Origin of the sequence: Tepidibacillus infernus, from assembly GCF_048898065.1 — a bacterium.
Taxonomy (GTDB): Bacteria; Bacillota; Bacilli; order Tepidibacillales; family Tepidibacillaceae; genus Tepidibacillus_B; species Tepidibacillus_B infernus.
The window spans coordinates 1,961,942-2,017,608 of the sequence record NZ_JBLWFI010000001.1; the positions used below are offsets into that span (position 1 = coordinate 1,961,942).

The following is a 55,667-nucleotide window of genomic DNA, read 5'->3' on the forward strand; positions in this document are numbered from 1 at the left end:
TTATATCATAGCAAAAAAAGACAACTTTAGGCTACGACTAACCGAAATTCATCTCCCACTTTCACTGGTGCTGGCACACCTTCACGTTTAGAAGTGGGAGACTTCTTTCGGAGGGAAGTTAAAAAATGATTCGATAGTATATGTATATTCCTACACCAAACATTTTATATTAAATTCTCTAAAAATAATAGATTTTTTTGAATTCGCTTTCAATTTTTTCAATTAATCTTTATAATAATTTAAAATGATATATTTCTTCACTATACGAAATGAGGGATTTAAGTGGAAGTGGGCTTTTTAGAAGTGTTAATGATCGGATTTGTCCTTGGAATGAAACACGCCATTGAGCCTGACCATATCATCGCTGTCTCAACGATTGCCAGTCAAAGTAAAAGTCTTTGGCGATCTTCATTAGCAGGCGTTTTCTGGGGAATTGGCCATACGGCAACGATTTTCATTGTTGGCATCTCTTTTATTTGGATAAAAGGGGAAATCCCTGTAACATGGGCCATGTCCTTAGAATTTTTAGTTGGGATTATGCTTGTCGTTCTTGGAGTCTCAACGATTCTTACCTTCAAGAAAAATAAGATTCATGTTCATCATCATGAACATAATGGGATCGCTCATATACATTTTCATGATCGTCACGATTCTCATGTCCATCCAAAAGACGAAAAGAAGCTTTCCTATTTAAAATCTTTAATGATTGGTTTTATTCATGGACTAGCAGGCAGTGCAGCTATGATTATTTTGACAATGTCTACCGTACATAATCCCATAGAAGGAGCCATTTATATTCTCGTTTTTGGGGTGGGAACAACGATTAGTATGTTATCCTTTACTACCCTAATCGGTATTCCTTTTGTTTTAAGCGCAAAACATATTCAGATGAATCAATCCTTAACGATTTTTGCCGGGGCATTAAGTATGATATTTGGATTCTATTATATGTACAATTTGGGGATTACTGAGGGTTTGTTTAGCATGTGGGTGCAATAAAGAAAGTAAGACTGCTTACTCATTTTGGAGGTAAGCAGTCTTTTGCAATTTCTATACAGTCCTATTGATTCACGATTTCTTTTGCTTTTTTGATGATATGTTCAGCAGTTAGTCCGTATTTTACTAATAACTCATCTGGTTTACCAGATTCTCCAAAGGTATCTTCTACACCGACGCGTTTTACATCAGTTGGTGCGTATTCAGTAACCACTTCAGCTACCGCACTTCCTAGGCCACCATAGATATTGTGTTCTTCGGCAGTAACGATTCCTTTTGTTTCTTTTGCTGCTTGAATTATGATATCCTTATCAATTGGTTTAACGGAAGACATGTTGATCACTCGGGTAGAAATCCCTTCTTGATCAAGCTGTTTTGCTGCCTCGATCGCAGGACTTAGCATGACACCCATCGCAATGATCGTAACATCCGTCCCCTCTTTAACAACAGTTCCTTTACCAATCTCAAATTTGTAATTCTCATCAAAAACAACTGGAACCGCTGGGCGACCTAAGCGAATATACATCGGGCCATCGTAATCAACAGCCGCATGAATCACTTGCCTTGTTTCTTCAGCATCTGCTGGTACAATGACAGTCATATTAGGAATCGCTCTCATCATCGCAATATCTTCGACTGCTTGGTGTGAAGCACCATCTTCTCCTAGAGTAAGCCCAGAGTGGGTAACCGCGATTTTTACATTTAACTTAGGATAGCAAATGGAATTTCGAATCATATCGCCCACTCGTAATGTTCCAAATAGAGCAAAGGTGCTAACGAAAGGAATTTTCCCTGTTGTTGCTAAACCTGCAGCAGTACCGATCATATTGGCCTCGGCTATTCCCATATCAAAGAATCGTTCTGGGAACTTTTTGGCGAAGTCGATCGTTTTGGTGGATTTCGCCAAGTCAGCATCTAAGACAATCACATTTGGATTTTTTTCTCCCACTTCTACTAATGCTTTTCCATAGGCATCACGGGTTGCAATCTTAGTCATTTTGCTTCCCTCCATTCAATTCTGCTAATGCTTGCTCCAATTGTTCAGCATTTGGTGCTGTTCCATGCCAACCTACTTGATTTTCCATAAAGGAAACTCCTTTTCCTTTAACCGTATTAGCAATAATCATCGTTGGTTTCCCTTTGGTTTGTTTTGCTTCTTGAACAGCCGAATCAATTTGATTCAAATCATGGCCATCAATTATGATTACATGCCAGCCAAATGCACGGAATTTTTCGTCGATTGGGGCTGGGTTTATAATTTCATCGACTTTACCATCAATCTGTAAATGATTGTAGTCGACGATGGCTGTTAAATTATCTAATTTATAATGTCCAGCTGCCATGGCTGCTTCCCAAATCATTCCTTCTTGTAACTCTCCATCTCCAAGCATTGCGTAGACACGATAATCCTTTTGATCCAACTTTCCAGCTAATGCCATCCCATTGGCAGAAGACAATCCTTGACCAAGGGAACCCGTACTTTGTTCTACTCCAGGAAGCGATTTACGACTTGGGTGTCCTTGAAGGCGAGAGTTGATTTTTCGGAATGTCTTTAATTCATCCTTTGGAAAAAATCCTTTTTCTGCTAATGCAGCATAAAGAACTGGACTAGCATGTCCTTTACTTAATACAAAACGGTCACGGTCTGGATCTTTAGGGTTCTTAGGATCAATGTTCATCTCATGAAAGTATAAATAGGTTACGATATCTGTGGCAGATAAAGAACCACCAGGATGTCCAGAACTTGCTTCAGCAACCATTTTAACAATTTCTTGACGAATGGTATTGGCTGTTTTCTTTAATGAAGCCAAAGTTTGTTCATCTAAAGCCATTTTTATCCCTCCAATTTTTATGTTTTTTATAGATATATTTTGTGGTTTATTTTAAACATTCTCTAATTCTTATATTAATACCTTTTACGTTCTAGAGATTCTACTACGTAAATAGGCATCAATAAATGCATCAATTTCTCCATCCATCACCGCGTTCACATTTCCCGTTTCCGTATTGGTACGATGATCTTTGACCATCGAATAAGGATGGAAGACATAAGAACGGATTTGACTTCCCCAACCAATTTCCTTTTGTTCTCCACGTAATTCTGCCAATTGTTTTTCTTGTTCTTCGATTTGCTTTTCATATAATCTTGCTTTTAATAGTTTCATCGCTTTTTCCCTGTTTTTAATTTGGGAGCGCTCTGATTGGCAAGTTACAATAATATTAGTAGGTAGGTGTGTAATCCTTACCGCTGAATCGGTCGTATTGACATGCTGTCCTCCAGCGCCACTGGAACGGTAAGTATCTATTTTCAGATCCTCTGTGCGAATTTCTATATCGATTTCATCTTCAATTTCAGGTAAAACATCAACAGAACTGAATGAAGTATGTCGTCGTCCTGAAGCATCAAAAGGAGAAATACGTACCAAACGATGAACTCCTTTCTCTGCTTTTAAGTAACCATAGGCATTGTGGCCTTTAATTATAAGAGTTACACTTTTAACCCCTGCTTCTTCACCTGCTAAATAATCTAGGACTTCTACTTTATACCCATGATCCTCAGCCCAACGAGTATACATTCTCAGTAGCATTGAAGCCCAATCTTGAGACTCTGTACCACCTGCACCAGGATGAATCTCTAAGATGGCATTGTTTTTATCATATGGATCGTTAAGCAATAATTGTAATTCAAACTCAGAAAAACGCTTGCTAAGAGATTTCATACTTTTTTCAAGCTCAGCAAGCATTGCTTCATCATTTTCCTCTAAAGTTAATTCAAGCATCACTTGAATATCTTCAAATTGTTGCTCAAGGTCTGTCATTTGCTCAGTTAATTCTTTCAATCCGTTGACTTCACTAATCACTTTTTGAGCCGCATCATTATCATCCCAAAAATCCGGCTTAGCCATCACTTCTTCTAATTCTTCTATTCGGCTCTTTTTTTGATCAATGTCAAAGAGACCCCCTGATTTCTGCTAAACGCTTAGCCATCTTTTCTAATTCATGTTTTATTTCGCTTTCTGTCAGCATCTACTTCACCTCTTAGGTAAAATTCACCTTTCCATTCTAACATAGTTTGCCCATTCCTCCAACAAATAATGGAGATGTAAAAGAACCAAGTAGAAATTCTACTTGGCCACGATCAAATTATGCTGTTGCGCCATGACAGTGTTTATATTTCTTACCACTTCCACATGGGCAAAGGTCATTTCTTCCTATTTTTTCAGCCGCTTTTGCTGGTTTTTTCTTCGTTTGTTCACCTTTTGTATCTACCGCTTGACCCACTGCGACAGCTTCTCTTTGTAAGTTATTCTGGATTTGTGCCTTCATGATATAAGTGGCCACTTCTTCCTCAATTGCTTGAATCATTCCCTGGAACATTTCAAAGCCTTCCATTTGGTATTCACGCAATGGATCAGTTTGTCCATAAGCACGTAAATGAATACCTTGACGCAATTGATCCATCGCATCGATGTGATCCATCCATTTACTATCTACTGCACGTAATAGAACAACCTTTTCAAACTCTCTCATATTTTCTCCAAGTTGTTCTTCACGTTCTTGATATTGTTGTTCTATCCTTTGACGGAAAAGCTCAATGATCTCTTCAGGTTCTTTCCCCCAAATATCTTTTTCCGTAATCGTTCCTTCTTTTAAGAAAGTCCGGTTTGATTGTTCAATAATCGCTTTTAGATCCCATTCTTCTTGGACAAGCTCTTCAGGGCAATGAAGGTGTACCAAACGTTCTACATAGTTCATGATCATACCAATAACCACGTCACGTAGATTATCGCTTTCAAGCACTTCGCGACGTTGACGGTACATCACTTCACGTTGTTGGTTCATCACATCATCATACTGTAAGACAGTACGACGGATATCGAAGTTTTGTCCTTCTACTCGTTTTTGGGCCGATTCAATTGCCCTTGTAACCATTCGGCTTTCAATTGGTTGGTCTTCTTCCATTCCCAACTTATCCATCATACCCATGATATGCTCTGAACCAAATCTTTTCATAAGTTCATCTTCAAGTGAAAGATAGAATTGAGTAGAGCCTGGATCTCCCTGACGCCCTGAACGACCACGAAGCTGGTTATCGATTCGTCTACTTTCATGACGTTCAGTACCAATAATATGGAGACCTCCAAGCTTGGAAACTCCGTCTCCTAAAACAATATCTGTACCACGGCCAGCCATGTTTGTTGCGATTGTAATAGTTCCAGGTTGGCCTGCTTTTGCTACAATCTCTGCTTCTTGGGCATGGAATTTTGCATTCAACACATTATGAGGAATGCCTTTACGCTTTAACATTTCAGATAAAAGCTCAGACTTTTCAATCGAAGTAGTACCTACTAACACAGGTTGTCGCTTTTGATAGCGATTAACAATTTCATTTACAACAGCTTGGTATTTTGCCCTCTCTGTTTTATAAATCACATCAGGCATATCTTCACGGATCATTGGCATATTCGTTGGAATCACCACAACGTCTAAACCATAGATCTTTTTAAATTCTTCTTCTTCTGTTTTAGCTGTACCCGTCATTCCCGCTAGTTTTTGATACATTCTGAAGTAATTTTGTAAGGTGATCGTAGCAAGTGTCATGCTTTCGTTTTGAACTTGAAGTCCTTCTTTTGCTTCGATCGCTTGATGAAGTCCATCACTATAACGGCGGCCATGCATCAAACGGCCAGTAAATTCATCAACGATAATCACTTCTCCATCTTGCACCACATAATCTCGGTCACGTTTCATCAACACTTTTGCTTTTAATGCCTGAGTAATATGGTGATTTAATGTGATATGATTTGTATCATATAAGTTATCAATTCCAAAAGATTTTTCTGCTTTTTCTACCCCTTCATCTGTAAGAGCAACAGAATTGGATTTAATGTCCATTGTATAATCTTCTATTTCTTTTAGGCGATTGACAAAATGAGCAGCAGCATAATAAAGATCCGTAGATTTTGCTGCTTGCCCAGAAATAATTAAAGGTGTTCTTGCTTCATCGATTAAGATGCTATCCACCTCGTCAATAATTGCATAATTTAAAGGTCTTTGCACCATTTGTTCTTTATACAAAACCATATTGTCACGTAAATAGTCAAAGCCAAATTCATTGTTGGTTCCATAGGTGATATCTGCTGCATAAGCTTCTTGCTTCTCTTGGGCAGATAGATCATGAATATTTAGCCCAACAGTTAATCCGAGGAATTCAAACACTTGCCCCATTTGATTACGGTCACGAGTTGCAAGATATTCGTTAACAGTCACCACATGTACCCCTTTACCTTCAAGGGCATTCAGATATGCTGGAAGGGTGGCGACCAAGGTTTTTCCTTCCCCAGTCTTCATTTCAGAAATTCGGCCTTCATGGAGAACAATCCCACCTAAGATTTGCACATCAAAATGGCGCATTCCTAATACGCGCTTTGCTGCCTCCCGCATAACTGCAAATGCTTCTGGTAATAAATCGTCTAATGTTTCGCCTTTTTCTAAACGTTGTTTAAATTCCGCCGTTTTATCTCGAAGTTGGCTGTCTGAAAGTGTACTAATAGTTGACTCCAACTGATTCACTTGATTGACTATTTTATTTAAACGTTTAATTTCCCTATCGTTGGTATCACCAAAAACCTTTTTTACCAATCCAAGCACGGGAACATCTCCTCTCAGAGAACAAAAATATGTTCATTATTTCAACAATATCAAATTTTATTTTATCATGTTTTGCGGTATAAAAGTCAAATTCTCCTATAAAAATACTAGATTTATTTTTTCCATATCGCCCGAATTTAGCCAAAAAACACCTTTATTCTTTTAAAAAATCCTCTATTTTAAATTAACGAGAAAAATGCATATTAGTTTCATTAGCTATACAGAGATATATCATTTTACGATAACCTGATGGAATCAATCTAACAATTAGGGTATAATTAATTCGATCATTATTTTTTAGAAAAAGATATACAAACACGTGTTCTTGTTATATAATATTTTTAGCAACTACTGTACGACATAAAACCTATTTTAAAAATGAATTGAAAGGAGGCATAACCGTTGGAACAGGAAATTTTAATGCAAATCATGGATAAGCTTACACAAATGGATAACAAAATAACATCTATAGAAAATAAAATCACAACTATGGAAGACAGAATGACATCTATGGAAGACAGAATCACATCTATAGAAGACAGAATGACATCTATGGAAGACAATATCAGTCAACAATTCCAAGTCGTTTATCAGAAACTAGATACTATATCTAAACAAGTTGCAGATAATACGGAACAAATTAACCAAATCGGCTTTCTTTATGCAAAAGTCGAAAAAAGGGTTGACCAATTAGAAACGGATGTAAAATTAATTAAAAAAGTATTGGCTCTTTCTTAAAAAGCCCTCAAATAAAAGGTTTATATATTCCATCGCGCTCCGTCATCCGTACCCTTCTATGAATAAAGATTAAGGAGAGAAGGGCACTTCTGAAAGTCGCAGCTTATGGAATATATAAACCCCTAAATGACAAAATGACAAGTGGAAAAAACCAGACTAAAGCATTAAATCGCTTTGGTCTGGTTTTATTTTACTCACTCTTTATTTTTTAAAATTCTGGCTCAATTAACGCATATTTTCCATCTTTACGTTTATAAACAACATTCATCTCATCTGTTTCTGCATTAGAAAATACGAAGAAATTATGTCCTAACATATTCATTTGTAAAATGGCTTCTTCTATATCCATTGGTTTAAGGTTAAATCGTTTGGTTTTAACAACCTTAAAATCATCTTCCTCTTCTTCGGAAACTTTTCCATTTGGCTCTTCTTTAAATAAGGTCTTTAGGCTACCTTCTTGTCTAAATTTTCGGTTGATCTTTGTTTTGTGTTTTCTGATTTGTCTTTCAAGCTTTTCTACAACTAAATCAATAGCTGCGTACATGTCTTCACCAGACTCTTCCCCTCTTAAAACGACCCCAGGGAGTAATACGGAAACCTCGACCGTGTGCAGATCTTTTACTACCTTCATGGTTACGTTTACATCTGAGGTAGGCGGAGTATCAAAATACTTCTCAATGCGACCTACTTTCTTCTCTACATATTCTCTTAATGCTTCGGTCACTACAATGTTCTCTCCACGAACGTTAAATTTCATGGTAAACTCCTCCTTTCATAGTTATATTTATTCCCTGTTTTCAGCAAAAATCCTTCTTTGATTTTTAAAAAAAGTATAGAAAAATATGTTACGGTTTGTAATATTAAAATGCGCTCCTTCATCCATGCCTTTCTCTGAATAAAGAGTAAGGGAGGAAGAAAGTTACACTTTCTGCATACTAAATAAAACCCCTCTATAGGTATAGAGAGGTTTACGTTATCAATGTATATGTAACCTAAAAGGGATTATAACTTGATAACATTTGCAGCTTGAGGTCCACGATCTCCCTCAACAATGTCAAATTCAACAGCTTGACCTTCTTCTAAGGTTTTGAAGCCTTCGCCTTGAATGGCTGAAAAATGAACAAATACATCGCCACCATCTTCTCTTTCAATGAATCCAAAACCTTTTTCTGCATTAAACCATTTAACTTTTCCTTGCATCTACTGACACAATCCTTTCATCAATAAAATCCGAGAAATTTCTCTCCATTTGAATATAACACTGTAAGTTCCATACAGTCAAATGGATTTTGAGATCTTTCCCCATTTCTATTTTTTCAAAAAGATTACTTATTTATACTTAATTTACCTCTTATGATCTCTCACTTTATAGAACCTTGCTTAAGAAAGACTGTGTTCTTGGATTTTGCGGATTGGAAAAAATATCCTCTGGTGAACCTTGCTCGACAATTTTTCCTCCATCCATAAAAATGACTCGATTGGAGACCTCGCGAGCAAAACCCATTTCATGGGTCACCACAACCATTGTCATTCCTTCCTTCGCTAACTGCTTCATTACTTCTAACACTTCGCCAACCATTTCTGGGTCTAAAGCAGAGGTTGGTTCATCAAAAAGCATGACCGTTGGTTCCATAGTTAAAGCTCTAGCAATGGCCACCCGTTGTTTCTGACCACCAGATAATTGGTCTGGATAAGTATCCGCTTTTTCCAAAAGCCCAACTTTTCCTAAATACTTTTTCGCTATCTCTTCGGCCTTTTCTTTAGGCATATTTAATACCTTAATCGGAGCAATGGTTAAATTATCCAGAACTGTCATATGAGGGAATAAATTAAAATGCTGGAACACCATACCTACGTGGGTTCTAACCATATTTAGATTAACCTTAGGATCAGATAAGTCATCACCATTAATAACCACTTTTCCTGCTTGAAACTCTTCTAAACGGTTTAAGCAACGTAAAAAGGTACTTTTTCCTGAACCGCTTGGACCAATCACGCAGACAACTTCCTTAGGCTGAATATGAACATCAATTCCTTTTAACACTTCAAGTTGATCATATTTTTTATATAACCCTTCAACCTTAATCATTGGAAAACTTCCTTTCTAACCCTCTAACCCCACGTGACAAAATCAATGTTAAGATTAAATAAATCGCAGCAATCGTTAAGTATGGCGCAAATGTTGTAAATGTATTTTTAGCGGTCATTTGGCCGGCATAGGTTAATTCAGGTGTTGCAATAACTGCTAATAAAGAAGAATCCTTTAACAAAGCGATAAATTCATTTCCTAGAGGAGGTAACATTCTTTTGAAGGCCTGAGGTAAAATAATATACCTCATGGCTTGTCTATGACTCATTCCTAAAGAACGAGCTGCCTCCATTTGCCCTTTATCAATCGATAAAATACCTGCTCGGAAAATCTCTGCTACATAAGCACCGGAATTTAAGGATAAGGCGACAAAGCCGGAAAAAATCGCAGAGGGTGATTGGTCCCCAAAAAAGGCCGGTAACACCGCAAAATGGACAATTAAGATTTGTACATATAATGGGGTACCTCTAAATAAATCCACATAAATACGGCTAAATAACTTATAAAAGCGATTTTGAGATAGTTGTCCCAAGCCAATAAAAAGGCCAATGATCGTCCCAAAGGAAACCCCCACTGATGTTAGAAGAATGGTGTACCCTACGCCACGGAAAAACCAATATCGATACTCAAATACTGCACTCCATTCATTCATCATAAACCCTCTTTTCACGCACTGAACGATAATTCATATCGTTAGCTATTATTCAGCAAAATATTTATTGTAGATCTCTTGATATTTGCCATTCTCTTTAATTTTCTTTAGTCCTGCATTTAATTGATCTAACAATTCTTGATTTCCCTTTTTCACCATCAAACCATAAAATTCTTTTTCAAATCGGTCATCTTTCACTACTTTAAGGTTTTTGTCAGGGAATTGTTTTAAAAATTCTCCTAATACTGCATTATCACCAACTACTGCAACAATCCGTCCAGTTAACATATCATTAACTGCAGTGGGTAAGTCTACATATCCCTTTGCACCTGCATAATCTTTACCAAATACCTTTTGAACGGCTTTTTCACCTGTTGTTCCACTTTGAAAACCAATATTTTGTTCTTTAAGATCATCAACAGAAGTTACGGTTGAATCTTCTGGAACTAAGATATATTGTGTTGCTTCAAAATAGGGCTCTGTAAAATCGTAACTTTGCTTGCGCTCGTCATCAATCGTAATTCCGGCTGCGCCAATATCTGCTTTCCCTGTAGAGATCGAATTCATCATTGGATCCCATCCTACGTGTTGAATATTCACTTTAAATCCTTGTACTTCAGCAATAGCATTCACTAAATCCATGTCAAATCCGACAACTTCTCCAGATGGTAACGTAGATTCAAATGGCGGAAAGGTTGCATCTGTTACCACTGTATAGGTTTTTGTACCCTCTTTCGCCTGATTTTCTGTTTTATTTTCTTGGCTTGCACCACAACCGATCAAGCCAATACTGCCTATGATCAAAATAAGTGATAATATTCCTATTTTAAAATTTCTTTTCACTGTAGTTCCCCCTTGTTAGCATATTTGGTTACAATGATAATTTATGAATAACTTTTTATTTTTATCCACCCGAATGATTATACATACATTAGAATAAAAAATCAATAGAAAAGTTTGTATATTCCAACGCGCTCCGTTGTCCGTGTTTTTCTAGGAATAAAACATTAGGAGAGAAAGTACTTTCTTTAGTAAAAAAAAACAGGCTTGCTATTTTACAACACGTAAAATGACAAGCCTATTTTTTACCCTATCATGAACTCGTACAAAACCTAGCTAAACGACCTATATTTACTCAGCAAAATATTTGTTATAGATTTCTTGGTATGTTCCATTCTCTTTAATTTTCTTTAACCCATCCTGTAATTTAGACAACAATTCCTGATTTCCTTTTTTCACGATGAAACCATAGTATTCTTTTTCAAAAGCCTCATCTTTCACTAATTGTAGTTTTTTATCAGGATTCTGCTTTACGAACTCTGCTACCACAGCATTATCCCCTATAACGGCAGCAATACGTCCTGTAAACAAATCGTTCACAGCTGTCGGTAAATCGGCATAGCCTTTTAATCCTTTATAATCCTTACCAAAGATATTTTGTGCAGCTGTTTCCCCAGTCGTTCCACTTTGGAAGCCTACATTTTTTCCTTCAAGGTCTTTGGCAGAAGAAATATTTGAGCCCTCAGGTAATAAAATTAACTGTGTGGCTTCAAAATATGGATCTGTAAAATCATACATTTCTTTACGGTCATCACGAATGGTGATTCCTGATGCACCAATATCTGCGTTGCCGTTTTCAACTGCCTTTAACATCGCTTCCCAGCCAGTATGTTGAATTTTGATCTTAATCCCTGATGCTTCAGCAATGGCATTCATCAAATCAATATCAAAGCCGACGATTTCCCCAGATGGTAATGTCATTTCAAATGGAGGAAACTCGGCATTGGTAACCACTACATAGGTTTTGTCTTCAGCGGTTTTTTGTTCTGCATTTTGATCTGCAGCTTGACCTTGATCTGTCTTTTCTGTTGGTTGACTGGTTGTACTTGTACCACAACCTATCAACCCAATAACTCCGAATAGTAAGATGATAGATAATAATGCCATTTTTATCCCTTTACTTTTCAATTAAAAAACCCCCTCTTAATGTTCAAAAACAATTTGTTTGTATTTTGTATATGTATTATTATACATATATGCGAATAAATATCAATCACTTTTTTGCAAATCAATTTTATACGATAAAATTGATCTTATTCACAGACCCTCTTCATTATCTACAAACCTATCCACAAGCTTTATCCCTTTATCCATACTTATTCACAGAGTTATGCACATTATCCACAGGTTTTTGTTCACATTGTGCACAAGAATAGGCGTTCTTTTAAGGAAATATTAAGAAATTTTAATATACAAACCCTTAAATGACAAGTGGAAGAAAGTTATACTTTTTTATCTTTAATAAATAGAATAAAAAAAGATCGGTTGAATTTAACCAATCTCTGCAATACTGTTAGCTAATTTCTATCATTGTTTTTTACCTTTCAATTAGCCTAAGATTACTTTTTTAATCTGAGCAATATCCCGTTCGTTTTGTAGTATCTTGGTATGGGCGAATTCAATATCTACATTTTGAGTAGACAACATTTTAGACATTTCATCTTGGTTTTGCTTAATCTCTTTGATATCTTGTTTCATCACAGCGATATCTTGTTTCATTTCATTCATTTCTTGTTTCATTTCATTCATATCTTGTTTCATTTCATTCATTTCTTGTTCCATTTCTTCTAAATGAGAATTAGTAGCACCTACAATCCCTATCAATTGTTGAATCATATGATCTTGATGATCTAGTCTTCGATTTATCCGCTGATCCATTTGATTAATTAAATCATAAATCCCCTTTAGTTCTTCACTCATCGCCATCATCCTTTTCCCCATTTTCCTTCTTATTATATCATATTTTGGACAGATAGGGGCTTTATAATGGTTCGTTTTACTAAGACTCTAATGTTGTAAATAAGGTTTAAATGCCTCTTGAACCTTTTTTGACCAATCCAGATAGTGAGGAAATAGCTGTTCTTTTAGTGTATCTGCTAGTAGTTGATAGTTTCCTTCCTCTTGGTAGGTTAAAACCTGTTCAAAAATAGGGAGAAAATCATCAAAGGAACGGATCGAATCATGAACCTCCCGATCAATTTTCTTCATAATGTTCCAAGACAAAAAATTGGCTTCTTGAATCGACTTAAAGGCATCAATACAATTGCTAAAGATGGTCACATCCAAATGACTTTCTTTCTTGATGCGAATCGAAAGGTATTCAATACCTTCATCACAGATTTGCAACATTTCAATATAATGGTTTAAAAAGATCACCTGATTATCTTGTAAAACAGTATCATCATAATAGTGATCGTCATCATTGTGTTCATGATGATGATTATGCTCATCTTCGTGGTCGTGGATGTGTCCCATCATTTAATCCCCCATTATTTGCGTTTATCAAAAAACATCCCATCAAACGAGACAGATACGACCGTTTGTGCATATTTTTTTTGAACCATTTTTTGATGGCGTATCTGTTTAAGATCTGCCTCAATCTCATCATATCGTTTTTTTAATAGCTCATCAATCGAATGATTAAGTTGAATAATTTTCCCCCCTAGTATTTTTTCTTCATCGTGCAACACTTTTGGCAACTTGGAAATGAGTTCTTCGCGCCGATCTAGAAATTGATTGATTTGTTCAATATAGGCGTCCCTTTGCTCTTTTTGCGGCTGGATGAGTAAATATTGATAGAATTGATTTGCTAGCTCATATAATTGTTTTATCAGACTCACTAGATTTGTCCACCTTGGCCATATTGGATTCTACGGTTGATTTGAATCACTTCTTTCCAAGTATCGCGAAATTCTACCACATAACCTTCTACTTCATTTAGTATTTCGATATCATTTTTTAAGTTGGCTTCAATTAAACGGTTTAGTATATAGTCATACATTTGCATCATATTTTTGGCCACTTCATAATCCATGTTTAGAGAAATCATCAATTCACGGATAATGTTTTGCGCTTTGATTAAGTTCGTGTTCTTCTCCTCAATCTTATGATCAACAATCGCTTGTTTGGCATGCTTGATAAACTTCAAACAGCCATTATATAACATCAAGGTAAGCTCCCCAGGCGAAGCGCTATTGACTGTATTTTGTTGATAGGCTTGGTATGGATTCTGGATTGACATGCAATCACTCCTTCGTTAACTATTGTAATCCCCCACCAAATTGTTGCATGAGATAAGCCGATTGTTGATTAGCCCGTTGAATCGCTTGTTCCATCGCTGTAAATTGGCGGTAATATCGATCTTCAATCTGAAGCAAACGATCTTGAAAAGCATCAATGCTTTTATCGACTCGGTCTAAATCTTTGCCAATAGTATACTGGCTGTTAGCTAAATAGGTATTTCCAGCTTTTGCTTCAATATTTGACATCGTATTTTTTATGGTGTCGCGAAGTCGTTCTGCAATCCCACTTTGGTCAGACACTAATTTTCCATTCGCATCTTTTACTTCTTTATTAAATAAATCATAAATGGCCATTGGATTTTGGGAAATCGCATCCCTTAATTTAGCCTCATCCTTCAGAATCAACTTTCCTTTATCCGTATAACTACTAGATGTCTCAATACCAATACTAGCTAGTTGATTGATCGTTACATTTTGTCCTTTTTTTGCATCATAATAGGTTCCAGTCAGACCAGTTATTGGGCTATAAATATCTAACCTCATTTGGTTTAATCCACTTGAAAGAATCGAATCATTGCGAATTAAACCACTTTTAGCCTTTTCTTCCCATAACTCAATTTGCTTCTCCGACATGTCCTGTTTTTGTTCATCTGTTAAAGGGAGATAATCTCGATAACGTTCCTGCGAAATCTTATCATTGATCTTGCCGATGATCTCGTTATATTTATCAATAAATTTGACCACAGAATCAAAAATCGCATCGGTATCTGTTGTGGAAGTAAGAGTTACAGGTTGAACAATGCCAGATGAATCAAGTGTAGTATTTTTTAAGGTGTATTCATAGCCATTGATTTGAAAAGTATTAGAAGTTCTTTCCATAGACATACCATTAAATGTAAATTTGGCATTTTGCCCAGTTTGACCTATAGAATTACTAGCTGCTGTGTCACTATCTGCCGATAAACCGAGTACGCTTGTCATAAAGTTATAGCCATTGGTATCGGTATCCATTATTTTTATTTCAGGTTGGTTTGCTGCATCACCTGTATTTTTAGCCGAAAGAACCACTTTCCCACTTTTTGAATCATAAAAGGCATTCACATCTAATTTTTTATTGATTTCACTCATCACTTGGTTCAAACTCATCGTATTCGGATCAACAGTGATTGATTTTTCTGCGACCGAACCGTCGGACTGAATCGCCTGGATATGAATATTAAATGATGTTGTTGGTAGATTAGCCCCATTGACCAGATTATCCTTTTGATTTACTAATAAGTCATCTGGATTAAAGTTTTGATTACTTCTTATATCCCCAGCACTCCACATAGAAGCAGCTTTTGCTAATTGTGAAACACCAATCTGTGTATTGATGTCTGTAGTACCATTTATATTTTTAGCGGTTACAGCACTCTCATTGGAACTAGAAATCACCTTTTTTAAAAAAGTACTTTGTCTGCCAATTCCATCCGTTTGTGTCACACTGATAAATTGGTCTAGCTCTGTTAAAAGTTTATTCATCTCTCGGTAATCATCACGTTGCCATTCTAGGATTTGCTTCTTTAGTGTCAGTTTATTTAAAGGCATTCGTTCCGCCTTCATCAAATCCTTAATAATACTATCAATATCGATTCCAGAAGCAAGACCACTAATTCTCATTACCATTTTATTCACCCCTACCTTTAAATTTTACGATCGACAATTAATCCCATATATTCCATCATCGAAGCATACATATCTAAGAATTTTTTCGGTGGAATCTGTTTAATCACTTCATTGGTCGTTGTATCGACGATCTCCACATAATATTCGTTTAACTTATCATGTAACTGAAACTTAAGGGATGTATGAGCTGGTTCTAAAAATTGATTAATCCCCTTAATCGTCTTTTCGATTTGTTCTTTATTGACCTCTTGTTGATTTGATACTTTAACATTCTCTTCAACAGAATTTTCAACCTGTTCTAAAATTGGCCTCTCTTGAGTTTTGCTTTGCATTGGAAGGGTAGACCGTAACGATGAAATCCGATCAATACTCAAAACCATCACATCCTTCTATTCATCACAATTCTTACTATTTATATCGGAAGGTTTTATCGATTATTTTACATTTTTTTTATTATGTTAGAATTATGGCGGATTCCAATATAGGAAAGGTATCAGGAAAATATACTATTGATTTTAAAAAACAGCATGGGGAAATTACGGTGAATATGAAGTAGAGATAGCGTAGTGCTACCTCTTTTTATGACTAATTCTGATAAATTAAATCAAAATTCAGATACATTTTTTAAAGGATTATTTAATAGAATTTCAACAATTTTAAGATCAAATTCTGTGTCAATATCTAAAGAGCGTTCCTTAGGCATAATATATGGAACAGTTTCATTTGTTAAGAAAGTTTTTGATTCTACTAATTTTTCAGTTTTTGCTATATATATAGCACCATTCAATACATAAACTTTAGGAGATTCTTGTCTTCTATTTATTATCTTATCTTGACTAAGAACTGCAACCATTTTATCATTCTCAATTGCGTACATCCAGTAAGGACTTTTATCAGCCTCATTTACTGTAACACAATAATCATATAGATTTCGTAAACACTTTTCTATGCACCCATCAATATCATCTACTCTACGTAAAGGGGAGGTTGGTTGCAACAGGACAATATAATCAAACCCATGTAACGTCTCTATAGCATGAAGTACTGGATCAATTCCAGGAGTATCATCTCTTGCTAATTTTTTTGGGCGTACAAAAGGAACCTCACAATCATATTCGTTCGCTACTTGAATAATCTCTTTATCGTCAGAGGAAAGAATTAACCGATCAATATATTTCGATTTCCTTGCTTCTTCAATAGTCCATGCAATAAGGGGTTTCCCTGCTACTTCTCTAATATTTTTCCGAGGAACTCCTTTTGAACCACCACGAGCAGGGATTATTCCTAATATTCTCTTTCCATTTAACATTAAAACACCTCATTATATTCCTTATTCGCTCTCTTGAAATCATCTAATCTACCAATATCTAACCAATATTCTCTAATTGGGAATACTAGAGATTCTAATCCTCTATTAATGATATTTTCAAATAAACTTGGCATATCATAGAATTGATTCTCAGGTATCATAGGCAAAACTTCTGGATTTAAAACATAAATTCCAGCACTTACAAAATAGTTGTTAATAGGTTTTTCTTCTATAGTAAGTAAACGATGATTATTAATTTTTACTACACCATATGGAATTTGATAACTAAACTCTCTAACACACATAGTGGCTTGACCTTTCATATTTATATGAAAGTCTATCAATTGTTGGAAATTAATTTTAGTCAATATATCTCCATTCATAACAATGATTGGTTGATTAGGTATATCATTAATAAGACTTAATGCTCCTGCCGTTCCTAGTCTTTTATCTTCGTATAAATATCGTATTTCAATTCCCCATTTAGAGCCATTACCAAAATATTCTTTTATCATTTCTGCTTTATAATTAACGGATAAATAAAACCGATGAAACCCTTGATCAATAAAATTTTCTATTATTGTTTCTAAAATAGGTTTACTTCCTACTTTAAGTAACGGTTTAGGTGTATTCTCAGTTAATGGTTTCAAACGAGTTCCTAGTCCTCCTGCCATTATAACGACCCAATTATCATAAGATTTGACTCCGACAAGATTATCTAAAAACTTTACACTTCTTAGCATCCCATTTTCATCAATAATAGGAATATGATGAATTCTATTTTTTTTTAAAATTGATAGAATATACTTATCGTCATCACTTACTTTCGCCGTAATTGGTTGTCGATTCATAATTTCAATAACTCTTGAATCAAAAGAGATACCTTTTAGAATTCCCCTACGGATATCACCATCCGTAACAGTACCCAATAATCTCTGGTGATTATCTACTACTAATGCAATTTGCAGTGCCCCTTTGTCTAGGATTTCAATCGCATTTAAAATTGAAGTATACGGACCAATCAAAATGCTTCTCCAATCTCTCATTTCAATACCTCCCTAGCAGGTACCCCTACAACGGTAACATCTTTCGGTACATTCCTAATAACTACTGCCCCAGCTCCTATTAAACAGTTTTTACCTAAAGTAATTCCTTGAATAACTGTGGCACCTGTTCCTACATGTACTCCATCTTCGACTTTAATTCCTCCAGATAATGTTACTCCCGGTGCCAAATGCACATGTGACCCTATTTTACAATCATGATCAATTGAAACTTTTGTATTTACAATCGTATTCTCCCCAATGCTTGTTCCAGGTTGAATAATTGCCCCTGCCATAATTTGTATCCCTTCTGAAAGTTCAATATCAGTAGCTAGGATTGCAGAAGGATGTATGACATTAGCAAAAACATATCTTTTTGATTTAAAATATTCATAGATTTCTTGACGTTTTTTTGTGTCACCAATGGAACCAATTCCATTTATAAGTCTTATTTCTTTATGATTGTATTTCAATATTTCCTTATCATTCCCAATCACTTTAAATCCAAATAATGTATTTTGATTACAATTTGGTAATGTAATCCCTAAGATATCAGCTGATTGAAGCTTTAATATTTCAATTAATACTTTTGCATGCCCACCGCCACCAATTACTATAATAGGATAATTCATGACCTCACCATCTCATCAGCTTCATAATCTTTATCTGAAGTTTTATTTAGCCAATCCCAATAATGCATAGGAGAAATTCCATTACCTGATCTTTTTACAGTTAGATTTTTTTCAGTAAAATGTTCTCCTTTTTTGATTTTAGTCGCTGTTACCAAACTTTTCCTAACAATTAACTTGTTTTTAAATTCTGATAAGGTAGGACTTTTTATTGGTGATCCTAAAGCCATTTCTACTTGTCTAATTGATCTTATCATTTCTTTCAATTCATCAGGTTCTAACGATGCCTTATGATCTGGCCCAGGTAGGTTTTTATTTGAGGTAAAATGTTTTTCTATTATTCTTGCTCCACGCGCCACGGCTGCTATTGGTATAGCAATTCCGGTAGTATGGTCAGATATTCCTACAGGTAATTGAAAGGCATGTTTTATTGTATCCATTGCTTTAAGATTTACTTCATCAAACGGTGCAGGGTATTCAGAGGTACAGTGAAGTAAAGTGACTTTTTCTTGCAAAACCTGTTGGCCTTTAATTCTAGCATAGGCTTTTTGAAAAACCTCTAATGAAGGTTCTTCATTTAAGTTTGTATAGCCATAGGCTAATACACTAAGAGCTGCTTCAATTTCACTAAGCGTACTCATTCCTGTTGATAGAATCACAGGTGTCCCTGTTTTAGCAATTTTTAATAATAAAGGTGCATTTGTAATATCACCAGAAGAAATTTTAATTCTTGATAATTTTAATTGGTTAATTAAAAAATCTGCACTTTCTAAATCAAAGGGAGTTGATAAAAATTCAATCCCTTTTTTATTAGCGTAATCCATTAGAACCTTATGAGAGAATTCATCCAACTCTAACTTCTTTAACATATCGAATTGGGATTCATTATTGTTTGTTGTTCTTTTTTGGTAATCTGCTTTCGGCGCATTTTTTACTGATATTTTATTTGCTTTAAAGGTTTGAAATTTTATAGCATCTGCACCAGCTTCTACCGCTGAATCAATTAATTTTTTAGCTAGTTCTAATGAACCATTATGATTAACACCGGCTTCAGCAATGACAAAAGTACGAGGGTGATTTTGTATCATTTTACATTCACCTCAAAAAAATGTTTTTTAAGTAATAGCTTATAATCACTTATTTCTTTTAAATGTTTAACAATACGTTTTGAACTATTTCCATCCCCATAAGGATTTGTTACATTAGAACAGTCTAATTGAAAAGCTAAATGTATAGCTTTTAGAATCTCTTCTTTAATTGGTGGAGTATTTATAACTGAAGAAGCCAATAATCTACCTTTTTGCCGATCTCCAATATTAACTGTAGGCTTTTTAAAAGAGGGTACTTCATAAAGTCCACTTGAAGAATTTCCTACAACAGCATCAACATATAAAATCGTACTCAAATATTTAAGTTGACCTAATGAGGTATAAGCTTTTGCATTAGGATGTGATAAAACAAAATCATCAATCATTTTAATTAAAAGACGACCATCTGAATCAGCATTGGGCTTAGTAAAGATAAGGCCTACATCTGCCCCTATAGAATCTAGAGCATCCAATAGTTCGTGAAATTGGCGGAATGCAGGTTGATCGTCCAAAGTTACTGGATGGAAAGTAATTAAGAGATTTTTATCCTTTAGTTTAAAATCAAGTGATCGTTCTACTTCTGATCGACTTAGTAATTTTAGACGATTAATATGATCCAACCCTGGGCTTCCCACATTATAGATATGTTTTGGATTTTCCCCGAGTTGCCTAACTCTCTTAGCTGCTTCCTCATTTGTAACAAAATGCAAATGAGACATTTTTGTAATACTATGGCGAATTGCTTCATCATACGCCCCCTCCGTCGTATCACCGCCAGCAATGTGTGCAATTGGAATCTTTGCAACCATAGCAGCTTGGGCAGCAGCTAAAATTTCATATCTATCGCCTAACAATACCATAAGATCAGGTTTTAAGCGTTCTAGTGCGTCTGCAAAACCTATAATACCTAGACCAATTGATTTCGCAATCCCTACAGATGTATCACTTGATAATAGCATTTCTACCTTCTCATCTACATTAAAACCATCTTCTTCAATTATTTTATAAGTTAAACCAAATTCAGGAGATAAATGCATACCAGTAACAATAATCTGAAGTTTCATTTCTTCATCTTGCTGAATTTCTTTCATTAACCAATAAAGTAAACCGTACTCTGCCCGACTGCCTGTTACCACACATATCTTTCTTTTAACCATTGCTTCCTCCTAAATTAGGACTACTAGGAATATTAATCAAACGTTTTTCAATATCTTCTGCTACAGATACATCCATTGTAGGGTATTTTTGAAACATAGGTAATTTATGCATCAAAGTCCATGCTGGACGGGTCATAATTCCGTTACTATTCGTCATTTCTAATAACGAATCTCGATAATAACTTTTTTCCCTGTCAAGAAGTAATACATTTAGCCAATAGTTACTTTTAGCAAATTCTGGCTCAGTAAAAAAGGTTATCCCATCAACCTGTGTAAAAGCCTTTTTATATTGATTAGCCAAGGATCTTTTTTTCTCTAAAAAAGTAGGCAGTTGTTCTAATTGGGCACATCCTAATGCGGCATTTATATTAGGGAGTCGATAATTATACCCAACTTGATCATGGTCAAATTTCCATTTATGAGGTAGCTTTGCGGTTGTTGTAATATGTTTTGCTTGTTTAGCAATGATTTCATCATTTGTTAATATTGCTCCACCACCTCCGGTGGTAACTACTTTATTACCATTAAAACTTAATGCGGAAATTTTCCCCCAGTTTCCTGTATGCCGCCCTTTATAATAGGCTCCTAAGGACTCCGCTGCGTCTTCTACTAATTCTAGTTTATATCTTTTGCACACTTCAACTAAAGGGTCTAAATCTACAGGATGTCCAAAAGCATGCATTGGAACAACAGCTTTAATCCTTCTTCCACTGAGTTTATTAAAACAACCATCACGCCGAACATTTACAATCTCTTTAAGATAACCTTCTAATTTATGTGGATCTAAACCTAGAGTTTTTTCTGATATATCTACAAAATGTGGAATAGCTCCTAAGTATTTAACAGCATTTGCAGTTGCTACAAAAGTCATATCAGGGATTAACACTTCATCATTAGACTTTACACCAACGAGTTTCAGGGAAATATGTAAAGCTGCCGTTCCATTAACCGTTGCAACCACGTATTTTACTCCTGTTAATTCTGCTAAAGCATGTTCAAAACGATCAACATATTGACCCACAGAGGAAACCCATCCAGAATCTATACATTCCTTGACATAATTCCATTCGTTTCCACCAAAAAACGGTTCATGTAACGCGATAAAATCTTTATCTTTGGGCAATACACTTTTTAAAGTATTTATGATGGTATTTAGATCAAAATTTTTTTTCATATGTTATAAATCCCCGCTTTGTAGCGATTTAGATTTTCAAGATTTGTAAACCAATTGATTGTTTCTTTTAAACCTTTTTTAAATCCTTTAACCCCACCATAATGTGGTTCCCAGCCTAATAATTCTTTAGCCTTCCTATTATTCGCCCATAAACGTTCAACTTCACTTTTTTCAGGTCTTATACGAATATTATCTGTTTCAATCTCTATTTCTTTTCCCATTAATTCAGCAATTAGGTGGGCAGTATCACCAATCGATATTTCAAAGCTACTACCTATATTAATAACCTCACCAATTGATTCATCTGATTTCGCTACCGAAATAAAACCTTGTACAGTATCTTTTACATAATTGAAATCGCGTGTAGGATGTAAGGCACCTAATTTAATTTTTCTTTCTCCTTTAGCAATTTGGGTAATTATCGTTGGAATAACAGCACGTGCCGATTGTCTAGGACCATAAGTATTAAAAGGGCGTATTATCGATACAGGCATATTAAAAGATTTATAAAAAGAAATAGCGATTTGATCAGCACCTATTTTTGATGCAGAATAAGGAGATTGTCCCTGTAAAGGATGTTCTTCATCAATTGGAACATATTTTGCTGTGCCATATACCTCACTTGTTGAGGTGTGAACTACTTTTTCAATACCAAGTTCACGAGCTGCTTGTAAAATATTTAAAGTTCCTTTTATATTGGTATCCACATAGGTATCAGGTGAATGATAAGAATAAGGTATAGCAATAAGAGCGGCTAAATGAAAGACAATATCACAATCTTTCATTGCTTGTTTTACACCATAGGGATCCCTTATATCTCCCGAAAAAACCTCAATACTGTTTCTAATTTCGATTGGAGATTGGTCTAACCATCCCCATGAATTAAAGGAGTTATATAGTACAAACGCTTTCACATTATTTTCTCTTCTAACCAATTCCTCAACTAGATGAGAACCAATAAATCCATCTGCACCAGTAACCAATATTTTTTTTCCTTTAAGATTCACTAGAATATCCTCCATAACTCTTTTTATTTTAATTATCGGTTTTTTTTATGTTATTTTTAAGTTTTTTATTTAGTAAAATACGTAAAACTTATATAAAATCTCCTTTTGATATTCTTGAAAATGCTGATACCAAAATTATGTTAAACCCCAATATAGGAAAGATTTTAAGAGATATGTACTGACTAAAAAAAATAGCGTAAAGAAAGTAAGAAATTCAAAAGAAGTTCTTCTAGACTTAGAAAATTATACTATTGACTAAGAAAGTCAACATAGGGGAAATTGTGCTGGATGTAAAGTAAGAGGTAGCATAGTGCTACCTCTTTATAATATCTCTAGCTTAAGCTTTCATTGAAGATGATTATTTAACAACTGGTTATGAAAATTTTTTATATGTTTAAGATATCCTGTAAAAATTTCTTTTAATTCATACTGTAATATATCTGATAATAAGACATGATCACCATTTTTTATTGCGAGTTCTAATTCCCTAAGGGCATCCGATAGTGTTGAAAGTTGTATCTCACTCATATAATTATCATTTGCAGACTTTATAAGATATAAGCCATCAAATAACCAATGAACCCCATCTATATAATCTTTTAAGGTATTTAGAGCTTTTTCATTATTTGCCATTTGAAACTGCTCAGTTATTAGATCAGATGCTTTTATAAGCTTTGGCAAATAGTCGTCCATTGATTCTATTAAATCTATGATTTGTTGTTTCATTTTCCCACTCCAATATCATATTTGTTCTAATATTACCTTCACTTTATTTGCCATACTATTTAATTCCTTATAAAAATAGTAATTCTTCTCGGCAATACTAACATCATTTTTTTCATCATCAGTTTTTTTTCTATTTTTCCAGAATTCCATTTTTATCATCAGTGGTTGTTTTATGAAATAAAGTATTAAATCTTTATCATTTAATTGATGAATCTTCCTATCTACTTTGTTTAATTTAACCAAAAGTTTGTTTATCTTTTTATCATCAGACTTATTATTTATTACCGTTTCCAATAATTCTTTAGAGATTTTTTCTCCTTTAGAACTATACTCTATGAAAGTCGAAACTACATTCTTTATTTCATCAATTTTTTCTTCACTATTCACTTTCATTGTATCATTTTTATTTTCAAAGATAATATCAGAAATCATAGCTTCTATATCAGTCTCTATTGTACAAAATTTTTCAATAAATTTTTGAAATGAAATAGGCTTTGTTCCTTTAATCTTAGCTCCTTTTAATGTAGCATTGTATACATGATCTAATTTTTTTACATCCAGATAATCTTCAAACCATTTTTTCATACCATAATAGACATAATCTGTAAATAATTTACTTCCATCATTAGATTCAATTGTAAACAAATTCCTGTTATTATTTTTTATTGAATCTAAGCTTTTCCTATGGTTATGCCCCTCTGGATGTGAATATCCACCAGTATAGCCTAGATCTTGGCCAATAAAACAAATTGGGCCACTTGAAATCCTGGTAGCTATATCTAATACACCATTAGCAACAGAAGAACCTTGATATACCGTTCCAGTTTCAAATCCAATCATTTCATTATACCAATTATATATCCCAATACCAGTAGGCTGAAACACTATTTTAGGTCCCAAATATTCGTCTAAAATTTTATAATGTAGGTGAGGAGAGTAGAATAATGGTCTATCCCTATTTTTCAATTTTTTAAAATGATTGTAATTCTCTAAGTCGCCATCTATAGAAACAATAATATGAGGTTTTATATTGTACTTTTCCAATATTGTAATAGCTGAGCCTGAACAAATTATAATCGCACGGTTATGTATTGTTTTTAAATAGTCTATCTCTTCTTTTAGTGACGGCCCAGCAGAAACAATAATCACGGGCGAAGTAAATTTGTCTTCAAATACTTTGAACGGGATTGAATTTATTGCATGCTTCAAATTTCGAAGATAATTCTCTTGCCATTTCTCCGAAAAAAAAATTCTAGTGTTTAAATCTATTTTATATGACATGATAGCTTCTTCTATTATTTTAAGAATACTTTTAATTTCTTCATTAAATAGTTTATCGTAATGGTGGGAAATGTTAATTTTATAGGGTCTAAACTGTTGTCTATTAAATCCTTCTAAAATTGATCTTATCCCATTATAATCGGTCCCTATGTGAATAAATACTTGCTTATTATTTATTAAATCAGTAAGATCAACATTTTGAATTGCTAATTGAAATATTTCTTTAGAAGGTTCTATAATTATCATATAGTCTTCTTTATCCATTTTTTTTAATAAAGATTTCGCATGATAACCTAATCCTAAACCTATTAAGATAGAAATATTTCCTTCCTCATAAAAGGAATCAGCCCAACGTTTCGCTTCATTTACGGGATCATATTTACTGTGAAAATAGTATTGAGCGTCATTATTAGTGAATTTAATAGTAGGATTTTGATTTTTCCCCATTTCAACCACAAAATAAGTTTCATCATCAATTATTTCAAAATCCATATATTTTTTTTTATAAGCAAATAAATTTCTTTCATAGATATCCAATTCAATAACCCCCTTCCATTTTAATAAAAAGACCAAAGGAGATCCCTTTGGTCTTTTTTATTATTAAAGACTAACGGAGTAATTGAAGAACTCCTTGAGGTTGTTGGTTGGCTTGAGCTAACATAGATTGGGCTGCTTGCATTAAGATATTATTCTTAGTAAATTCCATCATCTCTTTAGCCATATCTACATCACGAATTCGTGATTCTGCTGCAGTCAAGTTCTCTGAAGATGTTCCTAAATTGTTAATCGTATGTTCTAAACGATTTTGAACAGCACCTAATGAAGATCTTTCTTCTGATACTTGCTTAATCGCTGCATCAATACCAGCTAACTGTTTGTCAAATGAAAGAGCAGTATTAGCAAAACTCGTAACGTTAATACTTGCTACTTTTACACCACTGCCTAAAGCAGATGCTGACATTGTACTAAGTGTTACCTCAACGTTTTGACCTTTATTAGCACCAATTTGGAATGTAATACCATTAGTTGCATAACTACCTTTAAGAAGAGTTTTTCCGTTAAACTCAGTTCTATCGGAAATACCAGTTATTTCTGTTGCTAATGCATCAATTTCATCCTGTATAGCATTTAGATCTTCATTAGCATTTGTTCCGTTATTTGCTTGAATAATTAATTCTCTCATTCTTTGAAGAATACTATGTGTTTCATTTAAAGCACCTTCAGCAGTTTGGATTAAAGAGATGCCATCTTGTGAGTTACGTTGTGCTTGCTCTAAACCACGAATTTGTGAACGCATCTTTTCGGAAATCGATAGTCCTGCAGCATCGTCTCCAGCACGATTAATACGATATCCTGATGAAAGTTTCTCCATGGATTTAGCAGCCATTACATTATTGTTACTTAATTGACGGTACGTGTTTAATGCGGGAATATTGTGATTAATTCTCATTTTCTTTTCCTCCTTGAATTTTGTTTTTCCACATCCTTGTGGTTGTGCAAGTGTTCATTCGGCCGCTATGAATCACTTACTCTATTATATTTATCGAATAAAAATAGAGAGGTTTTTCCTCCCCATTTCAGGCAATTATTGCCTTTTATCACTATTTTATTAGGTTTTTCTTCCTTTATCTCTCTAATTCATCTTATTTTCATTTTCAAGTTCAGCAAATGCATTTAGTAGATCAATCGATAGATTTTGTTTTGCTGCTAATTTATTTTCTTCTTGTATCGCTATATAGATTTCTTTCCGGTGAATATCAATATGTTTGGGGGCATTAATTCCTAGTTTAATTTGCTCACCTTCAATGGCAACCACTGTTATTTCAATATCATGCCCTAGCATGATCGATTCGCCTTTTTTTCTAGTTAAGACTAACATTCTATTTAACCCCCTCTTTTACTTGTTGAGGGAATAATGGTGTTTTGGTTAAATAATCGGTTTCGTGAAGAATGATTTGTTTGGCCTTTTTATTTTTTATATTGATAATAATGGGAGCCTTTAAATTCATCGTCGCCTTTTTAAAATTCTCGGGTATAGATAAAATTCCCCAAACCGCCACTTCATTAACATCTTTAATCTCTAATTCTGCTATACTCTGTTCATCCAATTCAAATTCATAATTGGGATAAAATGAAAATGGATTGGCAATGACAAATGCTAGATTTACAGTATGGATCGATTGTAAAAAGGCTAATGGGTTCTCCTGATCGGGTTGAAACAGGATAAACTGTTTCTCCTCTTCAAAGCCAGGAATTCCTTTCTCAAAATGAATGACATCCTCTTCTTTATATTCCAATACACCAAAACGGGTCGTTTCGATTTTTGCCATACAAACGCCTCCTTAATCAAAAAATGCTACAGAACCTACTATAGCATTTCGTTACTTACCAATATAAATCCTTTCAATTTTAAATTCTTTGATCAATTTTTGGTGGTAAATTCTCAATTGAGTTTCTTTGTAGCATATAAATGTTTAGTTTCCCTGGAATATAGTCTATAACCGGTTTGTTAGGTTTTACTTCTATATCTACCTTTCCTCTATACCACTCAATATCTAGTCTACCTGGTATGACGCGAATATCCACATTATCGTATGAAGGTTCTCCCTCATAATAAAACTCGTAGAATTGAATCGAGTTTTCCTTTGCCATCTCAGGAATTGGATCTTCTTTGATATGAATCGCTGCGAGTCGGTCTCCTTTTTCGGCAATTTTGGCAATTGTATCTAACACAATTCGCTTTGTTTCATGATAAATGACCTTTTGCAACTCTAATGGTGGCCTTTTTCCCAATGCACTCCAAGCTTTTGTTTGATCAATTTGGACCTGTGGATAGGTATGTTGAACCTCCATTTTGGCTGGCTCTTGTTGGATCGAAACCTCTGCTTTTGGTTGTTCGATTTGCAAGGTTGCTCTTTTCGAGTCCATACCGATCTTTGCATAGGTTTGGCGAATTTGAATTTGAGGAATTTTCATCTCTAATTCACCATTTTATATTATCTTAGAAAATCAATTAAACTAGGCCGAATAATTCTAGCACCTGTAGATAAGGAGGCCTGGTAAATGTTTTCTTCTGTTTTCATATTAATGAGCAGTTCAGCCATGTCCGCATCTTCAGTTTTAGACAATAATTCTTGTAAATTGATATTCGTATTTTCTAAACGGTTTTTCATTAGATCTATCCGATTGGAACGGGCGCCAATTTCTGCCCATTTCTCCATGATCAGATCTAATCTGGAATCTAATTGTCCTAATGATTGACTAACACCTTGCTGATCATTATTATTTAAGGCATCTCTTAAATCAGCTAATACTTTAAACGCATTGGTAGGATCATTTTGGTCCCCAAATAGATCTGCACCAGAAATATTGACTGGAATAATCGTTCCTATTCCAACTTCAAATTGAATGACACCAGCATCAGGGGTTACCGTTTCTGCCGTTCCAACCGCATATGGTTTCACATCAGTCATTTGTCCATTAAATACGTATTTTCCATTAAACTGGCTATTTCCAATCTGAACTAGTTGCTCATATAATTGATTGACCTCTTGACCTAATGCTTGCATCGCCTGAACAGGTGTTGCACCATTTGCACCTTGTACCGCTAATTCTCTTGCCCGTTGTAGAACATCATTGGCCTCATTGATCATTTTATCGCCATATTCAAGCCAAGAAATGGCTGAATCCACATTACGCTGGTATTGCTCGTTAGAAGCTAATTCGCTGCGGTAGCGTAAAGCAAAACCTAATCCTACTGGATCATCTGAGGGTTTATTGATCACTTTTCCAGTAGACATTTGGTTTTGAAGCTTTTCTAAGCGGGTTAAGTTATTATTCAGGTTGCGAAGCATTTGTGAATTTAACATTCCCTGTGTTACTCTCATCATCGATCCCTACTTTCTATCTATTAACGACCTACGATACCCATACCGTTTATGATTTTATCTAACATTTCATCAATCGTTGTAATCATCCTTGCTGAAGCATTATAGGCATGTTGGAACTTAATCAGATTTGCCATTTCCTCGTCTAAAGAAACACCACTCACTGATTCTCTACGACTATCTACCTGTTCAACCAATACTTTTTGATTCTCTGCTTGTCTAGTTGCTTCCTGTGCTTTTACTCCTAACTGGCCAACCATTGAGCGAAAATACTCATCAAAGGTGCCTTCTCCACTTACTGCGTTATTGGTGTTATCAAAGGTAATAGAAACATTTCGCATCTGACCAATCCATAAGGCAAGTTGATTGTTCCCTTTCACTACTTTTTCTACAGGGGGATTGGTGCCATCATTATAAGTATAGGTCCTCGTGGAGGCAGCTATATTTCTCACATCTGCTGTAATATCCTGATTAACTTGAATGTTATTCGCAGTAAAACTTCCACTGCCATCTTTGGTTGTAAAGAATAGGCCACCTGCTTGTAGTGGATCTTGAAGGGTATAGCCTAATTGGTGTAACCCATTTATCCCCTTTATTATTACAGTTATATCACTTGTTACTGTACGTTGATTCGCATCCCCTGTATAGGTAACGGTTGTTCCATCCGTTTTTGTTAAAGTTGTCCCATCAGGTAAAATTGTCCCAGTAGGTATGGTTAATTCAAATTCTCCTTCGACGAGTCCCTTGACCATCGCATCCATTTGTGCTTGGAAATCTTGCACATACTGATCTCGTGACAAGAGATATCCATGTATTTCCCCACTGGTTAGGTCTGCTGGTAATGCATTTGCATCTAACACGGTAGGTACATTAATACCGTTCACTAATTCGGTATTTCCCATTTTGATGGTGTACCCATTTGGCGCATTGATCACATCAATATTGACTAACTTGGACAATTGGTCTGTGAGAAGATCTCGTTGGTCCCGCAAATCATTGGCATGATCTCCTAAACCTTCTACTCTAAAAATTTCTTTATTCAAGTTCGCAATTTGTTTGGTTAAGGTATTGACTTCTGTTACTTTGATATTGATACTTTCCGTTAAATCGTTTTTTAAATTTTGCAATTTACTGGCTACATCGTTAAATGCATCTGCCATCGCGCCTGCCCGTTCCATGACAACTGAACGAGCTGTAAGATTATCGGGTTGGCCCGCTAAATCCTGCCACGCATTCCAAAAATCATCTACAACCGAGCGAATTCCATAATCTGATGGCTCATTGACAATCGCTTCTAATTTTTCTAATGTATCCTGACGAATTGTCCAATCGCCATAGTCTTTGTTTTGGTTACGAAATTGTTCATCAAGGAAACTCTCCCGAATACGGCGAATATTGGAAAAATCGACCCCAGTTCCTAATTGTCCAGGGGCAGTGCTATGGGAAAGTCCTGGTGCTTCGATAGGCTTAGAAGCTACAAAATCGACCATCTGCCTTGTGTATCCTTTGGTATTGGCATTTGCAATATTATGTCCGGTTGTTTGGATTGCCGTTTGTTGAGCAAACAATCCTCGTTTCGCTGTTTCTAATCCATGAAATGTGGAACGCATACTTCCACTCCTTTATGCTTTTTGATCAAAAATTCCTCGATTTGGCATTGTCATTTGGTTAATTGTTGGTTTGGTTGTTGGTTTCGAGTAGGTAAAAGCTTGTTTAGGTTGTTCTGTAAGCATTTCTAACGTATGAGAAACGTAATCTAAAGATTGATGAATCAATTGCGTATTTAATTCGTTATATCTTTTCACTTCATCAATGGCATCAGATAACTTTTGATGGATTTCTTGTAATTGTGCCTTTTCCTGCGAAGAAGTTAATAGCTTTAATAAATCAGACATGGAGAATTCCTGTAAGACAAATCCTCTGTCCTCAAAAAATTGGCGAACGATCGCCTTTCGTTCCTCTTCCAATTTCCCCATTTTTTTTATCCAACGCGCTTCAAGTTGAGTGATTTTGGCCAATTCATCAATATCTCCGTCAATCAGCACTTGTTTTTTGCGTTTTGCCATCTCTACCATTTCCATATGAGATTGATAGATCTCACTGAATACTTTCATGAGATTTTGAAATGGAGCCATGATTACCCCTCGCTTCAATTGCTTTTTTAAACCACTCTCTATTTAAACAACTTTAGGATTTTTTCTGCTACTTTTCCTGAATCCACTTGATAGGTTCCATTTTTAATTTGGTCTTTAATTTGGTTTATCTTTTCTTCACGACCTACATCTTTGGTTTGTTCTAATAAAGCTTTTGCTTCGTCCGAAATGTTAATTTCATCTTTTTTTGATTCTGTCTTTTTTAATTGCCGTTCCTTTTGGTTGATTTGTTGTTGATAGCGACTGATGCCTTGGATTCGATTGATATCGTTTATTTTCATTGTTTTTTCACCCCTAACATACTAAATGCCGATAATCAAGTATTACCTTCATTATCGGCAGGATTCCTTTATTTATTAAAGTTGAAATTTAACGAAATTGATTTGATTTCCTTCGGATTTCTCATTTATTCTGGTGTTTTCTATATAAACTATGATTATCCTGTTTATCACTATTTTAATTTTCCTTTATTATAATATCCTAATCCTTTATCTTTGTTCTTTTCTTCTGCTTCTTGTTCTAAAACATGTTTAATCCCATGTTCTAGTCTACCGCGACATTGATTACATAATCTACCTTCTTGAATGATCGTACCACAGGACTCACAAGGATATCCCATATTTGGCGCATCAGCGATCGAAATACGTCCTTCTCGGATAAATTTGGTGATTTGTTTAATAGTGACTTCAGTGGCCTCGCTTAACTCATAAATGTTTGCCCCTTTATGTTCACGTAAATAGTCAGCACAACGTTGATATTCTTGATCAATCTCTTTCTCACAAGCAGGGCAAACTTCTTTTACCCCTGCCACATAAAGCTTTCCACATCGCGGACAATTCGAAAGCTTCCCAACCATCGGTCTTCCCCCTAATTCTCCTTTTTTCTTACTCTTAGTTTATCCAAAAGTTTCAATTTTGTCATGAGAAATTTAATCTTTCAAGGAATGTCTATCATACTGCACGGGTTAAAGTTAAACTATATACCTGATTTACTCCAGCTCCCTTTAATGTCTGGGCACATTCTTCTAAGGTGGCTCCTGTGGTATAGATATCATCAATCAACAAAACATTTTTATCTTGCAAATTGACTTCTACTAAAGGTTCCATAATAAAGGCACCTTCTATTTGTTTTAACCTTTCCCATTTTCCATGCTTACTTTGTTTTTCTGTCTCTTTGATACGCTGTAATAAGGAATAGACTGGTTTCCCCGTAAAAAAGGAAAGTTGACTGGCTAATTGTTCTGCTTGGTTAAAACCTCTTTCCTTTAATCGGCTGGAATGTAAGGGTACAAACGTAATGAAGTCGATGTCAACATCTTTATAGTAGTAATCGTAGGCAATTTTCAGTAAGTAGCTAAAAATTCGAGATAAGCTCTCTTTCCCTCTATATTTGTACAAGGCAATGTTCTCTTTCATAAAATCATTATATAATACTGCACTTCGATTAAAGGAAAGTGCATGATTAGCATCTATGCAATCGTGGCAAAGCAATGTTCCCTCTTGTATGGGTAAATGTTCTTCTTTATCAACAGGGATTTGGGGATCTATCGGCTTATGACATTGGTAACAGTGGTTTAAAGGGATCACTTCTAGTTCATTTTTACATATCATACATAGGTGTGGGAGATGTAACATCTTCTGTAATACATCATGAGAATGGGACTGAATTGGCTTTTCGCATAACAAACAACGATGCTCTGGATAGAATATAGCATTGAGATAGGATTTTAATAAATTTGTTCGATGATCCCCTATAACATCACGTCCGAAAAATCGGATCATTCAGGTTTAATCTCCTTATGTAACGCTTTATAAAACGCTAAAATATTAAAATAGCTTGTCCCAAGATCACCAAAAGTCCCTCTTTTAGCTGATAGGACATCAATTGCTGAACGTGTTGGCGATATTTTAAAAACAGAGATAATCAGATCGTGTTGCCATAAAAGGTTTTTCGTTTCTACCATAATTTCTCCACGTTCTTTATCGATGTGGAAAACTTTCCAATCTGGTTTACTATTGACCACTGTGGTGACGGCTTCCATCACCTTATCAAAACGTTCTTTATAATAACGGGTTTTGAGTTGAGGGGATTTTGCCCTTTCACTTGTTTCCTCTTGATTTTTCCATAATCCAGTGATAATACGTAAAATTGACATTGATTCAAAACTCCTTCTCATTCCTTCGTTATTTTAATTCTAATTATTATCCCTATCATACTGGAACAAGGAAAATGTTTCAAATCCCTTTGGCCAATCGATTCATCCTTTCGATCTGCTTTTTGGCTTTGAGCATTGCATTGGTTTTATATTCTGCCAAAAACCAAACGATCCCTGTTGGGTAATTGGCAGATCTACCTACTCTTCCCGCAATCTGAACTAAGGTGGCTTCATCAAAGATAGTAGACTCTGCTCCGATCACCAATACATGAACATTGGGTACAGTTACTCCACGTTCCATAATCGTCGTGGTAACTAGAAATTGAATCTCCCCGTTTCGAAAGGCCTCTACCTTTTCATCTCTACCACGGTCACTAGCATAAACACCTGCAATCGTTTCATCTGGAAACCATTGTTTAAGCTTTTTCGTCCAAATGGGAATATCTCGTACATTTGCGATAAAGATAAAGGCTTGTCCTTTTTGTACCTTTACCTCATCGATAAATCTTCTAATCAGCTCATCTGGATTGGCTTGAAATATTACCTTTTCTTTTTTAGGAATTCTTTCAATCTGCGGAACTGGTAGAGGATGATGATGGTAACGAATGGGTAGGATAACCGAATCAATTTCTTTTCGCTGTACTCGATCTAACCATTTATTTGAGGGAGTAGCTGTCATAAAAATCATTTTCCCCTCTTCTTTCAACGCTCGTTTTACCACAAATTCTAGCATTGTATCATTGTGATAGGGAAAAGCATCCATCTCATCGACAATCACAAGATCAAAAAACTGAACAAACCTCATCGTTTGATGGGTTGTTGCCAAATAGAGTTGTCCACTATTCCACTTTTCTTCGCTTCCCCCATACAAACTGACAATAGCAACACCGGGAAAAGCAGTTCTAAAGCGAGGAGATAACTCCTTGATTACATCCTTTCGTGGCGAGGCTAGCAAAATCCGATTGCCTCGTTTTAAAGCATTGTAAACGACAGGAAAAATCATTTCTGTTTTTCCTGCTCCAGTTACAGCCCAGATTAACAACTCTTTAAACTCTTTACTGTTTGCAAACCGTACAGCATGGTTAGCAATATGTTCTTGGTGTGGTGACAGTTGAAGTGTAAACGAGGGTAAATCAAGAGAATGATCTTGTATAGCCAGTTCAGAAGCTGAGAAGTGAATGAGTGGGGTACAGGTTTTACTTCTACCCATCGTTATACAAGATTCGCAAGTAGCACAGTGTTCTCCACAACTGGCACAAGGTTGTATCATCACCTTCTCCGTTGAACCACAGCGATGGCAAACTAGTGGTGGAGTTAAGATTGTGCGATTAGATTGTGGAGCTGAAACACCTGAGGAGATATTGATTTCATTTAAAAGATAGCCTACTTGAAGGTAGTTGGATAGTTCGGTTGTAGAAGTTAAATGAGGACTCGTGTGATGTTTTTTAAGTAAGGTTATTATTTCTTCAAGTAACAACTGTTTTCCTTCCACAAAGGGTATTATTTCTTGCTTCCATTCCTCATACTTTAAAAGAATATGATTAAATCCCTGATAGGTTGCTCTTATAGAGAAAACATCATTCCTTGCGAACGTATACTTTTCCCCACTTTCTCTGCTTTTCCAAAAAAGTAGACTCCTTTCTACTAGCCTACTTTCCTTACTCTTGTCTAGGGAATCTCGATAAGCCATCGCATGGCCGATTGACATCAATGAGTCAACCACGACTAATTCCTTTATTCCCTGTTCATACCAGTACATTAAATCAATATCAAAACTTAAAGTGATGTTCCAACTCATTTTTTGGCCTAATTGAACACCATATACTTGAAATTTCATGATTTGCGTGCTCTCATATGCAAAATATATTCTTTCACCATATATCCAACAATTTGTGGGATTGCGATAACTAAGATCGTTGCGATAACCGTTTGATCGAATTTTTCCTGTGAAGGATCTTGCAGCAAGATCAACCATAATGTAGCAACAGTTAAAATCCCAATTCCTGTGCTCCCTTTCCTTGGAAAGTTAACAGATACATAAAGGACAGGAAAAAGATAGAGATAGGGAAATAAAAGACTATGAAACCCTCCGCCAATCCAAATCGTGATCATTGTAAAAAAGAAGAAACTCAAATAATACATAGGGGATCGGTGCACAATCGGATCCTGTTTCATTTGCTGGTTCATCAGATAAAGAGTGGTGAGTGAAATGATAAGGTTAAGAATCATCAATATTTTTAAATAAAAAGACAAATAAAATAGATTAGACAGGACTAATAAACCATAGATGATAAAAAGGACTGTATTGATTCGATCTAATTTTTGGTTTGGGTTAAACATCAACATCACTTCCAGCTTAATTATTCTACCCTATACCATGTGATACCAATTGTACCTGGTCCTGTATGTGCCCCAATTACTGGACCAAAGTCGGATATATTTACCTCTACATTGGAGTAGGTTTCTTTAATCTTGTTTAAAAGCTCTTCTGCTTCTTCGATCACATTTCCTTGAATCACTGAAACCTTAAATTTCCCACCATTTTTGAGATCTCCATCAAGTAGTTGTAAAATACGTTCAAACGCCTTTTTCTTGGTGCGAACCTTTTCAAAAGGCTCTAATTTTTTATCCTGAAAATAGATGATTGGCTTTATTTTTAGTATACTACCTACAATCATTTGCGCCGCATTTAATCGGCCACCACGGTGCAAGTGGGATAAATCGTCAACGACAAAATAAGCCTTGATATTTTTCACAACCCATTCAATTCTTGACTTGATCTCTTCTAGCTTTTTACCTTCTGTAACCATTTGTGCTGCTTCAATCACCATAAAACCTTGGGCATAACAAGCGATTTCCGAATCAATCACTTCTACATGAATCCCCTCTACCATATTTGCTGCAGCAAGCGAGGTATTCATCGTTCCACTTATTCCACTGGATAAATGAATAGCAATTGCTTCATCATATTCCTTAGCTAATTCTTCATATAGCTTCACAAAATCACCAATGGCTGGCTGAGAAGTCGTAGGCAATTCTTGTTCCACTTTTAACATGTCATAAAAATCTTCAGTCGACAGATCCAACCCTTCTCTATAGGACCTAGTACCAAAGTTAACTGCTAATGGAACAACATGAATATGATACTTCTCAATGATATCCTTTGTTAAATAAGCTGTACTATCAGTAACCACTGCTATTTTTGCCATAAATCCTCCTATTTTTTAACCTGTTTCATAGACAGAAACCCGGTTTCTCCCTGCTTGTTTAGAGCCAAAATACATCGCTCGATCCGCATGGCGAATTAAGTCGTTCACAGAGCTAGCCATATCAGGATAAGAAGCAATCCCAATACTTGCTGTAACTTGAATGATAATTTCAGCTTGCCTATCAATGGAATTGGTCAACTTAATGGGATGATGTTGGATCGCATAACGAATTCGTTCAGCAATCACTTTTGCCTCTTCATGATCGGTATTTGGCGCAATCACCGTAAATTCTTCCCCACCATAGCGAGCGATAATGTCCTCTTTTCTTGTATATTCTTTTAGTAAATTTGCAATTATTTTTAAAACTTCATTTCCTGCTAAATGGCCATAACGGTCATTCACCTGTTTAAAATGATCGAGATCAATGATCAATAAACTTAGCTTTTCTTCTTTCATTTTTGATTCCTGTAATTTATCCTGAAGCAATTGGTCAAATGCCCGATAATTATATAACCCTGTAAGCTCATCCAATTTACTTTTCTCTTCTGTCTTTTTATACTTTCTCGCATTTTGGATCGCTACAGCGGCTTGACTTGCTAAAATTTTTGCAATGGTTAAATCTTTTTTTGAAAAATGATATTCCCTTGCACTTCCTAAAGTAATCACTCCAATCGTCTGCTGATTCCATACCATTGGCACAGAAAGTAATGAGCGGTTATTTTGAATATAGTCTGGCTCAACCTCTAATGTAAAAAATTCTGCATGACTACCTACAATTTCTCCTTCTCTATTGTTTGCTACTCGTCCTGTTAGACCTTCGCCCACTTTGATCGAAAAATCCTGATAACGGGGTTCTTCGATTCGAGTGCCATCACTATGTTCAATCGAGATTGGATTTAATTTGATTCCATTGGTTAAAAAGATATAGCTATAATCAAAAGAAAACAGTTCCCTGATTGCCATTTGGAGCGAACTGACTGCCTTATCTAGATTTAATTCCGAAGTAAAAGAAGCAGATATTTTATTTAGAGCTTGTAACTGCTGATGGGAATGGCGCAATTCACTATAGATTTTAAATAAATGCGAAACAATAAGAATAGGAAAGGCAACGAAAATCATCCCATTTTGTCCATATGTTACCTTAACCATATACATCAGAACGCCTAAAGGCAAAGTTAGTAAAAGTGTCGCTGCATCCCAAATCATATCCTCTGTAAACATCGGAACACGATTTGGAGAAATGAACCTACGAATTAAATATAATATAAAATGATTGGCAAGAAAATAGCTAGCACTATAAATGAATATAGGGGTTAGCTGAATCCATAGCTCGGAAACACTAAATTGAATCTCTCCTCCAAAAAGGAAAAAACTAAAACCTGAAAGAATAGAGATCCAAATAAACATCATATTACTTAGTAGAATTCTAGGGATGGTTCTTTTTTCTGGAGAAATTAACAGGGTGACTAAAAAAGCAACTTGGGTAAGCCAAACCTCGACCACTAGGCCATAGTCTAAAAAAACAGCGATTGAAACAGCAAAGGTAAATGAAATAAAGATCCCACCAATTTTTAGTGGCAAACTATTAATCAATACCATTAAAAAAAGGTAGACTAAGATCATGTTGTAATCTTCTAATTGGATTGGGATCCATTGAGTATAGCTTACCCATAGCAAAGTGGTAATCGAAAAAAGAGAAAAGATCATAAAGGCCATTTTTTGGTTCTTTAGACTCATTCACATCAACTCTTTAACTTTTCTAGGACTATTGTCCGCATTTAACCTAATTATATGACAATTCTAACTCTTTTTCATTAAAAATCAATCAATTTTTTCCATACATTTTAAAATATCCCCTATTTTGACATGTTTCGACATTATCATACCTGCTTTCAATTCAAGCACATCAGTTGCCTGAGATACCCATTTGCCTACTCTCCATGGCATCATCTTTTCCTCAACTGCTACAACTTGGTATGTTTCTTCGAAAGTTAGCGAGCTATCACGTCCGCTCAACTTCTTTAAATAAATCACATCGATAGGGAACCTCATCCAACAGGTGTGAATTTGCTTGGTTTTCGTTAACCATAGCCCTTCAACTTCATCCAATGTTGGTTTGAACATGAGACCTATGAAACGGGTATAAAAAGAGTTGGCCATTAAAATATCCTGACCAACTTTTTTGTTTGAGTCTGTTTTTCGGACTGTAATTTTTTTCACAATCATCATCCTTACTTTAATAAGGTATTCATAATATTGATTACGGCAGGACCTAAAATAATAATAAAGATCGCCGGAAAGATGAATAACACCAATGGAAAAAGAATCTTAATCGGTGCTTTCATTGCCTTTTCTTCTGCTCTTTGTTTCCGTTTTTGTCGCATATCCTCTGATTGAACGCGGAGAACGTTTCCGATCCGAATGCCCAACTGATCTGCTTGTATGATCGAACCTACAAATTGAATCATATCTTCAACACCTGTTCTTTCGCCCAACGCTTTTAGTGCCTCTCGTCTTCCCTTTCCCATTTTGATCTCTTGCAAGGTTTTATATAATTCATCGGATAGAATTCCCCTTGTTTTCTCAACAACTTTAGACAACGCCGCATCAAATCCTAAGCCTGCTTCAACGCTTACCGTTAAAATATCTAATACTTCAGGTAGTCCCCGTACAATTGCCTCCTTACGTTCCTCTTTCTTTCTATTTAAATAGAAGATTGGAAGAAGATAACCTAATATCCAACCGACAAGTGGAAGAAGGAGCTGGTTCATTCCTGCTTCTTGCGCAAGCCCAACCATTGTAAAAACTCCACCAAGTCCAAGCCAAAACAAGCTCCGCCATGTCATCCATTCTTGTAAGGTTAAATGATGGGGATAGCCAGCTAGATTTAATAATTGATGCTCCCTCTTTTTCAAGGAATACGGGGTCCATTTTATCACAGACTTTCCCATCTTTTGTAGCAAGGGTTTAACCATTCTTTCTTGAAAAGGTAAAGAATAAGGGTCTTCCTCAGACTTTTGCATTCGATCTTCAACAATATTCATAATTCTTTTAGCGACCTTGAGGCGATGGTTAAACATAAGTTTTAAAATAGTAAACGTAATAAAAGCAACGGTTCCACCCACAATCAATAAGATCATTTGCTGAGACATGGTTTACACCTCAATATTGATTATTTTTTTAATCAGAATCGCTCCGATGAGCTGACCTAATATAGCAGCTCCTAACATAGCCCAACCAATCGGATTGGTGAATAAAACGCTCATGTATTCAGGATTGGTCATTAGTAGAAAAACCCCTAAACCAATAGGTAAAATCATAAAAATCATCATCGACATTTTTCCTTGTGCGGTAAGAGACTTAATCTCTCCTTTAATGCGAATTCGCTCGCGGATGGTTTCTCCTATTGTATCTAAAATTTCTGCTAGATTCCCACCAACTTGACGTTGGATCAACATCGCTGTAATAATTAAATCCAAATCTTTACTCTCTACCCTTTGGTTAAAATGAGTTAAGGCCTGCTCTGTACTCACCCCTAATCTCATTTCCTGTAACATCCGTTGAATCTCTTCGGATAAAGGAGCAGCCATTTCTCTTGACAGTAACTCTAGGGATTGAATCAGTGAGTACCCAGCCTTTAAAGAATTGGCCGTCATGCTGATCATATCTGGTAATTGGGACTCTAGTGCAGCCTTTCTTTTTCGTTTCTTCGCCTTTAACCAAATAAAAGGAACATACCAGGAGAGTAACCCTAGCCATAACCCTCTTTCTATATTACCGTCAGCTAAAAATACACCTAAGAACGCTCCTACTAGCGTCGAAATCAATACAAAAATCATAAACTCTGAGGATTTCATCATAATGTTTGCTTTTTTTAATTCAAGTTGAATTCGTTGATCCAGTACCTGAATCCATTTCACCCGGCTTAACCCTTTCCAAATGAAGGAATAAAGGGCAAATCGGGAGTCCTCTTTTTTATTTTTGTGAAGGTCTACTACTTCTTCATGCCATTCATTGCTTTCAATCTCTAGTACCCGTTTTCGTATCCGATTTCTTCTCATCTCTAAATAACGACTAAGCCATAGTATAAAGATGAAGTTAAATAAAAATGTAACAAGTAGGACAAGCCATTTCATCGTTATTCTCTCCAATCTTACCCACAAAAGTGACGAACTCTTTCACCGCTGGAAGAGGTCTGTGGTAATAGGTATCCCAGATGTTTGAATGCTTTCAAAGCATTTCGGAACAATTCCAGTAGGTTGAAATGAACCAACCACTTTTCCGTTGATGTCCTTACCTTGTTGCTTGTACACAAAAATATCCTGCATGGTGATGACATCTCCTTCCATGCCAAGTACCTCTGTAATTTGAGTAATTTTACGACTACCATCCTTTAGCCGGTTTTGTTGGACGATCAGGTCTATCGCAGATGCAATTTGCTCTCTAATCGCCCGAACAGGTAAATCCATACCAGCCATCAATACCATTGTTTCCAAACGGGATAACATATCCCGTGGTGTATTGGCATGTCCTGTAGTTAAAGAACCATCATGACCAGTGTTCATCGCTTGTAACATATCCAATGCTTCACCACTTCTGACTTCCCCTACGACAATTCGATCAGGTCTCATCCGTAAACTGTTTTTTACGAGATCCCTCATCGTAATCGCACCTTTTCCTTCGATATTAGGGGGACGTGTTTCAAGTGTAATGACATGGTCTTGTCGCAATTGAAGTTCTGCTGCATCCTCGATGGTTACAATTCTTTCATCAGCTGGGATAAAGGAAGACAACACATTTAACGTCGTGGTTTTACCACTACCCGTTCCTCCCGAGACCACAATATTTAGCCTTGCCTTTACTGCAGCTTCAAGAAATCTAGCCATCGGCTCAGTTAATGTACCAAATCCAATTAAGTCTTCAATTTGAAAAGGATCCTTAGCAAACTTACGAATCGTGATACTTGGCCCTTTAATTGCCAGAGGTGGGATAATTGCATTGACCCTTGATCCATCTGGTAATCTAGCATCAACCATCGGTGAACTTTCATCAATTCTTCTACCTAAGGGAGAAACGATTTTCTCGATGATTCGCATCACATGGGCATCATCTCGAAATTGAACAGGTACCCGTTCAAGTCTCCCTTTTCGCTCTACATAGACTTGTTTAGCATGATTGACCATAATTTCAGAAACTTCATCATCGTGTAATAAAGGATCAATCGGGCCAAATCCCTTCATTTCAGCAATCATCTCTTGACAGATGGTCTCCCGTTGTTGCCTTGTTAATGGTTCTTCCGATTCTTGCAAAATTTTTTCGATCAGCTGTTTAATTTTATCCCACTCTTCTGTAGATGAATCATCATCTAATGATTCCTTCCCAAATTCCTCCAAAATTTTTTGATGGATCGTTGATTTTAATTCTGCATAAGGATCCTCTTGGAGAATAACTTCTGAAGTGGAATGCTGTTTTTTTAGTTGCTGAATACCATCCTTTCGTTGTTCACCTTGAAGTCGTTGTAAAAGTGACATCAGCTATCCCCCTTACTTTCCTATTTCCTTTTCCTATATCATTTGACTTGACTCTATTCTATGCTCTTTTCCGACTCCATAGAAACCGCTTTGTCCATGATTCTGATTTCTGCCTGTCATCCTCTGCAAGAATTTGTTCTATTAATTTACTCATCTGTTTCGCCCATCGACTATTCGGCTTCATCTCTAATAATGGTTCGCCACGATTAATTGACAAATCCGCATATTTATCTTCTGGTAATAAACTATAGGGCTCCATTCCTAAAGCGGTTTTGATATCCTTAGGCTTCACCCCTGTATCTAAGTCAGCCCGATTGATAATTAGACGAACACGATCTGTTGGATAATTTAATGTATCCATCACTTCAAGAACAGTACGATTATGCCTTAATACAGGAACATTTAGTGTATTCACAAGCAAGGTGAAATTGGATTGGTCAAGTGCAAGGACTGGATCGGTAATCTGTGCAGGAGTATCAACAATAATATAATCATGGGTTTCACGTAAAAGTCTTAAGATCTTTTCAATGTGTTTTCCTGTAATCATTTCACTTTGTTCAGGTTGAATGGGAGCTGGAAGAATACGAATCCCTGATTTGGTTTCTAATAGATAAGGTAAAAGCGATTCGGCATCAAGTCTATCGATCTCTTGAACGACATGGTAAATCGTTTCTTTCACTTTCAGATTAAACATTGCGGCCACATCGCCAAACATCAAATCCAAATCTAAAATCACTACTTTTTTGTGCAATTGATTTAAACCAACGGCCAAATTGGTAGCAATTAAGCTTTTCCCAACTCCCCCTTTTCCACTAAATACAGTAATGATTTTCGGACTTTGGACATAGCCTTGCCCTAACACCTGGTTAGCGTACACTTGGATATTTCTCTTTTGGTTCCGCTCATATACCTCTATAATCGACTGAATCAGTTCATCAGGAGAAAAAGGCTTGACCAAAAACTCTTTTGCCCCAGATAACATCGCTTTGCGAAAATAATCGTGCTCACCCTGAACAGAAATCATAATCACTGATGCAGTGGGGCATTTTAAACTAATTCTTTCTGCAGCTTGAATACCGTCCAAATCAGGCATATTGATATCCATTAAAATAATGTCTGGCTTATATTTACATGCCATATCAATTGCTTGAAAACCATTGGCTGCTTCTCCCACAATATCGATTCGACTTTCAAAGGATAAGATTTTTCGAATATTTGTCCTTGTATCTTCAGTATCGTCAACGATTAACACACGAATCCAATCTCCCATTATTGATTCCTCCTATGGTGTAAAGATATTGTCCTTCGTCGTTCCTGATGTGGATAGATTGCCAGCATCATTGATGGGTCGAAGCATCAAACGAACACTCGCTTTTTCTTCTGTAAATGTGACTTTTTCCGCATCTTTTGGTGTAATGGCAATCGTAATCGTTTGAATCTCTTTCTTTTCTTGGCCTTCAAGATTGTCCGTCTTCTCACCAACCGCCAAAACTAGCACATTTTGTAGGATCATTTTTGAGATATCTTTTTGTGTTGGATTGGTTTCTGCCGTATACGTTCCGATAATATCCACATAGTCACCAGGCTCTACCAAGCCACCTATGCCCATCACTGGGTTGTACTGTAGAGTTAACGCACGATATCCCTTAGGAATGGAGTAAGCTAAATGTGCCTTTTGATAGGCTTCATCTGCTAGTCGTTCATGAACAATGGGTTCATTTACGTAAATCGTTTCTTTTACGACTTGTCCAATTACTTCTTCAGGCTTGATATAACTAGATGAAGGGATTGTACTCGTTTTTAACGCTTTTAACTCGATCATCTCTTCTGTAATCTTCGTTTTTGGTTGAATCGTAACCTTTGCAACGACTACCTTTTTCGTAGGTTCAATTTGTTGGCTAACCGCTTCTACTTTTGCTAGATACAGATAGACTAAGCCTGTGGCAATGATTCCCATAATTAAAGCGATTAGTAATAATTTGCGGTTTGTGACTTCCATTGTTTTCTCCCCTAACTATCTCACTAATTTTACGGCGTATAAACCAAATTGATTTTCACCAGAACTAATCCAATCCCCTGAATAAAGCGTTTTGATAAAACGTCCGGTAATCCGTGACTCATTCCCATTTCCCGTAAATCCTTCTAAGTAAAAAGCTGCAAAACCAACAATGGTCACTTCGTTTCTACCATTAACATCGAGACTATCAATCACAGGTAAATAGAGAATCCGGTTGCAATCTCTTGGTGCCGTTTGATAATCCTCACATAAGTCGTTTCCAGCCTCCGACTCCATTCGGTCTTCAATCCCTTTTCTAGTTGGGCCAGACATATTACCTGTCTCAGTTGGAATCTTCATACCAATCTCTAATTTTCCTTGATAGCCATTTTTTAAATTTTGTAGGTAATTAGATGCCCCTGTTCCTCCTAAGGCTAATGCTCCAAAATTACCATTGGTTGCTTCAGTCGGGTCATATTTTAAAGTGTATAACTCACCATAATGAAAGGATTGCTGAACGACTCCTAGAGGAACAAAGCCGTAGCCACCTGAAACTTGCTTGATTTGCGCGGTGGAAGAAGCGGTAATCGTCTTTTCCTTAAAACCGATCGCTTTAGCAAAGAAGAAAGGAACGGTTCTTTTACCCTTCACAGTGACTTGATTCTGCTCAAGGTCAATGATCACTTCTGGTTGATTTACCCCATTCTCATTGGCATATTGTATTGCTATAGCTTTCGCCTGATCTGGATCTTTAACCAGCTCTTGTACACCTGCAAGGGCTGCAGCATCTAGTGCATCCCCTAATCTTTGGTTTTCAATCATGAGATAGCCGATATCTACGACTAAGGCTGCCATGGCTAATAAAATGGTCATAAATAATAACAAAAGAACAGCAACACTACCTCTTTCATTCAATTCGCATCACCGTCTTAGCCGTAATAGGAAAAGGATTAGGTAATATATTTCTCCATAATGGGGCAAGCAGTGGAACTTTGTAATCAATGACCACTGAGATTCGTTCTCCCCGTTCTCTTGAAGATGGAGAAGGGGAAATACTTAAGGAAAGATTATTTTGGTCTAAAACCTCTGTTTTTTGCTCGACAATTTGGGTGATCTCTTGGTCTGTAGCCCAAACAGATCCATTCCTTGCACCGTCTCTTGTTGCGTTTTGGATCACCAAATAGGAAAAAAAGATATGGCCAAACTCTAGTATTCCTAATAGAAGAAGCAATAGAATAGGAAAAACCAGCGCAAACTCTACCATTGCTTGTCCTTCTTCTTTTCGTTTAAACCATTTATAGAATGGATCTTTCATAGAATTTGACTCCCTTCGAAGCATATTCCGATCACTTTTTGCGGAGCACTATAATAGTTCAAGTATAACTTCGCTAATTGCTTTAATGAAGTTAAACTTTATTATGCGGAAGAAAAGAAAGCCCTACTCGTAGAAGTAGGACCTTAAGGGTTGATAAGGATATTTCATTAGAGCTTTATTATGGTGCAGTTGTGCCACCTGAAGTACTACTAACATCACCTGCTACTTTGTTAAATAAATCTTTTAGATTACCTCCCATAGTAGTAAGTGCAACAATGACTACCACTGCAATTAAAGCAATAATCAATCCGTATTCTACCATTCCTTGTCCTTTTTCATTTTGCAGTGCTTCCTTTATGTTTCTTTTCACGTGATGTTGTTTCACCCAAAGCTTCATTAAAGCATTTTTCATTTTACTTCCTCCCTATCGAAATTGATTTACTTAAGAGCTTGTCCAGTTTGATTACTTATTCCCATTATATCGGTACAAACAAGATCAATCATCCAACTGAATGCCTGTTTTTGGATAGTCCGATTCTCATTATTTTGTTAATTGATCATCAATTGTTCACTATTCCAGTGTTTAGGTACTAGGCTATTTATCCTGTCAAACCTTTTATATGTTGAAATAAGGCTTTTTGTTACCTTAGACATAGGTACAAAATAGGCCCACAAATCGGCATTTCCCTGAAAAGCTATTTTCGATTACTTTTGTGGGATCCCATTGAAAACAATCTTTTTCTCAACTAAGTAGAGATTTTTCTGAGGCTTTGTCACAGGTGGAGGAAGTGGTTAAATCAATCACGACAGGATTCTCTCCTGTTTCCTTACTTTTTGTTACCATCTCAAGTAAACAAAGCGCCACGTCTTCCTCAGGTTGAAGATCTACAATCTCAATCTTCGTTGATAAGGATAGATGGTATAAAATAATCAATGTATCATCAGTAGAACCAAGATCAAGAATCGTAAAACGTCTGATTCTCCCCTTTAACCATCCCGATAAGGAAATCGATCGGATGACCCACTCTATCGTCATTTGATTGTTTTTTACCACAATAAAATAATGATCGACACTGTTTTTATTTTTATTTCTGTTAAATTCAATGATCATCACACTTACCATCAATAAAGTGGCTAAAAATAAGAAAAGCATGATGACACCTCCTTAATAGAGTATATGCCATCATGCCAAACCTAGTGAATTTTCCATGAAATTGTGCAGATTAAGAAAGAATAACCCAGCCATTTTTAATCCCTGCAATCACTGCTTGTGTCCGGTCTGTACATTCCATCTTTTGCAAAATACTACTTACATGATTTTTAACCGTTTTTTCACTGATAAATAGCTTTTCACCAATCACACGATTGCTATTTCCCTCAGCCATTAATTGTAATACTTCCAATTCCCGTTTGGTTAATAACATACGCCAATCGGGCATCTTTTCCATGATGGGTTCTGGATGGGAAAGAGGGTGGAAGCCATCTGTTTGTTCCTTTACACTTAATCTGCGATATTCTTCAATCACTTTTCCTGTTACTTGGGGATGTATATATGCACTACCATCGGCAACAGCACGAATCGCCTCGATCAATGCTTCTGCTTCCATATCTTTTAGTAAATATCCTGACGCTCCCGAACGTAACGTTTCAAACACATAGCCTTCATCATCATGAATGGATAGAATCAAAATCTTTGCATTGGGGTATTTTTCTTTAATCCTTTTTGTCGCCTCTACGCCACTCATATTAGGCATATTGATGTCCATGAGAATCACGTCAGGAAGGATTTCATCGTATTGGTTTAAAATACTCTCCCCATCAGAACATTCGGAAATAACTTCCATGCCCTCTTCTAAATTAATAATTCGTTTGACCCCTTCACGGAATAATTTGTGGTCATCCGCAATCAAAATATTAATTTTCGTTTTCTGATCCATCGCTTATTTCCCCACTTTCATTTACTGGAACTCTTATCTTTATTGTTGTCCCTTTATTCTTTATGGATTGAATCTCAAGATCACCCTCTAAAAGATCAACCCTCTCCTTCATTCCCATCAGGCCGAAATGACCCTCTTTTTGTTTTTCCTGTTCCTCTTCATCAAAGCCAATTCCATTATCTTTTACAGAAACCTCAATTTGTCCAGATTGAAATTCAACTTTGACTACTGCTTTTGTAGCTTGTGCGTGTTTTACCACATTATTTAAAGCTTCCTGAACCAAACGGAAAATCGCAACCTCCATTCCTGAAGGCAATCTTCGCTCTCTACCTGCAAGACTAAGATCGATGTCCAAATTGTCTCTCTTTGCCATTTCTTGAATATATTTTCGCAGCGTAGGAAAAAGCCCTAAATCATCTAAAGCCATTGGTCTTAAATCAAAAATAATTTTACGAACATCTGCCAAACTTTGCCTTACCATAACTTTCAGGTCTTTTAATTCCTGTATTGCCTGATCCATCTGCTTCACATTCATGAATCGTTCAGCAATCTCCGTTCGCAAGACGACATTAGCCATTGACTGAGCAGGACCATCATGGATCTCCCTTGCCACCCGTTTTCGTTCTTCTTCTTGAGCTTGAATGATTTTCAAACCAAACATTTGCTTATATTGAGCAGACTCTACCGCTTCAGACATTTTAATAATATCCCCAGTCAAATAATCTGAAACAACGCCTATTTGTGTGGCCACTACCTCAGCTCGCTCAATCGTCACATTAATATTTTTTAAACGCATTTGTAATTCATTTCTTAGTATCTTAAGATTTGCTTCTCGTTCCCTTGCCATTAATAAATCAATTTGTAGCTGATTTGCTTCTTCATATGCTTTTTGTATGTCAGATTCTGTATATAATTTAAAATTACGACTCACATCTGCTAAATTAGTCCTTGCCCTACGATACCTTGCCTCTAATTGATCTACCTCATCTATCACCTTTTTTGTTTCTTCCCGTAAAGCCTCTAGCTTCCGTAACAAATTTTCCTTTTCTGAACGAGCATCTTCGGCAATTTCGAAAATTTGTTCCTTACTTTGATCAATCGCTCTAATTGTTTTATGTAAGATTTCTTCAAGCTTATAACCGTCAAGTTTTGATGATTTCAATGAATGTCACACCTCATCATAGGCTGGTTTGTTCTTATTTTAACATAATTTGTCATCCTTCACGTCCGCTATCTGTACTATTACGTTAAAAACAAATAGGACTTTAGGACTATTTATCGCTTTTCTAAAGCAAACAGAAATTCAATCCTATTCTATAACTTCCTTGCCAAATTGAATAATGGTAAATATGACCAATTAAAAAAGGTTTGTATATACTTATGGAATATACAAACCCTCACTACTAGCCATAATACTTTTTGTTAAATGACACGAATCTTAGGAACTACTTTTTCTAAGATTTCTGTAATCACAGCACTTCGATTGGTCTTACTTTCTTCTGCAATTTGATCTAGTTTTTCAATCATGGCTGGATCTAAACGGATACTAATGATTTGTTTGGGTGGTGTTTTTTCAGGCTTCTTATTAATCACGATCACGACAAAGTCCCTCCTAACATATATACATTCTTATCCTGTATTTTATATGTATCACGTTAAAAATACTGTCGTAATCCGCCTTAGAAAAACCACTATTTTTGTCGAAAAAAGTTTAATCATCGCTAAACCTGAAATCTCTTTATGAGTTGCTGAAGATCGTTGGCCATCTGGTGAAGCATGTTCGCTGTTGCTGTAATTTGTTCCATCGATGCTCCTTGCTCCTCACTAGCTGCTGCAATTTCTTGGGAGTAGCTCGATGTTTTATCAGCAACTGATTTTATCATTGCAGATGATTTAACCATTTCTTCGACCTGTTCTACCGTCTGGCTCGCTTTTGAACTGGTTTCCGCAATTAAAGAAGACATTTCGCTGTTGGACTGTTGAATGGCTTGGAAAGCTAGTTGGGCTTGAGTGACATGATTCATCCCTTGGTTTACTTCTTGCTCTCCTTTTTCCATTGAAACCACCAGCTGTTTCGTATCTTCTTGTAATTCGCGAATCATTTGTACAATTTCTTTCCCAGCATCAGCAGATTGCTCAGCCAGTTTTCTAATTTCATTTGCCACAACGCCAAAACCTCGTCCAGCGTCCCCAGCTCTTGAAGCTTCAATCGCTGCATTTAAAGCCAATAGATTTGTCTGTTCAGCAATCGATTTAATTACCTCAATCACTTTTTCAATACTAGCATTCTTTTGCCTTAAGGTAGTCACATAGGTTCCTGTTTCTTTAACCGTTTGATTCACCTTTTTCATTTGTCGAATGGTTTCATCAATAACATAAGTTCCTTGTTCTGCTGTTTCCATCGATTGTTGAGAAGCAACATAAACGGATTGTGTTTTTTGGTTCACTTCTTTGATTGTTTCTACCACTTGGAACAATGTTTGTTCTGAACCTTGAAGCATCTGAACCTGTTTTTCCATTCCTTCTGCTACACTAGCGGTCGTTGTAGCCACTTGTTCTGCAGCAAGGGCAACTTCAGTTGAAGTATGAGAAAGTTGTTCAGCAGTATCGGTCACTTGCAATGAACTATGCTGAATATGTTGGATCAACTCCTTTAGAGAAGAAAGCATCTCAGTGAAATTCTTTGCCAATTCTCCAATTTCGTCTTTATTTTTAATGGAAAGGGGGCTAAGATTTAGATTACCATTGGTGATTTCGCCAACGTGAGCAGTTACTAATTTTACCGGTTTCGAAATACGAATGGTTATTGAATATGCAATGATACTTGCTCCAACAATTCCACTTGGAATAATAGCTAAAATTAACACTTTTACAAAATTTATCTTCTGATAAACAATCTCCAAGATCTGTGCTGTATCATGGCCTTGATTGACTAATTCTGTTACCATGCTGCCCATACTAATAATGTTATAAAGAATAATAAGAACTGCAATAAAAAACATCACCATAATCGAAGCAAAACCTAAAGCTAATTTTTGGCCAACTTTCATATCAAGACCCCTTTTCCCTAAACTAGTTCATTTTGTGCAATTCAATATCATCATACTTTATTTAAGGACTGTTTTAAATCACAAAGTGAGCTAATTAGCAAAATTTCACTGAAAATTAAAAAAGTTTGTCGAATATTGTCAGAAGGACAAGGATGGCATATACAAACTTAACTTAAAGTGGATAGAAGGGTAGAAAGGTGAAAAAATCTTTCCCAGGTATAAGGGAAAGATTTTTTTATGAGTAATTATTTTTTTATTTTCAAAAACATGACGTTCATTTTGCAAGCTTATTTTGCGTAAGCCATTGCTTCTTGTCTTAAGACTTCTGCCTTATCTGTACGCTCCCATGGTAGATCAAGATCATGACGACCAAAGTGGCCATATGCAGCTGTTTGACGGTAAATTGGACGACGAAGATCAAGTTGTTTAATAATCCCTGCAGGGCGTAAATCAAAATGTTTACGAACTAATTCAACAAGGATGTTTTCATCTACTTTTCCAGTACCAAATGTATCAATACTAATGGATACAGGTTGAGCCACACCTATCGCGTAAGCAACTTGAACTTCACATTTATCCGCTAATCCTGCAGCAACAATGTTTTTCGCAACATAGCGGGCAGCATAAGCACCAGAACGGTCAACCTTCGTTGGATCCTTACCAGAGAATGCGCCACCACCATGGCGAGCATAACCACCATAGGTATCAACAATGATTTTACGACCTGTTAATCCTGCATCACCTTGAGGTCCTCCGATCACGAAACGGCCTGTTGGATTGATAAAATACTTTGTTTTATCATCTAATAATTCTGCTGGTACCACTGGTTTAATCACATATTTATGAAGATCGGCTTTAATTTGTTCATTTGTTACTTCAGGATGATGTTGTGTTGAAATAACAATTGTATCAATACGAACTGGCTTGTCTCCTTCATATTCAACAGTCACTTGCGTTTTGCCATCTGGACGTAAATAGTCTAAGATTCCCTCTTTTCTTGCTTCAGTAAGACGTCGAGCTAATTGGTGGGCTAGTGAGATAGGTAATGGCATCAATTCAGGTGTTTCGTTGACTGCAAACCCAAACATTAAACCCTGGTCTCCAGCACCAATCGCTTCAATTTCTTCATCAGACATTTGCCCTTCACGAGATTCTAACGCTTGGTTAACACCTACCGCAATGTCTGGAGATTGTTCATCAATTGAAGTTAAGACAGCACAGGTTTCTGCATCAAAGCCATATTTTGCTCTTGTATAGCCAATACTTCGGATCGTTTCACGCACAATTTTTGGAATGTCAACATAACAGCTTGTTGTAATTTCTCCCGCAACCAAAACCAATCCAGTTGTTACAGAGGTTTCTGCCGCAACACGAGCATTGGGATCTTTTTCAAGAATCGCATCAAGGATTGAATCGGAAATTTGATCACAAATTTTATCTGGATGGCCCTCAGTCACAGATTCAGAAGTGAATAAATGACGACCTTTTTGTAACGCCATATGAAAACCTCCCTTAAAATTAGTATGTACATCTATTGTTATGATACTCATGCAAAAAAGCCTTTCCTTTAGAGGAAAGGCTTTTTATACTCAAGCTTACCTCTTATGTTTAAATAGATTTTGAATAAGAGATCCATTCAACAATCTATATTATAAGAAGTAAGAAAGACTGTCAACCATTTTCACTTGAAATTTTACTCACGATTATATTTATGTTTTACTGAACAGGTTGAGTCTCAGTTGTTGTTTCAGTTGACGGTTCAGTTGTTACTTGATCTTGGTTATCTACAAAAATTAATTGAGTATCAGAATCATATTCCACATCCGCCCCAAGACTTTCACTAATAAATCTTAAGGGTACAACTGTATTGCCATTAACAGTTGTGGCAGGTACTTGTAGCTGAATGATTTGGCCATTTACTTTTGCTTGTTTTTGATTTAAGACAAAGGAAACACTTACATCACCTTGTTTTACTGTGATTGTTCTTGTTTCAGGATCATAACTAACCTCTGCACCCAATGCTTCTGCAATCGCCCTAAAAGGAACAAGCGTATTGCCATTTACTAATTGAGGTGGAACATCAAATTGTGGTTGCTTACCATTTACAAATGCTTTTAATTCTTTCTTATTTGTTTCTTTGTAAAGCTCAATTAATTTTTTTGCTTCGTCTTTAGAGCCTTTCGTAAATCCTAGAATTTGCTCTTGAGCCTCTAATGCATCTTGATCTTTGTCCATCAATTTATACATTTCCATTAACTGTTTATATGCTTCTATCTTTGAAGTAGGTAATTCGATGTCTTCAAGACCTTCTACCTCTTCTAATCCTTCTAATTCACCTTTTAATTCCTCTTCTAAGTTTTCCATAAGTTCTTGCGCATCTTTTTGTTCTTCCTCAGTTAATTCATTTTGATTTAATAAGGACTGTACATATTCATAGGTAGCTTGAATCGATTGTTCTGTGTTTTCTTGGTTAGATAGTTCCTCTAATAAAGGTAACCATTTCTCTTCCATATTTTGTTTTAACTCTTCCACTTTTCGCTGCATTTGCTCTTTTGCTTTTTCATTTACTTTTTTAAGAGCCTTTTCCATTTCATGCTCAAGTTTCTTGATGTCTTTTTGAAGTTTTTTCATTTGTTTATCTTTACCATTTTCATTGTCACCATTCTCATCTTCATCTACGTCTTCTTCGATTGCTTCGTCATCCTCTTCTTCGTCTTCATTTTCTTCAAGATCTGCATCATCTGATACATCTTGTCCATCATTTAATGTAGAACTAGTTGAATCTGATGATGTATCTGTATTTATTGTTGTATCCTGTGTTGTATTGGTTGTGTTTGTTTCTTCAGCAGATACAATTCCTCCGATAAACGGAGTCAATACAAGCGTTAATGTCAAAAGAATAGGTAAGATGATTTTTTTCTCCATCATACTTTTTCCTCCTCATGGTAATCATTTCTAATATTTTTTCTTACACTTAAAAAGTATAAGTGCAACTAAGACTTCTACCTTCGCCAAAGGCTTGGCATAAGCCAAGTTTTCTTTATTATATTCCTTTATTGCTTAACAGTATATAGGTTGTTCCATAAATCGTTCCAATGGACTAACATATTTTTTTTGTTTGGGACTTTATGTATATTATTTCATCCTATTTACATACTAAAGAAAGGCCTATTGGTATCTCCAAACCAATAAGCCTCTAAGCAACAGGTAGGTATTCAAATTGTTTTAAAATGTTGTAAAATGTGTAAACGATTATTATAATCCTTTCATGAATTGTTCTGCACTTTCAACCAATCTTTTGGTCATGGCGCCACCTACTGCTCCACAATCCCTTGCAGAGAGCTGACCCCAGTAATCTTCACTTCCTTGGTAAACAGGAAGCCCCATCTCTCCAGCAATTTCATATTTCATATTATCTAATGCTTGATGGGCTTCTGGTACTAGTTGTTGTCTGCCCCATTGTCCTTTGGCCATCATGATCACCTCCTTTCAAAGGAAGTCGTCACCTTAGTTGGTTATTTGATGAGGTAATCATAGTATGACCGAGAATAACACGTTCAAATCCTTTAAGATAGTGGTACTATAGGTTAAAATTGACTAAGCCTGTAAAAGGATCATCGAAGACTAAGAATCATATAGTATTTGAAAAAAGCTCTATTTATGTTATCCTTTAAAAAAAGGAAAATATAAAAGGAGTTAAGGCTATGTTAACACCTGAAGATATTTTTGAAAAAGAATTTAAGCGTTCGATTCGTGGATATGATGTGGATGAAGTGAATGAATTCCTTGACCAAGTGATTCAAGATTATTCCCGACTCATCGACGAAAATAAGGCACTAAAAAAAGAAAATCAACAATTAAAATCCAATACGACTCGTCAAAGCTATCATGCACCAGCACCAACCCCTGAAGAGTCCATTACATTACAGGATTTAGTAAAACGGGTAGAAATCTTAGAGAAGAAGACAAGATTTTTATAAAAGGTTGATATCGTTTATCTATCGCCCCCTTTTCAAACGAAGGGGGTTCTTTCATTTGACATCATCCCCATCTAGGAATAAGATAAGTATGTACTTAATCATATAGGAAGGTGCATAGTATGGAAGCCTCACATATCTCATTTGAGCATTTGCCAAGTGCTACTCAACAAAAAATCCTTGAGTCAGCTGTTAAAATTTTCTCACAAAAAGGCTTTTCTGGTTCAACAACAAAGGAAATAGCGAAAGAGGCTGGGGTATCTGAAGCCACGATATTTCGTTACTTTGAAACAAAAAAGGATCTTTTATTTGCTCTTATTTCACCAGCAATGGTTAAATCGATCACTGATCTATTTATTGATATTCATGGTAAAAATGATGTAGAGATTCTTAAAAACTTCCTTAGAAGAAATACAGAGGCCGTGCAAGAAAACAAAGATCTCTTAAAAATTGTTCTTTATGAAGCTTTATTTTATCCAGAAATCAAGCAAACCATGTTTCAAGAAGTGATTCAAAAAAAGTCAAAGCTTTTAGAAAAGTATTTTGATCAGCAAAGAGAAGCAGGTAACCTAACCGATATTGAACCTAGAATTGCTACTCAGGCTCTATTAGGAATGTTGATTGGATACGTTATTTGGAAGCATATTTTGAAAGATCATGATATCGACCAATTTAATGAGGAAAAAGTTCTTGATGATATGGTCCAAATCTTTTTACATGGGATTAAGAAAAACCGGGCATAGCCCGGTCCTTTTTATTTTGGTGATTTAATATCACTTAGTCGATATTCTTTACCTTGTAACCCTTTATAATATTCAGGGTACATTTCTCCCCCACACTCTTCACAAGTAAACATAGGTGGAACCGAAAGGTCTCCATCATCCATTGCGTCAAAATCTTGCACAACTCTTAAAGGTATTTCTTCTACTAATTCACACTGCAAGCAATGGTAAATGACCATTTGCTGCTTTTTTATTTGAGTCAAATTGTTTACTTTCTTTCGTTTTTTCCCTTTTCGCCGATGTTTGGAAACTGGTGATATAACGAATCTCTCCCTCCAAATATTTCTTTGTCATTTGATCTATTGCAAATTTTATTACTAGTATACCATCTTCAAGGCATACTTCACCCTTATATTCATAATAATTTTCACAATGAGGACATATCGT

At 35.9% G+C, this 55,667-nt stretch carries 62 protein-coding genes and 1 pseudogene (1 of these 63 cut by a window edge); 4 read left to right on the forward strand and 59 right to left on the reverse strand.

The features are described 5' to 3' along the window. Positions 1-282 precede the first annotated feature (282 nt). Complete coding sequence (locus TEPIDINF_RS09865) at positions 283-999, forward strand: urease accessory protein UreH domain-containing protein (protein ID WP_421691882.1); 717 nt, start codon at positions 283-285, stop codon at positions 997-999. A 61-nt stretch (positions 1,000-1,060) separates the two neighbouring features. On the opposite strand, the gene TEPIDINF_RS09870 is transcribed toward TEPIDINF_RS09865, so the two are convergent. The 4 genes from TEPIDINF_RS09870 to secA form a co-directional block, all read right to left on the reverse strand. Next, positions 1,061-1,993 carry a transketolase family protein gene (locus TEPIDINF_RS09870; protein WP_421691883.1) on the reverse strand — a complete coding sequence of 311 codons (933 nt, stop codon included), beginning with the start codon at positions 1,991-1,993 and terminating at the stop codon, positions 1,061-1,063. Further along, positions 1,986-2,828: a transketolase gene (locus tag TEPIDINF_RS09875; RefSeq protein WP_069801022.1), complete on the reverse strand. Its 843-nt coding sequence runs from the start codon at positions 2,826-2,828 to the stop codon at positions 1,986-1,988. The genes TEPIDINF_RS09870 and TEPIDINF_RS09875 overlap by 8 nt, the downstream gene beginning before the upstream one ends. A gap of 84 nt (positions 2,829-2,912) precedes the next feature. After that, positions 2,913-4,023 (reverse strand): peptide chain release factor 2 gene (gene prfB / locus TEPIDINF_RS09880; protein WP_153012042.1). Its coding sequence is split into 2 segments (ribosomal slippage): positions 2,913-3,947 and positions 3,949-4,023, totalling 1,110 coding nucleotides; the frame shifts between segments, so codons are not numbered across the junction. A gap of 117 nt (positions 4,024-4,140) precedes the next feature. Next, positions 4,141-6,648 carry a preprotein translocase subunit SecA gene (gene secA / locus TEPIDINF_RS09885; protein ID WP_421691884.1) on the reverse strand — a complete coding sequence of 836 codons (2,508 nt, stop codon included), beginning with the start codon at positions 6,646-6,648 and terminating at the stop codon, positions 4,141-4,143. Positions 6,649-7,050: 402 nt separating this feature from the next. On the opposite strand from secA, the gene TEPIDINF_RS09890 reads away from it, so the two are divergent. Beyond that, entirely contained in the window at positions 7,051-7,386 is a 336-nt protein-coding gene (locus TEPIDINF_RS09890) for a hypothetical protein (protein WP_421691885.1), read from the forward strand. A gap of 208 nt (positions 7,387-7,594) precedes the next feature. Here the strand turns inward: TEPIDINF_RS09890 and hpf are convergent, their stop codons facing one another. The 53 genes from hpf to TEPIDINF_RS10155 form a co-directional block, all read right to left on the reverse strand. Further along, positions 7,595-8,143, reverse strand: a complete 549-nt coding sequence (hpf, locus tag TEPIDINF_RS09895) for a ribosome hibernation-promoting factor, HPF/YfiA family (protein WP_068726209.1) — start codon at positions 8,141-8,143, stop codon at positions 7,595-7,597. A 245-nt stretch (positions 8,144-8,388) separates the two neighbouring features. Continuing rightward, a complete protein-coding gene (locus tag TEPIDINF_RS09900) occupies positions 8,389-8,586 on the reverse strand; it encodes a cold shock domain-containing protein (protein WP_068726213.1) in 198 nt (65 codons plus the stop codon). Between the two features lie 166 nt (positions 8,587-8,752). Further along, entirely contained in the window at positions 8,753-9,475 is a 723-nt protein-coding gene (locus TEPIDINF_RS09905; protein WP_068726215.1) for an amino acid ABC transporter ATP-binding protein, read from the reverse strand. Further along, positions 9,468-10,130 (reverse strand): amino acid ABC transporter permease, encoded by a 663-nt coding sequence (locus TEPIDINF_RS09910; RefSeq protein ID WP_068726217.1) that lies wholly within the window; start codon positions 10,128-10,130, stop codon positions 9,468-9,470. Before TEPIDINF_RS09910 ends, TEPIDINF_RS09905 begins: the two co-directional genes overlap by 8 nt. A gap of 45 nt (positions 10,131-10,175) precedes the next feature. Next, on the reverse strand, positions 10,176-10,970 hold the full coding sequence (locus tag TEPIDINF_RS09915) for a basic amino acid ABC transporter substrate-binding protein (RefSeq protein ID WP_421691886.1): 795 nt from the start codon (positions 10,968-10,970) through the stop codon (positions 10,176-10,178). Positions 10,971-11,258: 288 nt separating this feature from the next. Beyond that, a complete protein-coding gene (locus TEPIDINF_RS09920) occupies positions 11,259-12,095 on the reverse strand; it encodes a basic amino acid ABC transporter substrate-binding protein (RefSeq protein ID WP_421691887.1) in 837 nt (278 codons plus the stop codon). A 420-nt stretch (positions 12,096-12,515) separates the two neighbouring features. Then, positions 12,516-12,896, reverse strand: coding sequence for a hypothetical protein (locus tag TEPIDINF_RS09925; RefSeq protein ID WP_421691888.1), 381 nt, complete (start codon positions 12,894-12,896; stop codon positions 12,516-12,518). Positions 12,897-12,974: 78 nt separating this feature from the next. Continuing rightward, positions 12,975-13,445, reverse strand: coding sequence for a DUF8042 domain-containing protein (locus tag TEPIDINF_RS09930; RefSeq protein WP_421691889.1), 471 nt, complete (start codon positions 13,443-13,445; stop codon positions 12,975-12,977). A gap of 11 nt (positions 13,446-13,456) precedes the next feature. Further along, entirely contained in the window at positions 13,457-13,807 is a 351-nt protein-coding gene (gene fliT, locus TEPIDINF_RS09935) for a flagellar protein FliT (RefSeq protein WP_421691890.1), read from the reverse strand. Further along, positions 13,807-14,208 carry a flagellar export chaperone FliS gene (fliS, locus tag TEPIDINF_RS09940; RefSeq protein ID WP_421691891.1) on the reverse strand — a complete coding sequence of 134 codons (402 nt, stop codon included), beginning with the start codon at positions 14,206-14,208 and terminating at the stop codon, positions 13,807-13,809. Before fliS ends, fliT begins: the two co-directional genes overlap by 1 nt. 19 nt (positions 14,209-14,227) lie before the next feature. Then, positions 14,228-15,874 carry a flagellar hook-associated protein 2 gene (locus TEPIDINF_RS09945; RefSeq protein WP_421691892.1) on the reverse strand — a complete coding sequence of 549 codons (1,647 nt, stop codon included), beginning with the start codon at positions 15,872-15,874 and terminating at the stop codon, positions 14,228-14,230. A 17-nt stretch (positions 15,875-15,891) separates the two neighbouring features. After that, positions 15,892-16,248, reverse strand: a complete 357-nt coding sequence (flaG, locus tag TEPIDINF_RS09950) for a flagellar protein FlaG (protein WP_421691893.1) — start codon at positions 16,246-16,248, stop codon at positions 15,892-15,894. A 230-nt stretch (positions 16,249-16,478) separates the two neighbouring features. Then, positions 16,479-17,183 carry an acylneuraminate cytidylyltransferase family protein gene (locus TEPIDINF_RS09955; RefSeq protein WP_069801031.1) on the reverse strand — a complete coding sequence of 235 codons (705 nt, stop codon included), beginning with the start codon at positions 17,181-17,183 and terminating at the stop codon, positions 16,479-16,481. Continuing rightward, the gene (locus TEPIDINF_RS09960) at positions 17,183-18,229 is read right to left on the reverse strand and encodes a nucleotidyltransferase family protein (RefSeq protein WP_421691894.1); all 1,047 of its coding nucleotides are present in this window, start codon (positions 18,227-18,229) and stop codon (positions 17,183-17,185) included. Before TEPIDINF_RS09960 ends, TEPIDINF_RS09955 begins: the two co-directional genes overlap by 1 nt. Next, positions 18,226-18,858: an acetyltransferase gene (locus TEPIDINF_RS09965; protein ID WP_421691895.1), complete on the reverse strand. Its 633-nt coding sequence runs from the start codon at positions 18,856-18,858 to the stop codon at positions 18,226-18,228. The genes TEPIDINF_RS09960 and TEPIDINF_RS09965 overlap by 4 nt, the downstream gene beginning before the upstream one ends. Beyond that, positions 18,855-19,943 (reverse strand): N-acetylneuraminate synthase, encoded by a 1,089-nt coding sequence (gene neuB, locus TEPIDINF_RS09970; protein ID WP_421691896.1) that lies wholly within the window; start codon positions 19,941-19,943, stop codon positions 18,855-18,857. Before neuB ends, TEPIDINF_RS09965 begins: the two co-directional genes overlap by 4 nt. Beyond that, positions 19,940-21,100, reverse strand: a complete 1,161-nt coding sequence (gene neuC, locus TEPIDINF_RS09975) for a UDP-N-acetylglucosamine 2-epimerase (RefSeq protein WP_421691897.1) — start codon at positions 21,098-21,100, stop codon at positions 19,940-19,942. Before neuC ends, neuB begins: the two co-directional genes overlap by 4 nt. After that, positions 21,093-22,274: a LegC family aminotransferase gene (locus tag TEPIDINF_RS09980; RefSeq protein ID WP_421691898.1), complete on the reverse strand. Its 1,182-nt coding sequence runs from the start codon at positions 22,272-22,274 to the stop codon at positions 21,093-21,095. Before TEPIDINF_RS09980 ends, neuC begins: the two co-directional genes overlap by 8 nt. Beyond that, a complete protein-coding gene (locus tag TEPIDINF_RS09985; RefSeq protein WP_421691899.1) occupies positions 22,271-23,281 on the reverse strand; it encodes an NAD-dependent 4,6-dehydratase LegB in 1,011 nt (336 codons plus the stop codon). Before TEPIDINF_RS09985 ends, TEPIDINF_RS09980 begins: the two co-directional genes overlap by 4 nt. 345 nt (positions 23,282-23,626) lie before the next feature. Continuing rightward, positions 23,627-24,007, reverse strand: coding sequence for a DUF8042 domain-containing protein (locus tag TEPIDINF_RS09990; RefSeq protein WP_069801038.1), 381 nt, complete (start codon positions 24,005-24,007; stop codon positions 23,627-23,629). 15 nt (positions 24,008-24,022) lie between these two features. Beyond that, a complete protein-coding gene (locus TEPIDINF_RS09995) occupies positions 24,023-25,825 on the reverse strand; it encodes a motility associated factor glycosyltransferase family protein (protein ID WP_421691900.1) in 1,803 nt (600 codons plus the stop codon). A gap of 70 nt (positions 25,826-25,895) precedes the next feature. Then, positions 25,896-26,738 (reverse strand): flagellin Hag, encoded by an 843-nt coding sequence (gene hag / locus TEPIDINF_RS10000; RefSeq protein ID WP_421691901.1) that lies wholly within the window; start codon positions 26,736-26,738, stop codon positions 25,896-25,898. A 183-nt stretch (positions 26,739-26,921) separates the two neighbouring features. Further along, positions 26,922-27,167 carry a carbon storage regulator CsrA gene (gene csrA / locus TEPIDINF_RS10005; protein WP_421691902.1) on the reverse strand — a complete coding sequence of 82 codons (246 nt, stop codon included), beginning with the start codon at positions 27,165-27,167 and terminating at the stop codon, positions 26,922-26,924. Position 27,168: 1 nt separating this feature from the next. Then, on the reverse strand, positions 27,169-27,618 hold the full coding sequence (gene fliW, locus TEPIDINF_RS10010; protein WP_421691903.1) for a flagellar assembly protein FliW: 450 nt from the start codon (positions 27,616-27,618) through the stop codon (positions 27,169-27,171). Between the two features lie 79 nt (positions 27,619-27,697). Further along, positions 27,698-28,264: a DUF6470 family protein gene (locus TEPIDINF_RS10015; RefSeq protein WP_421691904.1), complete on the reverse strand. Its 567-nt coding sequence runs from the start codon at positions 28,262-28,264 to the stop codon at positions 27,698-27,700. A gap of 20 nt (positions 28,265-28,284) precedes the next feature. Continuing rightward, complete coding sequence (gene flgL / locus TEPIDINF_RS10020) at positions 28,285-29,178, reverse strand: flagellar hook-associated protein FlgL (RefSeq protein ID WP_421691905.1); 894 nt, start codon at positions 29,176-29,178, stop codon at positions 28,285-28,287. Positions 29,179-29,198: 20 nt separating this feature from the next. Next, positions 29,199-30,785, reverse strand: a complete 1,587-nt coding sequence (flgK, locus tag TEPIDINF_RS10025) for a flagellar hook-associated protein FlgK (RefSeq protein ID WP_068726245.1) — start codon at positions 30,783-30,785, stop codon at positions 29,199-29,201. A 12-nt stretch (positions 30,786-30,797) separates the two neighbouring features. Beyond that, a complete protein-coding gene (locus tag TEPIDINF_RS10030) occupies positions 30,798-31,310 on the reverse strand; it encodes a flagellar protein FlgN (RefSeq protein WP_421691906.1) in 513 nt (170 codons plus the stop codon). 38 nt (positions 31,311-31,348) lie between these two features. Continuing rightward, on the reverse strand, positions 31,349-31,609 hold the full coding sequence (gene flgM, locus TEPIDINF_RS10035; RefSeq protein ID WP_421691907.1) for a flagellar biosynthesis anti-sigma factor FlgM: 261 nt from the start codon (positions 31,607-31,609) through the stop codon (positions 31,349-31,351). Between the two features lie 170 nt (positions 31,610-31,779). Continuing rightward, on the reverse strand, positions 31,780-32,184 hold the full coding sequence (locus tag TEPIDINF_RS10040) for a TIGR03826 family flagellar region protein (protein WP_068726254.1): 405 nt from the start codon (positions 32,182-32,184) through the stop codon (positions 31,780-31,782). Between the two features lie 94 nt (positions 32,185-32,278). Further along, positions 32,279-33,109 (reverse strand): ComF family protein, encoded by an 831-nt coding sequence (locus TEPIDINF_RS10045; RefSeq protein WP_421691908.1) that lies wholly within the window; start codon positions 33,107-33,109, stop codon positions 32,279-32,281. Continuing rightward, positions 33,106-33,483 carry a DUF1499 domain-containing protein gene (locus TEPIDINF_RS10050; RefSeq protein WP_421691909.1) on the reverse strand — a complete coding sequence of 126 codons (378 nt, stop codon included), beginning with the start codon at positions 33,481-33,483 and terminating at the stop codon, positions 33,106-33,108. Before TEPIDINF_RS10050 ends, TEPIDINF_RS10045 begins: the two co-directional genes overlap by 4 nt. A gap of 79 nt (positions 33,484-33,562) precedes the next feature. Then, entirely contained in the window at positions 33,563-35,320 is a 1,758-nt protein-coding gene (locus TEPIDINF_RS10055) for an ATP-dependent helicase ComFA (RefSeq protein WP_421691910.1), read from the reverse strand. Next, positions 35,317-35,823 carry a hypothetical protein gene (locus TEPIDINF_RS10060; RefSeq protein WP_421691911.1) on the reverse strand — a complete coding sequence of 169 codons (507 nt, stop codon included), beginning with the start codon at positions 35,821-35,823 and terminating at the stop codon, positions 35,317-35,319. Before TEPIDINF_RS10060 ends, TEPIDINF_RS10055 begins: the two co-directional genes overlap by 4 nt. Positions 35,824-35,843: 20 nt before the next feature. Continuing rightward, complete coding sequence (locus tag TEPIDINF_RS10065; RefSeq protein WP_421691912.1) at positions 35,844-36,692, reverse strand: DegV family protein; 849 nt, start codon at positions 36,690-36,692, stop codon at positions 35,844-35,846. Positions 36,693-36,707: 15 nt separating this feature from the next. Next, on the reverse strand, positions 36,708-38,429 hold the full coding sequence (locus tag TEPIDINF_RS10070; protein ID WP_068726264.1) for a sensor domain-containing diguanylate cyclase: 1,722 nt from the start codon (positions 38,427-38,429) through the stop codon (positions 36,708-36,710). Between the two features lie 84 nt (positions 38,430-38,513). After that, positions 38,514-38,912 (reverse strand): DUF192 domain-containing protein, encoded by a 399-nt coding sequence (locus TEPIDINF_RS10075; RefSeq protein ID WP_068726266.1) that lies wholly within the window; start codon positions 38,910-38,912, stop codon positions 38,514-38,516. An 11-nt stretch (positions 38,913-38,923) separates the two neighbouring features. Next, entirely contained in the window at positions 38,924-39,844 is a 921-nt protein-coding gene (locus tag TEPIDINF_RS10080; protein ID WP_068726268.1) for a type II secretion system F family protein, read from the reverse strand. 3 nt (positions 39,845-39,847) lie between these two features. After that, on the reverse strand, positions 39,848-40,828 hold the full coding sequence (locus TEPIDINF_RS10085) for a type II secretion system F family protein (RefSeq protein ID WP_068726271.1): 981 nt from the start codon (positions 40,826-40,828) through the stop codon (positions 39,848-39,850). Positions 40,829-40,870: 42 nt separating this feature from the next. Then, complete coding sequence (locus tag TEPIDINF_RS10090) at positions 40,871-42,223, reverse strand: TadA family conjugal transfer-associated ATPase (RefSeq protein WP_068726274.1); 1,353 nt, start codon at positions 42,221-42,223, stop codon at positions 40,871-40,873. Positions 42,224-42,281: 58 nt separating this feature from the next. Next, positions 42,282-43,493, reverse strand: coding sequence for a CpaE/TadZ family protein (locus tag TEPIDINF_RS10095; RefSeq protein ID WP_068726277.1), 1,212 nt, complete (start codon positions 43,491-43,493; stop codon positions 42,282-42,284). A 12-nt stretch (positions 43,494-43,505) separates the two neighbouring features. Then, entirely contained in the window at positions 43,506-44,222 is a 717-nt protein-coding gene (gene cpaB / locus TEPIDINF_RS10100) for a Flp pilus assembly protein CpaB (RefSeq protein ID WP_068726279.1), read from the reverse strand. Between the two features lie 15 nt (positions 44,223-44,237). After that, positions 44,238-45,134: a pilus assembly protein TadG-related protein gene (locus TEPIDINF_RS10105; protein WP_421691913.1), complete on the reverse strand. Its 897-nt coding sequence runs from the start codon at positions 45,132-45,134 to the stop codon at positions 44,238-44,240. Then, positions 45,127-45,534, reverse strand: a complete 408-nt coding sequence (locus TEPIDINF_RS10110; protein ID WP_068726285.1) for a TadE/TadG family type IV pilus assembly protein — start codon at positions 45,532-45,534, stop codon at positions 45,127-45,129. The genes TEPIDINF_RS10105 and TEPIDINF_RS10110 overlap by 8 nt, the downstream gene beginning before the upstream one ends. Positions 45,535-45,712: 178 nt before the next feature. Continuing rightward, on the reverse strand, positions 45,713-45,946 hold the full coding sequence (locus TEPIDINF_RS10115) for a Flp family type IVb pilin (protein ID WP_161937327.1): 234 nt from the start codon (positions 45,944-45,946) through the stop codon (positions 45,713-45,715). 330 nt (positions 45,947-46,276) lie between these two features. After that, on the reverse strand, positions 46,277-46,687 hold the full coding sequence (locus TEPIDINF_RS10120) for a hypothetical protein (RefSeq protein ID WP_068726287.1): 411 nt from the start codon (positions 46,685-46,687) through the stop codon (positions 46,277-46,279). A gap of 70 nt (positions 46,688-46,757) precedes the next feature. Next, positions 46,758-47,471 (reverse strand): response regulator transcription factor, encoded by a 714-nt coding sequence (locus tag TEPIDINF_RS10125; protein WP_421691914.1) that lies wholly within the window; start codon positions 47,469-47,471, stop codon positions 46,758-46,760. Then, positions 47,449-48,633, reverse strand: coding sequence for a sensor histidine kinase (locus TEPIDINF_RS10130; RefSeq protein WP_421691915.1), 1,185 nt, complete (start codon positions 48,631-48,633; stop codon positions 47,449-47,451). The genes TEPIDINF_RS10125 and TEPIDINF_RS10130 overlap by 23 nt, the downstream gene beginning before the upstream one ends. 260 nt (positions 48,634-48,893) lie before the next feature. Next, positions 48,894-49,070: a ribbon-helix-helix protein, CopG family gene (locus TEPIDINF_RS10135; RefSeq protein WP_082732505.1), complete on the reverse strand. Its 177-nt coding sequence runs from the start codon at positions 49,068-49,070 to the stop codon at positions 48,894-48,896. Between the two features lie 122 nt (positions 49,071-49,192). Beyond that, a complete protein-coding gene (locus TEPIDINF_RS10140) occupies positions 49,193-50,521 on the reverse strand; it encodes a methyl-accepting chemotaxis protein (protein ID WP_421691916.1) in 1,329 nt (442 codons plus the stop codon). A 287-nt stretch (positions 50,522-50,808) separates the two neighbouring features. After that, positions 50,809-52,020 (reverse strand): methionine adenosyltransferase, encoded by a 1,212-nt coding sequence (gene metK, locus TEPIDINF_RS10145; protein ID WP_068726312.1) that lies wholly within the window; start codon positions 52,018-52,020, stop codon positions 50,809-50,811. A gap of 217 nt (positions 52,021-52,237) precedes the next feature. Beyond that, positions 52,238-53,449 (reverse strand): copper amine oxidase N-terminal domain-containing protein, encoded by a 1,212-nt coding sequence (locus TEPIDINF_RS10150; protein ID WP_068726314.1) that lies wholly within the window; start codon positions 53,447-53,449, stop codon positions 52,238-52,240. A 327-nt stretch (positions 53,450-53,776) separates the two neighbouring features. Beyond that, positions 53,777-53,998, reverse strand: a complete 222-nt coding sequence (locus TEPIDINF_RS10155; protein ID WP_421691917.1) for an alpha/beta-type small acid-soluble spore protein — start codon at positions 53,996-53,998, stop codon at positions 53,777-53,779. Positions 53,999-54,225: 227 nt separating this feature from the next. Between TEPIDINF_RS10155 and TEPIDINF_RS10160 the strand changes: the two genes are divergently transcribed. Then, the gene (locus TEPIDINF_RS10160) at positions 54,226-54,501 is read left to right on the forward strand and encodes a DivIVA domain-containing protein (protein ID WP_068726319.1); all 276 of its coding nucleotides are present in this window, start codon (positions 54,226-54,228) and stop codon (positions 54,499-54,501) included. A gap of 119 nt (positions 54,502-54,620) precedes the next feature. Then, the gene (locus TEPIDINF_RS10165; RefSeq protein ID WP_421691918.1) at positions 54,621-55,241 is read left to right on the forward strand and encodes a TetR/AcrR family transcriptional regulator; all 621 of its coding nucleotides are present in this window, start codon (positions 54,621-54,623) and stop codon (positions 55,239-55,241) included. Between the two features lie 11 nt (positions 55,242-55,252). On the opposite strand, the gene TEPIDINF_RS10170 is transcribed toward TEPIDINF_RS10165, so the two are convergent. Together TEPIDINF_RS10170 and TEPIDINF_RS10175 are read right to left on the reverse strand one after the other, a co-directional pair. Then, complete coding sequence (locus tag TEPIDINF_RS10170; protein WP_181482283.1) at positions 55,253-55,483, reverse strand: hypothetical protein; 231 nt, start codon at positions 55,481-55,483, stop codon at positions 55,253-55,255. Then, a pseudogene (locus tag TEPIDINF_RS10175) lies at positions 55,431-55,667 on the reverse strand (IS91 family transposase); it runs 1,073 nt beyond the window's last position. Before TEPIDINF_RS10175 ends, TEPIDINF_RS10170 begins: the two are co-directional and overlap by 53 nt.

Excerpts from the sequence above, each read along its gene's own strand:
- TEPIDINF_RS10060 (WP_421691911.1), bottom strand. The coding sequence starts at position 35,823 with ATGTTTAACCCAAACCAAAAATTAGATCGAATCAATACAGTCCTTTTT.
- TEPIDINF_RS10160 (WP_068726319.1), top strand. The coding sequence starts at position 54,226 with ATGTTAACACCTGAAGATATTTTTGAAAAAGAATTTAAGCGTTCGATT.
- flgL (WP_421691905.1), bottom strand. The coding sequence starts at position 29,178 with ATGATGAGAGTAACACAGGGAATGTTAAATTCACAAATGCTTCGCAAC.
- flgK (WP_068726245.1), bottom strand. The coding sequence starts at position 30,785 with ATGCGTTCCACATTTCATGGATTAGAAACAGCGAAACGAGGATTGTTT.
- TEPIDINF_RS09945 (WP_421691892.1), bottom strand. The coding sequence starts at position 15,874 with ATGGTAATGAGAATTAGTGGTCTTGCTTCTGGAATCGATATTGATAGT.
- TEPIDINF_RS10055 (WP_421691910.1), bottom strand. The coding sequence starts at position 35,320 with ATGAAATTTCAAGTATATGGTGTTCAATTAGGCCAAAAAATGAGTTGG.
- TEPIDINF_RS10150 (WP_068726314.1), bottom strand. The coding sequence starts at position 53,449 with ATGATGGAGAAAAAAATCATCTTACCTATTCTTTTGACATTAACGCTT.
- csrA (WP_421691902.1), bottom strand. The coding sequence starts at position 27,167 with ATGTTAGTCTTAACTAGAAAAAAAGGCGAATCGATCATGCTAGGGCAT.
- TEPIDINF_RS10030 (WP_421691906.1), bottom strand. The coding sequence starts at position 31,310 with ATGGCTCCATTTCAAAATCTCATGAAAGTATTCAGTGAGATCTATCAA.
- TEPIDINF_RS10080 (WP_068726268.1), bottom strand. The coding sequence starts at position 39,844 with ATGTCTCAGCAAATGATCTTATTGATTGTGGGTGGAACCGTTGCTTTT.
- TEPIDINF_RS10050 (WP_421691909.1), bottom strand. The coding sequence starts at position 33,483 with ATGTCAATTTTACGTATTATCACTGGATTATGGAAAAATCAAGAGGAA.
- TEPIDINF_RS10070 (WP_068726264.1), bottom strand. The coding sequence starts at position 38,429 with ATGAGTCTAAAGAACCAAAAAATGGCCTTTATGATCTTTTCTCTTTTT.
- TEPIDINF_RS09955 (WP_069801031.1), bottom strand. The coding sequence starts at position 17,183 with ATGTTAAATGGAAAGAGAATATTAGGAATAATCCCTGCTCGTGGTGGT.
- hag (WP_421691901.1), bottom strand. The coding sequence starts at position 26,738 with ATGAGAATTAATCACAATATTCCCGCATTAAACACGTACCGTCAATTA.
- TEPIDINF_RS10155 (WP_421691917.1), bottom strand. The coding sequence starts at position 53,998 with ATGATGGCCAAAGGACAATGGGGCAGACAACAACTAGTACCAGAAGCC.
- TEPIDINF_RS09990 (WP_069801038.1), bottom strand. The coding sequence starts at position 24,007 with ATGAAACAACAAATCATAGATTTAATAGAATCAATGGACGACTATTTG.
- metK (WP_068726312.1), bottom strand. The coding sequence starts at position 52,020 with ATGGCGTTACAAAAAGGTCGTCATTTATTCACTTCTGAATCTGTGACT.
- flgM (WP_421691907.1), bottom strand. The coding sequence starts at position 31,609 with ATGAAAATAAACGATATCAATCGAATCCAAGGCATCAGTCGCTATCAA.
- TEPIDINF_RS10085 (WP_068726271.1), bottom strand. The coding sequence starts at position 40,828 with ATGAAATGGCTTGTCCTACTTGTTACATTTTTATTTAACTTCATCTTT.
- neuB (WP_421691896.1), bottom strand. The coding sequence starts at position 19,943 with ATGATACAAAATCACCCTCGTACTTTTGTCATTGCTGAAGCCGGTGTT.
- TEPIDINF_RS10040 (WP_068726254.1), bottom strand. The coding sequence starts at position 32,184 with ATGGTTGGGAAGCTTTCGAATTGTCCGCGATGTGGAAAGCTTTATGTG.
- cpaB (WP_068726279.1), bottom strand. The coding sequence starts at position 44,222 with ATGGAAGTCACAAACCGCAAATTATTACTAATCGCTTTAATTATGGGA.
- TEPIDINF_RS09930 (WP_421691889.1), bottom strand. The coding sequence starts at position 13,445 with ATGATGGGACACATCCACGACCACGAAGATGAGCATAATCATCATCAT.
- TEPIDINF_RS10095 (WP_068726277.1), bottom strand. The coding sequence starts at position 43,493 with ATGGGAGATTGGATTCGTGTGTTAATCGTTGACGATACTGAAGATACA.
- fliS (WP_421691891.1), bottom strand. The coding sequence starts at position 14,208 with ATGTCAATCCAGAATCCATACCAAGCCTATCAACAAAATACAGTCAAT.
- TEPIDINF_RS09875 (WP_069801022.1), bottom strand. The coding sequence starts at position 2,828 with ATGGCTTTAGATGAACAAACTTTGGCTTCATTAAAGAAAACAGCCAAT.
- TEPIDINF_RS09870 (WP_421691883.1), bottom strand. The coding sequence starts at position 1,993 with ATGACTAAGATTGCAACCCGTGATGCCTATGGAAAAGCATTAGTAGAA.
- neuC (WP_421691897.1), bottom strand. The coding sequence starts at position 21,100 with ATGGTTAAAAGAAAGATATGTGTGGTAACAGGCAGTCGGGCAGAGTAC.
- TEPIDINF_RS10045 (WP_421691908.1), bottom strand. The coding sequence starts at position 33,109 with ATGATCCGATTTTTCGGACGTGATGTTATAGGGGATCATCGAACAAAT.
- TEPIDINF_RS09910 (WP_068726217.1), bottom strand. The coding sequence starts at position 10,130 with ATGATGAATGAATGGAGTGCAGTATTTGAGTATCGATATTGGTTTTTC.
- TEPIDINF_RS10140 (WP_421691916.1), bottom strand. The coding sequence starts at position 50,521 with ATGAAAGTTGGCCAAAAATTAGCTTTAGGTTTTGCTTCGATTATGGTG.
- TEPIDINF_RS10120 (WP_068726287.1), bottom strand. The coding sequence starts at position 46,687 with ATGCTTTTCTTATTTTTAGCCACTTTATTGATGGTAAGTGTGATGATC.
- TEPIDINF_RS10110 (WP_068726285.1), bottom strand. The coding sequence starts at position 45,534 with ATGAAAGATCCATTCTATAAATGGTTTAAACGAAAAGAAGAAGGACAA.
- TEPIDINF_RS09905 (WP_068726215.1), bottom strand. The coding sequence starts at position 9,475 with ATGATTAAGGTTGAAGGGTTATATAAAAAATATGATCAACTTGAAGTG.
- fliW (WP_421691903.1), bottom strand. The coding sequence starts at position 27,618 with ATGGCAAAAATCGAAACGACCCGTTTTGGTGTATTGGAATATAAAGAA.
- TEPIDINF_RS09960 (WP_421691894.1), bottom strand. The coding sequence starts at position 18,229 with ATGAGAGATTGGAGAAGCATTTTGATTGGTCCGTATACTTCAATTTTA.
- TEPIDINF_RS10165 (WP_421691918.1), top strand. The coding sequence starts at position 54,621 with ATGGAAGCCTCACATATCTCATTTGAGCATTTGCCAAGTGCTACTCAA.
- hpf (WP_068726209.1), bottom strand. The coding sequence starts at position 8,143 with ATGAAATTTAACGTTCGTGGAGAGAACATTGTAGTGACCGAAGCATTA.
- TEPIDINF_RS09900 (WP_068726213.1), bottom strand. The coding sequence starts at position 8,586 with ATGCAAGGAAAAGTTAAATGGTTTAATGCAGAAAAAGGTTTTGGATTC.
- TEPIDINF_RS09965 (WP_421691895.1), bottom strand. The coding sequence starts at position 18,858 with ATGAATTATCCTATTATAGTAATTGGTGGCGGTGGGCATGCAAAAGTA.
- TEPIDINF_RS10065 (WP_421691912.1), bottom strand. The coding sequence starts at position 36,692 with ATGGCAAAAATAGCAGTGGTTACTGATAGTACAGCTTATTTAACAAAG.
- TEPIDINF_RS09925 (WP_421691888.1), bottom strand. The coding sequence starts at position 12,896 with ATGATGGCGATGAGTGAAGAACTAAAGGGGATTTATGATTTAATTAAT.
- TEPIDINF_RS10090 (WP_068726274.1), bottom strand. The coding sequence starts at position 42,223 with ATGTCACTTTTACAACGACTTCAAGGTGAACAACGAAAGGATGGTATT.
- TEPIDINF_RS10115 (WP_161937327.1), bottom strand. The coding sequence starts at position 45,946 with ATGAAAAATGCTTTAATGAAGCTTTGGGTGAAACAACATCACGTGAAA.
- TEPIDINF_RS10125 (WP_421691914.1), bottom strand. The coding sequence starts at position 47,471 with ATGGATCAGAAAACGAAAATTAATATTTTGATTGCGGATGACCACAAA.
- TEPIDINF_RS10015 (WP_421691904.1), bottom strand. The coding sequence starts at position 28,264 with ATGAAAATTCCTCAAATTCAAATTCGCCAAACCTATGCAAAGATCGGT.
- TEPIDINF_RS09980 (WP_421691898.1), bottom strand. The coding sequence starts at position 22,274 with ATGAAAAAAAATTTTGATCTAAATACCATCATAAATACTTTAAAAAGT.